Origin of the sequence: Rhizobium vallis (genome assembly GCF_003985155.1) — a bacterium.
GTDB lineage: Bacteria > Pseudomonadota > Alphaproteobacteria > Rhizobiales > Rhizobiaceae > Rhizobium > Rhizobium vallis.
In genome coordinates this window covers 844,812-899,700 of the sequence record NZ_ML133686.1, presented here as the reverse complement: position 1 = coordinate 899,700, position 54,889 = coordinate 844,812, and the positions used below count along the sequence as shown (strand labels likewise).

Annotated in this window: 58 protein-coding genes (1 of these 58 running past the window's edge); 30 read left to right on the top strand and 28 right to left on the bottom strand. The window is 62.2% G+C overall.

The features are described 5' to 3' along the window. Positions 1-327: the 3' portion of a tRNA (guanine(46)-N(7))-methyltransferase TrmB gene (trmB, locus tag EFQ99_RS04480; RefSeq protein ID WP_126919427.1), read on the top strand. The gene continues 375 nt to the left of window position 1, outside the view; only the last 327 of its 702 coding nucleotides appear in the window; the start codon falls outside the window, past its left edge; its stop codon occupies positions 325-327. 167 nt (positions 328-494) lie between these two features. On the opposite strand, the gene EFQ99_RS04475 is transcribed toward trmB, so the two are convergent. Together EFQ99_RS04475 and EFQ99_RS04470 are read right to left on the bottom strand one after the other, a co-directional pair. Continuing rightward, a complete protein-coding gene (locus EFQ99_RS04475) occupies positions 495-752 on the bottom strand; it encodes a BQ00720 family protein (RefSeq protein WP_008524631.1) in 258 nt (85 codons plus the stop codon). 47 nt (positions 753-799) lie between these two features. Further along, entirely contained in the window at positions 800-1,225 is a 426-nt protein-coding gene (locus tag EFQ99_RS04470) for an Hsp20 family protein (RefSeq protein WP_008524633.1), read from the bottom strand. A gap of 301 nt (positions 1,226-1,526) precedes the next feature. Between EFQ99_RS04470 and EFQ99_RS04465 the strand changes: the two genes are divergently transcribed. Beyond that, a complete protein-coding gene (locus EFQ99_RS04465; protein WP_126919426.1) occupies positions 1,527-2,471 on the top strand; it encodes a nucleoside hydrolase in 945 nt (314 codons plus the stop codon). 38 nt (positions 2,472-2,509) lie between these two features. On the opposite strand, the gene grpE is transcribed toward EFQ99_RS04465, so the two are convergent. Both grpE and hrcA read right to left on the bottom strand, forming a co-directional pair. Beyond that, on the bottom strand, positions 2,510-3,145 hold the full coding sequence (gene grpE, locus EFQ99_RS04460) for a nucleotide exchange factor GrpE (protein ID WP_126919425.1): 636 nt from the start codon (positions 3,143-3,145) through the stop codon (positions 2,510-2,512). 111 nt (positions 3,146-3,256) lie between these two features. Further along, positions 3,257-4,345, bottom strand: a complete 1,089-nt coding sequence (hrcA, locus tag EFQ99_RS04455) for a heat-inducible transcriptional repressor HrcA (RefSeq protein ID WP_126919424.1) — start codon at positions 4,343-4,345, stop codon at positions 3,257-3,259. Positions 4,346-4,471: 126 nt separating this feature from the next. Here hrcA and rph point away from each other — a divergent pair, with 126 nt between their 5' ends. The 4 genes from rph to hemW are packed head-to-tail and all read left to right on the top strand — an operon-like array spanning position 4,472 to position 7,470. Then, positions 4,472-5,191 (top strand): ribonuclease PH, encoded by a 720-nt coding sequence (rph, locus tag EFQ99_RS04450; protein WP_126919423.1) that lies wholly within the window; start codon positions 4,472-4,474, stop codon positions 5,189-5,191. Beyond that, complete coding sequence (locus tag EFQ99_RS04445; protein WP_126919422.1) at positions 5,188-5,613, top strand: VOC family protein; 426 nt, start codon at positions 5,188-5,190, stop codon at positions 5,611-5,613. The genes rph and EFQ99_RS04445 overlap by 4 nt, the downstream gene beginning before the upstream one ends. Beyond that, complete coding sequence (gene rdgB, locus EFQ99_RS04440; protein ID WP_126919421.1) at positions 5,614-6,258, top strand: RdgB/HAM1 family non-canonical purine NTP pyrophosphatase; 645 nt, start codon at positions 5,614-5,616, stop codon at positions 6,256-6,258. It begins immediately after the preceding gene. Between the two features lie 9 nt (positions 6,259-6,267). After that, a complete protein-coding gene (gene hemW, locus EFQ99_RS04435) occupies positions 6,268-7,470 on the top strand; it encodes a radical SAM family heme chaperone HemW (protein WP_126919420.1) in 1,203 nt (400 codons plus the stop codon). Between the two features lie 62 nt (positions 7,471-7,532). Here the strand turns inward: hemW and EFQ99_RS04430 are convergent, their stop codons facing one another. From EFQ99_RS04430 to mutM, 5 genes are all read right to left on the bottom strand, one after another. Next, a complete protein-coding gene (locus EFQ99_RS04430; RefSeq protein WP_126919419.1) occupies positions 7,533-8,615 on the bottom strand; it encodes a saccharopine dehydrogenase family protein in 1,083 nt (360 codons plus the stop codon). Between the two features lie 179 nt (positions 8,616-8,794). Next, positions 8,795-10,345 carry a chromosomal replication initiator protein DnaA gene (gene dnaA / locus EFQ99_RS04425; protein ID WP_126919418.1) on the bottom strand — a complete coding sequence of 517 codons (1,551 nt, stop codon included), beginning with the start codon at positions 10,343-10,345 and terminating at the stop codon, positions 8,795-8,797. An 853-nt stretch (positions 10,346-11,198) separates the two neighbouring features. Beyond that, complete coding sequence (gene rpsT / locus EFQ99_RS04420; RefSeq protein WP_126919417.1) at positions 11,199-11,477, bottom strand: 30S ribosomal protein S20; 279 nt, start codon at positions 11,475-11,477, stop codon at positions 11,199-11,201. 191 nt (positions 11,478-11,668) lie between these two features. Continuing rightward, positions 11,669-12,442: an enoyl-CoA hydratase gene (locus tag EFQ99_RS04415; RefSeq protein WP_126919416.1), complete on the bottom strand. Its 774-nt coding sequence runs from the start codon at positions 12,440-12,442 to the stop codon at positions 11,669-11,671. A 22-nt stretch (positions 12,443-12,464) separates the two neighbouring features. After that, a complete protein-coding gene (gene mutM, locus EFQ99_RS04410) occupies positions 12,465-13,370 on the bottom strand; it encodes a bifunctional DNA-formamidopyrimidine glycosylase/DNA-(apurinic or apyrimidinic site) lyase (RefSeq protein WP_126919415.1) in 906 nt (301 codons plus the stop codon). A gap of 149 nt (positions 13,371-13,519) precedes the next feature. Between mutM and ubiE the strand changes: the two genes are divergently transcribed. The 8 genes from ubiE (at position 13,520) to EFQ99_RS04370 (ending at position 23,629) form a co-directional block, all read left to right on the top strand. Continuing rightward, positions 13,520-14,296 carry a bifunctional demethylmenaquinone methyltransferase/2-methoxy-6-polyprenyl-1,4-benzoquinol methylase UbiE gene (gene ubiE / locus EFQ99_RS04405; RefSeq protein WP_126919414.1) on the top strand — a complete coding sequence of 259 codons (777 nt, stop codon included), beginning with the start codon at positions 13,520-13,522 and terminating at the stop codon, positions 14,294-14,296. A 62-nt stretch (positions 14,297-14,358) separates the two neighbouring features. Beyond that, a complete protein-coding gene (ubiB, locus tag EFQ99_RS04400; RefSeq protein WP_126919413.1) occupies positions 14,359-15,933 on the top strand; it encodes a 2-polyprenylphenol 6-hydroxylase in 1,575 nt (524 codons plus the stop codon). A 150-nt stretch (positions 15,934-16,083) separates the two neighbouring features. Beyond that, positions 16,084-17,670, top strand: coding sequence for an aromatic amino acid lyase (locus EFQ99_RS04395; protein WP_126919412.1), 1,587 nt, complete (start codon positions 16,084-16,086; stop codon positions 17,668-17,670). Positions 17,671-17,691: 21 nt separating this feature from the next. Further along, entirely contained in the window at positions 17,692-19,071 is a 1,380-nt protein-coding gene (locus EFQ99_RS04390) for a dihydroorotase (RefSeq protein ID WP_126919411.1), read from the top strand. Further along, entirely contained in the window at positions 19,068-20,318 is a 1,251-nt protein-coding gene (locus EFQ99_RS04385; protein ID WP_126919410.1) for a Zn-dependent hydrolase, read from the top strand. Before EFQ99_RS04390 ends, EFQ99_RS04385 begins: the two co-directional genes overlap by 4 nt. Before the next feature lie 10 nt (positions 20,319-20,328). Further along, positions 20,329-21,426 carry a thiohydantoin desulfurase gene (locus tag EFQ99_RS04380; protein WP_126919409.1) on the top strand — a complete coding sequence of 366 codons (1,098 nt, stop codon included), beginning with the start codon at positions 20,329-20,331 and terminating at the stop codon, positions 21,424-21,426. A 3-nt stretch (positions 21,427-21,429) separates the two neighbouring features. Further along, positions 21,430-21,759, top strand: coding sequence for a TfoX/Sxy family protein (locus tag EFQ99_RS04375; RefSeq protein WP_126919408.1), 330 nt, complete (start codon positions 21,430-21,432; stop codon positions 21,757-21,759). 208 nt (positions 21,760-21,967) lie between these two features. Further along, the gene (locus EFQ99_RS04370; RefSeq protein WP_126919407.1) at positions 21,968-23,629 is read left to right on the top strand and encodes a thiourocanate hydratase; all 1,662 of its coding nucleotides are present in this window, start codon (positions 21,968-21,970) and stop codon (positions 23,627-23,629) included. Positions 23,630-23,653: 24 nt separating this feature from the next. Here EFQ99_RS04370 and EFQ99_RS04365 read toward each other — a convergent pair whose 3' ends face one another. The 5 genes from EFQ99_RS04365 to EFQ99_RS04345 all read right to left on the bottom strand — a co-directional run bounded on the left by EFQ99_RS04365 (position 23,654) and on the right by EFQ99_RS04345 (position 26,472). Beyond that, on the bottom strand, positions 23,654-24,055 hold the full coding sequence (locus EFQ99_RS04365) for a GFA family protein (RefSeq protein ID WP_125841936.1): 402 nt from the start codon (positions 24,053-24,055) through the stop codon (positions 23,654-23,656). After that, positions 24,055-24,540, bottom strand: a complete 486-nt coding sequence (locus EFQ99_RS04360) for an SRPBCC family protein (protein WP_126919406.1) — start codon at positions 24,538-24,540, stop codon at positions 24,055-24,057. The genes EFQ99_RS04365 and EFQ99_RS04360 overlap by 1 nt, the downstream gene beginning before the upstream one ends. Beyond that, positions 24,524-24,874 (bottom strand): ArsR/SmtB family transcription factor, encoded by a 351-nt coding sequence (locus tag EFQ99_RS04355; RefSeq protein ID WP_126919405.1) that lies wholly within the window; start codon positions 24,872-24,874, stop codon positions 24,524-24,526. Before EFQ99_RS04355 ends, EFQ99_RS04360 begins: the two co-directional genes overlap by 17 nt. 91 nt (positions 24,875-24,965) lie before the next feature. Continuing rightward, entirely contained in the window at positions 24,966-25,352 is a 387-nt protein-coding gene (locus EFQ99_RS04350; RefSeq protein ID WP_126919404.1) for a VOC family protein, read from the bottom strand. A 214-nt stretch (positions 25,353-25,566) separates the two neighbouring features. Beyond that, a complete protein-coding gene (locus tag EFQ99_RS04345; protein WP_126919403.1) occupies positions 25,567-26,472 on the bottom strand; it encodes a LysR family transcriptional regulator in 906 nt (301 codons plus the stop codon). Positions 26,473-26,598: 126 nt separating this feature from the next. Between EFQ99_RS04345 and EFQ99_RS04340 the strand changes: the two genes are divergently transcribed. The 3 genes from EFQ99_RS04340 (at position 26,599) to coaBC (ending at position 29,592) form a co-directional block, all read left to right on the top strand. Then, positions 26,599-27,363 (top strand): SDR family oxidoreductase, encoded by a 765-nt coding sequence (locus EFQ99_RS04340; RefSeq protein ID WP_126919402.1) that lies wholly within the window; start codon positions 26,599-26,601, stop codon positions 27,361-27,363. A 133-nt stretch (positions 27,364-27,496) separates the two neighbouring features. After that, positions 27,497-28,246 (top strand): SDR family oxidoreductase, encoded by a 750-nt coding sequence (locus tag EFQ99_RS04335; protein WP_126919401.1) that lies wholly within the window; start codon positions 27,497-27,499, stop codon positions 28,244-28,246. A 140-nt stretch (positions 28,247-28,386) separates the two neighbouring features. After that, positions 28,387-29,592: a bifunctional phosphopantothenoylcysteine decarboxylase/phosphopantothenate--cysteine ligase CoaBC gene (coaBC, locus tag EFQ99_RS04330; RefSeq protein WP_126919400.1), complete on the top strand. Its 1,206-nt coding sequence runs from the start codon at positions 28,387-28,389 to the stop codon at positions 29,590-29,592. A gap of 12 nt (positions 29,593-29,604) precedes the next feature. Here the strand turns inward: coaBC and EFQ99_RS04325 are convergent, their stop codons facing one another. Further along, positions 29,605-30,417 (bottom strand): class II glutamine amidotransferase, encoded by an 813-nt coding sequence (locus EFQ99_RS04325; RefSeq protein ID WP_126919399.1) that lies wholly within the window; start codon positions 30,415-30,417, stop codon positions 29,605-29,607. Between the two features lie 251 nt (positions 30,418-30,668). Between EFQ99_RS04325 and EFQ99_RS04320 the strand changes: the two genes are divergently transcribed. The 6 genes from EFQ99_RS04320 to EFQ99_RS04295 all read left to right on the top strand — a co-directional run bounded on the left by EFQ99_RS04320 (position 30,669) and on the right by EFQ99_RS04295 (position 36,168). Continuing rightward, positions 30,669-31,580, top strand: a complete 912-nt coding sequence (locus tag EFQ99_RS04320) for a pirin family protein (RefSeq protein ID WP_126919398.1) — start codon at positions 30,669-30,671, stop codon at positions 31,578-31,580. A gap of 326 nt (positions 31,581-31,906) precedes the next feature. Then, positions 31,907-32,584: a FadR/GntR family transcriptional regulator gene (locus EFQ99_RS04315; protein WP_126919397.1), complete on the top strand. Its 678-nt coding sequence runs from the start codon at positions 31,907-31,909 to the stop codon at positions 32,582-32,584. Next, entirely contained in the window at positions 32,581-33,873 is a 1,293-nt protein-coding gene (locus EFQ99_RS04310) for a CynX/NimT family MFS transporter (RefSeq protein WP_126919396.1), read from the top strand. Before EFQ99_RS04315 ends, EFQ99_RS04310 begins: the two co-directional genes overlap by 4 nt. Positions 33,874-33,986: 113 nt before the next feature. Further along, the gene (locus EFQ99_RS04305; protein WP_126919395.1) at positions 33,987-35,519 is read left to right on the top strand and encodes a S10 family peptidase; all 1,533 of its coding nucleotides are present in this window, start codon (positions 33,987-33,989) and stop codon (positions 35,517-35,519) included. 10 nt (positions 35,520-35,529) lie between these two features. After that, positions 35,530-35,931 carry a GFA family protein gene (locus tag EFQ99_RS04300; RefSeq protein ID WP_126919394.1) on the top strand — a complete coding sequence of 134 codons (402 nt, stop codon included), beginning with the start codon at positions 35,530-35,532 and terminating at the stop codon, positions 35,929-35,931. A 27-nt stretch (positions 35,932-35,958) separates the two neighbouring features. Then, complete coding sequence (locus EFQ99_RS04295; RefSeq protein ID WP_126919393.1) at positions 35,959-36,168, top strand: TOBE domain-containing protein; 210 nt, start codon at positions 35,959-35,961, stop codon at positions 36,166-36,168. Positions 36,169-36,185: 17 nt separating this feature from the next. Here EFQ99_RS04295 and tsaA read toward each other — a convergent pair whose 3' ends face one another. Continuing rightward, complete coding sequence (gene tsaA, locus EFQ99_RS04290) at positions 36,186-36,677, bottom strand: tRNA (N6-threonylcarbamoyladenosine(37)-N6)-methyltransferase TrmO (RefSeq protein WP_126919392.1); 492 nt, start codon at positions 36,675-36,677, stop codon at positions 36,186-36,188. A gap of 90 nt (positions 36,678-36,767) precedes the next feature. Beyond that, positions 36,768-37,349, bottom strand: a complete 582-nt coding sequence (locus EFQ99_RS04285; RefSeq protein WP_126919391.1) for an Lrp/AsnC family transcriptional regulator — start codon at positions 37,347-37,349, stop codon at positions 36,768-36,770. A gap of 28 nt (positions 37,350-37,377) precedes the next feature. On the opposite strand from EFQ99_RS04285, the gene EFQ99_RS04280 reads away from it, so the two are divergent. Next, on the top strand, positions 37,378-37,764 hold the full coding sequence (locus tag EFQ99_RS04280; protein ID WP_126919390.1) for a RidA family protein: 387 nt from the start codon (positions 37,378-37,380) through the stop codon (positions 37,762-37,764). Between the two features lie 16 nt (positions 37,765-37,780). Here EFQ99_RS04280 and EFQ99_RS04275 read toward each other — a convergent pair whose 3' ends face one another. Next, positions 37,781-39,364 carry a peptide chain release factor 3 gene (locus EFQ99_RS04275; protein WP_126919389.1) on the bottom strand — a complete coding sequence of 528 codons (1,584 nt, stop codon included), beginning with the start codon at positions 39,362-39,364 and terminating at the stop codon, positions 37,781-37,783. 90 nt (positions 39,365-39,454) lie between these two features. Between EFQ99_RS04275 and dut the strand changes: the two genes are divergently transcribed. Together dut and EFQ99_RS04265 are read left to right on the top strand one after the other, a co-directional pair. Beyond that, positions 39,455-39,925 (top strand): dUTP diphosphatase, encoded by a 471-nt coding sequence (dut, locus tag EFQ99_RS04270; protein ID WP_126919388.1) that lies wholly within the window; start codon positions 39,455-39,457, stop codon positions 39,923-39,925. After that, entirely contained in the window at positions 39,925-40,824 is a 900-nt protein-coding gene (locus EFQ99_RS04265; RefSeq protein WP_126919387.1) for a GNAT family N-acetyltransferase, read from the top strand. The genes dut and EFQ99_RS04265 overlap by 1 nt, the downstream gene beginning before the upstream one ends. Before the next feature lie 16 nt (positions 40,825-40,840). Here the strand turns inward: EFQ99_RS04265 and EFQ99_RS04260 are convergent, their stop codons facing one another. Further along, positions 40,841-41,305, bottom strand: a complete 465-nt coding sequence (locus EFQ99_RS04260; RefSeq protein ID WP_126919600.1) for an Lrp/AsnC family transcriptional regulator — start codon at positions 41,303-41,305, stop codon at positions 40,841-40,843. A 112-nt stretch (positions 41,306-41,417) separates the two neighbouring features. Here EFQ99_RS04260 and EFQ99_RS04255 point away from each other — a divergent pair, with 112 nt between their 5' ends. Next, positions 41,418-42,320, top strand: a complete 903-nt coding sequence (locus EFQ99_RS04255) for a DMT family transporter (protein WP_126919386.1) — start codon at positions 41,418-41,420, stop codon at positions 42,318-42,320. A gap of 45 nt (positions 42,321-42,365) precedes the next feature. Here the strand turns inward: EFQ99_RS04255 and EFQ99_RS04250 are convergent, their stop codons facing one another. Next, on the bottom strand, positions 42,366-42,884 hold the full coding sequence (locus tag EFQ99_RS04250; RefSeq protein ID WP_126919385.1) for a Dps family protein: 519 nt from the start codon (positions 42,882-42,884) through the stop codon (positions 42,366-42,368). A 234-nt stretch (positions 42,885-43,118) separates the two neighbouring features. On the opposite strand from EFQ99_RS04250, the gene EFQ99_RS04245 reads away from it, so the two are divergent. After that, entirely contained in the window at positions 43,119-43,736 is a 618-nt protein-coding gene (locus tag EFQ99_RS04245; protein WP_126919384.1) for a LysE family translocator, read from the top strand. A gap of 143 nt (positions 43,737-43,879) precedes the next feature. Continuing rightward, positions 43,880-44,842 (top strand): cysteine synthase A, encoded by a 963-nt coding sequence (gene cysK, locus EFQ99_RS04240; RefSeq protein WP_126919383.1) that lies wholly within the window; start codon positions 43,880-43,882, stop codon positions 44,840-44,842. Positions 44,843-44,930: 88 nt separating this feature from the next. Here the strand turns inward: cysK and EFQ99_RS04235 are convergent, their stop codons facing one another. From EFQ99_RS04235 to EFQ99_RS04215, 5 genes are all read right to left on the bottom strand, one after another. Further along, positions 44,931-46,463: a YifB family Mg chelatase-like AAA ATPase gene (locus EFQ99_RS04235; RefSeq protein WP_126919382.1), complete on the bottom strand. Its 1,533-nt coding sequence runs from the start codon at positions 46,461-46,463 to the stop codon at positions 44,931-44,933. A gap of 170 nt (positions 46,464-46,633) precedes the next feature. Next, positions 46,634-47,581 (bottom strand): glutathione synthase, encoded by a 948-nt coding sequence (gshB, locus tag EFQ99_RS04230; RefSeq protein ID WP_126919381.1) that lies wholly within the window; start codon positions 47,579-47,581, stop codon positions 46,634-46,636. A gap of 148 nt (positions 47,582-47,729) precedes the next feature. Further along, the gene (locus EFQ99_RS04225) at positions 47,730-48,752 is read right to left on the bottom strand and encodes an ABC transporter permease (RefSeq protein ID WP_126919380.1); all 1,023 of its coding nucleotides are present in this window, start codon (positions 48,750-48,752) and stop codon (positions 47,730-47,732) included. Further along, positions 48,736-50,271 (bottom strand): sugar ABC transporter ATP-binding protein, encoded by a 1,536-nt coding sequence (locus EFQ99_RS04220; RefSeq protein WP_126919379.1) that lies wholly within the window; start codon positions 50,269-50,271, stop codon positions 48,736-48,738. Before EFQ99_RS04220 ends, EFQ99_RS04225 begins: the two co-directional genes overlap by 17 nt. Positions 50,272-50,445: 174 nt before the next feature. Further along, complete coding sequence (locus EFQ99_RS04215; protein WP_126919378.1) at positions 50,446-51,432, bottom strand: sugar ABC transporter substrate-binding protein; 987 nt, start codon at positions 51,430-51,432, stop codon at positions 50,446-50,448. Between the two features lie 323 nt (positions 51,433-51,755). Here EFQ99_RS04215 and EFQ99_RS04210 point away from each other — a divergent pair, with 323 nt between their 5' ends. Next, positions 51,756-52,766, top strand: coding sequence for a LacI family DNA-binding transcriptional regulator (locus EFQ99_RS04210; protein ID WP_126919377.1), 1,011 nt, complete (start codon positions 51,756-51,758; stop codon positions 52,764-52,766). 29 nt (positions 52,767-52,795) lie between these two features. On the opposite strand, the gene EFQ99_RS04205 is transcribed toward EFQ99_RS04210, so the two are convergent. From EFQ99_RS04205 to rsmI, 3 genes are all read right to left on the bottom strand, one after another. Continuing rightward, a complete protein-coding gene (locus EFQ99_RS04205; protein ID WP_126919376.1) occupies positions 52,796-53,299 on the bottom strand; it encodes a cupin domain-containing protein in 504 nt (167 codons plus the stop codon). A 113-nt stretch (positions 53,300-53,412) separates the two neighbouring features. Further along, positions 53,413-53,781, bottom strand: a complete 369-nt coding sequence (locus EFQ99_RS04200) for a YraN family protein (RefSeq protein ID WP_126919375.1) — start codon at positions 53,779-53,781, stop codon at positions 53,413-53,415. Continuing rightward, positions 53,771-54,688 (bottom strand): 16S rRNA (cytidine(1402)-2'-O)-methyltransferase, encoded by a 918-nt coding sequence (gene rsmI, locus EFQ99_RS04195; RefSeq protein ID WP_126919374.1) that lies wholly within the window; start codon positions 54,686-54,688, stop codon positions 53,771-53,773. The genes EFQ99_RS04200 and rsmI overlap by 11 nt, the downstream gene beginning before the upstream one ends. Positions 54,689-54,889: the final 201 nt, after the last annotated feature.

Here is a 54,889-nt window from a genome sequence, read left to right as displayed (position 1 = left end):
GATGGCTCGCTCGATCAGATCGACCTGCTCTATCCCGATCCCTGGCCGAAGCGGAAGCACTGGAAGCGGCGCTTCGTCTCGAAGACCAATCTCGACCGATTTCACCGCGTGCTGAAGCCCGGCGGCCTGTTCTGCTTTGCCTCCGATATCGACACCTATGTGAACTGGACGCTGCTCAAATGCCGCGACCATGGCGGCTTCGACTGGATCGCCGAAAATGCGGCGGACTGGCTGACGCCCTACGAGGGCTGGCCGAGCACGCGCTATGAGGCGAAGGCGCGGCGTGAGGGCCGGTCTTCGGCCTATCTGACATTCAGGAAGATATAAGCCCCTGAGGCAAGCCGGCGGGCGCGATATCCCCGGCCGGCTAAAAGACGCGCTTCACTGTAAAGAGAGGCAGCGCGCAAAGTCGCGACATTAGCCCCGACCGCAGCAAAATCGAATAGAGCGACGGCGCACCGCAAGCAGCGAAATGCGACGGATGCTATTGACGGTCAGTGCAGGCTGACCGTCTTCAGTTCGTCCTCGGCAGCCTTGAAGAAGGTGCTGGATCGGTTGTCCGTCAAGAGGATCGGCGTACCGTCGGCGCCGAAGAGTGCCCAGAGATCGACATTCGGATCGATATCCGGCGCCTCCGGGAAGCACTTGGCGACTTCCTCGGTCCGCATTTTTCTGATGTAGGCGACCTCGCCGTTGCCGATGTGGGCAAGCTCGGATTTGGTCAAGTGAGATGTGGCTTCTTTCATCAACATTCCTGTTCCTCCGGGAGAAGGGACCAACGGTTCAACAAACCGTTGTGCTACTGTGAGACCGAAATGTTAATTTTCTTGACCATGCGGGCGGGTTCCGGACGAATTAGATCGACGGAGAGCAGGCCGTTCTTCAGGCCGGCGCCGAGCACCTGCATGCCGTCGGCAAGAACGAAGGTCCGCTGAAACTGCCGGGAGGCGATGCCGCGATAGAGGTAATCCCGCTCACCCTGCTCGGCCTGACGACCGCGGATCAAAAGCTGGTTTTCCTCGGTGGAAACATCGAGTTCTTCCTCGCTGAAACCGGCGACGGCAAGGGTAATGCGCAGGCGCTCAGGCGCGCCGCTATCGGCAGCGATGCGTTCGATATTGTAGGGCGGATATCCGTCGCTTGCCTTGGAAATCCGCTCCAGCGTCTTTTCCATGGCGTCGAAGCCCAGAAGCAGCGGGCTGGCGAAAGGGGTAATGCGGCTCATCTTTTTTCAAGTCCTTGATGCAAGCGACCATCCCGGACCTTAGATGCAGCATCCGGATAGCGCTAATATGGGGAGAGGACCCCGCCCCTGCAAGGCGCAGGCGAGCCGCCGGCGTCGCCTCCTCGATTTTCGGCTAAGCCGGCGCCCTCCTCCCTGCTTGACAAAGCGCCTGCTGCCTCGCATCAAAACGTGCCGACGCGAAATGTGCTGATTTGCGACGGGAAATGAAGAAATTGGTGCATGCCGAGCTCATGCATGTCGCCCGGATGTGTAAGGCACCACGAGGATGGGAACGATCGGAATGGCAAGCGCAAGAAAGATCATCATCGACACGGATCCCGGTCAGGACGACGCGGCCGCCATCATGCTTGCCTTCGGCAGCCCCGACGAACTGGAAGTGCTGGGGATTACGACGGTTGCCGGCAATGTGCCGCTTTCGCTCACGAGCCGCAATGCGCGCATTGTCTGCGAACTCTGCGGCCGAACAGACATCAAGGTTTTCGCCGGCGCAGACAAGCCGATTGCCCGCAAGCTGGTGACGGCCGAACACGTGCATGGCAAGACCGGCCTCGACGGCCCGGAACTCAACGAGCCGACGATGGCGCTGCAGCCCAGTCATTCGGTCGATTTCATCATCGAAACGCTGCGGGGCGAACCGCAAGGCGCGGTGACGCTCTGCACGCTCGGGCCGCTTACCAATATCGGTATGGCGTTCCAGAAGGCGCCCGACATCATCCCCCGCATCCGCGAGCTGGTGATGATGGGCGGTGGCTTCTTCGAGGGCGGCAACATCACGCCGGCAGCCGAATTCAACATCTATGTCGATCCTGAGGCAGCCGACATCGTCTTCCGCTCGGGCGTTCCGATCGTGATGATGCCGCTTGACGTGACGCATCAGTTGCTGACCCGCAAGGACCGGGTGAAGCGCATGGCCGAGATCGGCACGGCGCCTGTTAAGGCGATGGTCGAGATGCTGGAATTCTTCGAGCGCTTCGATATCGAGAAATACGGTTCCGACGGCGGACCGCTGCATGACCCCACCGTCGTTGCCTACCTGCTGAAGCCGGAGCTTTTCAAGGGTCGGGACTGCAACGTCGAGATCGAAATCCGGTCCGAGCTTACCGTTGGGATGACCGTCGTCGACTGGTGGCATGTGACCGAGCGCAAGCGCAATGCGAAGGTCATGCGCTTCGTCGATGCGGACGGCTTCTTCGATCTGCTGATCGAACGCTTCGCCCGCATCTGACCTTCCGGCTTCGTCCTCGTTAAGGGAGGAAAGCGGTCTCAGGCGTCCTTTTCGTCGAAGACGGAATTGGCTTCGGCTTCGACCGGCTTCGGGCCACCCTTGGCGACACCGACCATGGCAGGACGCAGCACGCGTTCGCCGATGGTGAAGCCTGCCTGCACGACCTGGACGACCGTATTGTTCGGCACCTCAGGGTTCGGCACTTCGAACATCGCCTGATGGAAATTCGGATCGAACTTCTGGCCGACCGGCTCCAGCTTGCGGACGCCATGACGCTCAAGGGCCGAGAGCATGGCTCGCTCGGTCATCTCGACGCCTTCGATCAGCGTGGTGAGGCCGGCATCGGCCGCGGCCTTGGTCTCCGGAGAGATGGCATCCAGCGCCCGGCGCAGATTGTCCGAGACGGCAAGCATGTCGCGCGCAAAACCGGCGACGGAATAGGATTTGGCATCCTTCACCTCGCGTTCGGTCCGGCGGCGCAGATTGTCCATCTCGGCGGCAAGGCGAAGATAGCGGTCGCGCAGTTCGCCGTTTTCGGCCTTCAGAAGCTCAAGCGGATCCGGCTGGCTCGCCTCCCCACGCTCGGCAGTATCGGTCTCGACGTAGGCGGCGGCGTCGGCTGCGGCATCGGCCGCAGTTGCGTCAGGTCCGTTTTTCGTCGTTTCATCGGTCATGACGGTCTCCGGTTGGTATCTTCAGATGCGCCCGATATCGAGGTTTGACCGAAAAAAATCAAGTCTGCGTGACAAAGAAGCGAAAATTCCGCGTCGTCAACAAGGGCGGGGTCAGAGCGGATTGCGCGAAAGGCGGGAGATAAGTTGGGCGGTGTAATCCACCATCGGCACGATGCGGGAATAATTGAGCCGAGTCGGGCCTATGACGCCGACGGCGCCGACGATCCGATCGTCTTCGTCACGATAGGGTGCGACGATCAGCGACGAACCGGACAGTGAGAAGAGCTTGTTTTCCGAGCCGATGAAGATGCGCACGCCCGAACCGGTTTCGGCCAGATTAAGGATCTCGATCAGGCTGTCCTTCTTCTCGAGATCGTCGAACAGCAGGCGCAGCCGGTCGAGATCCTCGGCGCCGGCGAGGCCTTCGAGCAGGTTGGCGCGGCCGCGGATGATCAGCTGGGCAGGCTTTCCCTCGTCCGGGCTACCGGCCCAGACGGCGATGCCGCGCTCGACGAGATCACGCGACAGGGCGTCGAGCTCGTGGCGGACGTCATCCTTCAGCTGGCTGAGCTGTTTGCGCAACTCCGGCAGTGTCTGGCCGGACATGTGGGCATTGAGGAAATTTGCCGCCTCGGTCAGCTGCGAAGAGGTGACACCCGCCGGCAGCTCGATGATGCGGTTTTCCACCTGATCGTGATCGCCGACGAGTACGGCGAGCGCCTTCGTCGGTTCAAGGCGGATGAATTCGACATGTTTCAGCACCGGATCGCTTTTCGAGGTGATGACGAGGCCGGCGCCGCGCGAAATACCCGACAGCATACGGCTTGCCTCGTTCATCATCGATTCCACCGGATTGCCGCCGCTTTCGGCCCGCACCTGGCGATCGATATTGGCACGGTCCTCGGCCGAGAGATCACCGACCTGCATGAAGGCGTCGACGAAGAAGCGCAGGCCGATCTGGGTCGGCAGCCGGCCGGCGCTGACATGCGGGGAATAGATCAGGCCGAGATCTTCGAGATCGCTCATCACGTTGCGCACGGAGGCCGGCGAGAGCGACATCGGTAGGAGGCGCGACAGGTTGCGCGAGCCAAGCGGCTCGCCGCTTTCCAGATAACCTTCGACGATGCGTCGAAAAATCTCCCTGGATCGCTCGTCCAGCGCAGCAACGGCATCCGAAACCGACGTCGACCTGATGCCCATGAACTTCCCGAACCCACGCTGATGATGCTTTCCAAAAATATAGTCAAACTCGCACCCGTGGCAAAAGGGAATTTGCAAATAGGCGCGGCCAATCGTAGAAGCGGTCAGCAACTCCAGGAGATAAGAATGCGGCCTTCAGGCAGAAAAACCGACCAGATGCGCAAGGTCTCGTTCGAGCGCAACTTCTCCAAGCATGCGGAAGGCTCCTGCCTGGTGAAGTTCGGCGATACGCATGTTCTCTGCACGGCAAGCCTCGAGGACAAGACGCCGCCGTGGCTGCGCAATACCGGCAAGGGCTGGGTCACGGCCGAATACGGCATGCTGCCACGGGCGACCGGCGAGCGGATGAAGCGCGAAGCCGCAGCCGGCAAGCAGGGCGGCCGCACGCAGGAAATCCAGCGGCTGATCGGCCGGTCGCTGCGCGCCGTCGTCGACCTGCAGGCCCTCGGCGAACGGCAGATCACGCTCGATTGCGATGTCATCCAGGCCGATGGCGGTACGCGGACGGCCTCGATCACCGGCGGCTGGATCGCGCTTTACGACTGCCTGAAATGGATGGAAAGCCGCAACATGATCAAGATCGACCGGGTCCTGAAGGATCATGTCGCCGCCATCTCCTGCGGTATTTTCGCCAGCCAGCCGGTCATCGATCTCGACTATCTCGAGGATTCCTCGGCCGAGACCGATGCGAACTTCGTCATGACCGGCGCCGGCGGGATCGTCGAAATCCAGGGCACGGCCGAAGGCACGCCGTTCAGCGAAGAAGAATTCAGCTCGCTGATGGGTCTTGCCAAGAACGGCATCGGCGAACTCGTCGCCCTGCAGAAAGAGGCCATCGCGGGATGAACTCCATGCTGGAAGGCATGTTGGAAACGGCGCTCTATGCGCGGGATCTCGATGAGGCCGAGGCGTTCTATGAAGACGTTCTCGGGCTGGAAAAGATCACGCGTGCCGGCAACCGGCATGTCTTCTTCCGCTGCGGGCCTGGCGTTCTCCTGATCTTCAATCCGGAGGAGACGGTAAAGCCGCCCGCGCCGGACGCGCTGCAAGTGCCGCCGCACGGCACGAGCGGCCAGGGCCATGCCTGCTTTCGGGTGTCCGGCCGCAATGTCGATGCCATGGCCGAACGGCTGACAGCTGCCGGCGTGACAATTGAATCTACGGTGCGCTGGCCGAATGGCGGCCGCTCCATCTATTTCCGCGATCCGGCCGGCAACAGCCTGGAATGCGCGGAGCCTAAAATCTGGGGCATCGAACAGGATATCTGAATGCGCAAGCTCGAAACGAAGACCATCGTCGTCGCCAGCCATAATGCCGGCAAGATCCGCGAGATCCAGGAATTGATCGGGCCGCTCGGCTTTACCGCCAGATCGGCGGCGGAGCTGAATTTCGTAGAACCTGACGAGACCGGCACGACCTTCGAGGAAAACGCGACGATCAAGGCAGTCGCCTCGGCCAATGCCGCCGGCATGCCGGCGCTGTCGGACGATTCCGGACTGGTGGTCGATGCGCTCGGCGGCGATCCCGGCGTCTACACGGCCAATTGGGCGGAGACATCAGACGGCACGCGCGATTTCGACATGGCGATGGCGAAGGTGGAAAAGGCGCTGCAGGATGCGGGCGCGACGACGCCGGAGCAGCGCACCGCGCGCTTCGTCAGCGTGCTCTGCCTTGCCTGGCCGGACGGCCACACGGAGCTGTTCCGCGGCGAGGTGGAAGGCAGCGTCGCATGGCCGCCGCGCGGCGGCCAAGGCTTCGGCTACGATCCGGTCTTCCAGCCCGAGGGTTATGATATCACCTTCGGGGAAATGAGCAGCGAGGAAAAACACGGCTGGAACGTCGGCAAGCCGCAAGCGCTGTCGCACCGGGCCCGCGCCTTCAAGCTCTTCGTCGAAACCTGCCTGGAGGCATAGGGTCGGTTCGTGGGCAATTTCGAGACGCCAAACCTGCTGCGCGATGCAGCACTTTTGCCCGATACCGGCGAGCCGGGTTTCGGCGTCTATGTGCATTGGCCCTTCTGCGCGGCCAAGTGTCCCTACTGCGACTTCAATAGCCATGTGCGCCACCAGCCGGTGGATCAAGAGCGCTTTACATCAGCCTTCCTCAAAGAGATGGCGACTGTGAGGGCGATGAGTGGGCCAAAGACCGTGACGAGCATCTTCCTCGGCGGCGGGACACCTTCGCTGATGAAGCCGGAAACGGTCGATGCCATTCTCGGCGGCATTGCGCGGCACTGGCACGTGCCTGATGGCATCGAAATCAGCATGGAAGCCAACCCTTCCAGCGTCGAGGCCGAACGGTTCCGCGGCTACCGGGCGGCCGGCGTCAACCGCGTATCGCTCGGCGTGCAGGCGCTGAACGATCGGGACCTGAAATTCCTCGGCCGGCTGCACGACGTCGCCGATGCGCTGAAGGCGATCCGGCTGGCTCGCGACATCTTCCCGCGCATGTCCTTCGACTTGATCTATGCCCGGCCGGACCAGACGGTCGAGGAATGGGAGAGAGAGCTGAAGGAGGCGATTTCCTATGCGGTCGACCATCTCTCCCTCTACCAGCTGACCATCGAGGAAGGCACGCCCTTCTACGGCCTGCACAAGGCCGGAAAGCTGATCGTGCCGGATGGTGAGCAATCGGCGCTGCTCTACGAGGCGACGCAGGAGATCACGGCGCTTCAGGGCATGCCGGCCTACGAGGTCTCCAACCATGCCCGGCCGGGCGCTGAAAGCCGGCACAATCTGACCTATTGGCGGTACGGCGATTATGCCGGTATCGGCCCAGGCGCGCACGGCCGGCTGACGCGCGGTCCTGAGAAGATCGCGACCGCCACCGAGCGCAAGCCGGAAGCCTGGCTCGACATGGTCGAGCGCGACGGCCATGGCATTCTCGACCAGGAGCGGCTGGGCTTTGAGGAGCAGGCCGACGAGCTGCTGTTGATGGGGCTGCGATTGAGGGAAGGCGTCGACCTCGCCCGCTGGCAGCAGCTTTCGGGCCGCGACCTCGACCCGAAACGCGAAGAATTCCTGCTCGAACACAAATTCATCGAGCGGATCGGCAATTCACGCCTGCGCTGCACGCCATCCGGCATGCTGATCCTCGATTCCGTCGTCGCTGATCTCGCCTGCTGACATCCACATCATGGACTCCAACGCGGCGGCATCGACATCGCCGCCGCGTCGGAAAGCAATTCTCAGCCGTGGTTGGTGGCGCCCGCCTTGAAGAGGCTGCCGGTGGGCGTCTTCAGGAACATATCGAGCGGAATATGCTCCTGATGCAGGAAGCCGGTCGCCGGCAGCAGGCCGTCGCGGACCATCTCGATGACGGCGACGACGGAGGCCGACGTCGTCCAGGCGATCGCCGTGCGGCGCGCGCCGGCAATCTCGATCGGATAATAGGCGCGCACGAACTCCTTGCGGCGCAGGTTGCCATGCTCGGTCCCTTCGGCTGCGACATGGACGTAGACGACATCGTCTTCCACTGGCGGCTTGGCGTTGGTCAGGATCTCGCCGGCGAGCTTACGCTTGTCGCGCATCAGCAGCTCATGGAAGAAGAAATTCATCAGTTCCATGTGGCCGGGATAGCGCATGGTCTTGTAATCGAGATTATCGATCTTGCCGAGCATCGTGTCGCACATGGTGCCAAGGCCGCCCGAGGTCGTGAAAGCTTCCAGCTTGACGCCACCGACATAGACGGTCTCGTGCCATTCCATCGGCGAGACGAGCTTGCGCACGCCGCCTTCGATGACCTCGCAATCATTGAGGTATTCGTTGACGACACCTTCCGGCGACCAGTTGAAGGCGTAGCCGAGAAGTCCGGTCGGATGCTGCGGCAGGGCGCCAACGCGCATGCGGATCGAACGGCAGCGCTCGAAGCCATCGGCAAGGCTTGCCCCGACGATGCCGACGAAACCGGGCGCCAGGCCGCATTGCGGCGCCATCAGGCCGCGGGCCGTCTTCGACAGCTCAATGATGAAATTGGTTGTGGGGACGTCCTCCGTCAGGTCAAAATAATGAATGCCGGCAAGATGGGCGGCGCGCGCCAACTCGATGTTCAGGTGATAGGGCAGGCAGGACAGCACCGCCTCGACATTCGAGAGCAGTTCGCCGATCACCTGAGGATCGGAGATATCGCCCGTGCGGCACTTGAAAGGAAGCTCGCCCAAAGGCAGCTGGGCATCGACGCCGATGACCTCGAAGCCACCTTCATGCAAAAGCGTTGCCGCCAGCCGTCCGACCTTGCCCAGGCCGAGAACGGCGATCTTTTCGAAACTCATTCATTACCTCCCACGCGCCCTCTTTGGCGCTTTCGTCCTTGTCCGCTGCATCGAGCCCAAATCGCTAAGCGCGTTCGGGCGGCATGCTTTGGATGTGCCGGAGGTATAGAATAAAAAGCTTATAAAGGAAAACGGCCGGAATCGCTTCCGGCCATCAAATTTCCTGACAGGTCCACCGATTATTCGTTGATCAGTCGCTTCAGAAGCTCGACTTCGTGGGAAAGCTTGGTGTCTCCCGCAATCAGCTCTTCGATCTTGCGCACGGCATGCAGCACTGTGGTGTGGTCGCGCCCGCCGAAACGGCGGCCGATCTCGGGGAAGGAGCGCGGCGTCAGCGTCTTCGACAGATACATGGCGATCTGGCGCGGCTTGACGATGACGCGGGTACGGCGGTTCGAGACCAGTTCCTGGCGCGAGACATTGTAGTGCCTTGCGACGATGCGCTGGATATCCTCGATGCGCACCCGGCGCGGCTCGCCGGAGCCGACGAGATGGGCAAGCAGTTCGTCGACGCGCTCGATCGACAGGTTCGGCTCGAAGGAGCGACGGAAAACCAGCTGATTGAAGGCGCCTTCGAGTTCGCGACCGCTGGCCGTGACGTTGCGGGCGACGTGCTGGAGCAGTTCGGCGGGAATTTCCAGCGACGGATCCTCGAGCCGGGCCGCGGCAAGGCGACGCTTGAGGATTTCGAGACGCATCTCGTAATCAGGCGCGTCGAATTCGATCGCCACACCACCCTGCAGGCGCGAGCGGACGCGGGGGTCGAGCGATTCCAGTTCCCAGGGCGCGCGGTCGGCGGCGACGACGACCTGCTTGGCGCTGTCGAGCAGCATGTTCAGGAGGTGGCAGAATTCATGCTGGATCATCTTGCCCTGCAGGAACTGCATGTCGTCGATGATCAGAAGGTCGATGTTGCGCAGGGAATCCTTCAGCGTCAGCGCATCATTGTCGCGGATCGCGGTGGCGAAGCGCCACATGAAATATTCCGCCGTCAGATAGACGACGCGCAGGGCCCGCGGGTTCTGCACCGCGGCATTGGCGATCGCCTGCAACAGGTGGGTCTTACCAAGACCGACCGTCGAATGGATGAAGAGCGGATTGAAGCGCACAGCGCCGGAACCGGCTTCCGCGATCGTCTTTGCGGCGGCAAGGGCGACGCGGTTCGAGCTGCCTTCGACGAAAGTGTCGAATGTGAAGCGGCTGTCGAGCGGCGAACCGAAGAGCGGCGAACCAAGGCTTGCGGGCCTTGCCGCGGCGACGACCGAAACTGCCTGCTGGACGGCCTGACCGGCCGGCTGGGCGCTTGCGGGGCGGCGCATCTGCGCGGGAGCGGCGGGCTCGGGCGTTGCCACCTCGTCGAGTGCCTTCACGCCGCTGCGCGTTGCCGTGCGCACCAGGATTTCGATTTTGAGAATTTCCGGGTCTTCGGCCTGGAACAGGCCGGTGATGAGATCGAGATAACGATTGTTGATCCACGACTTCAGGAAGGTCGTCGGAACCGAAAGGCGAACGACGCTCTTCGATACCGAATGCAGCTTCAGCCTTGCAAACCAGCTGGCATAGACATCGGGACCGACTTGAGCCTTCAAGCGCGCGCTGACGCGCTCAAACAATATGCCTTGCTTCATTTCCGCCTTTACTTCTCCTCCTTCGAGGCGAATGGAGCCAAACGCCTGCGGTGCCACATCCCCATTGTCCAGCCCGCCCGTCGTCATCGTGTTCATTTGCATAGTGCCGCCTTTCAATTCCACCGGGCGGCCTCCGCTAAAATAGCCGCCCGATTATTCCCCGCTTTGGCGGGCTGGCGGATCCTCATGAGCCGCTCACCTGCCGGTTCACTCAAACACTGCCCCCGAAGGGACCGGTACAGAATTCCGTTGCAGGAACCGCATTCATGCGGCAACCTTCATCGGATTTCCGTACCAGGCCGGCGGTCGATCCTCGTTTTCGACGACCAGCCCGAACGCAATATCACTTTAACCTTCTCCGGCGGCCTCGCCTTAAACGTGTGGCCACTGAAGGCACAAAACATCCCTGCCCGTAACAGCCACGTTACGGCCCAAATCCGTCGAGTGCTTGAAAAAACGGAAGCGCAAGCTCCGTAACAAATGGCACAAACTGATCGCCCTGCCGACGTGGCAGTTTAAAACCGAGCCTCTGCAGGTGATGTCCGCGCCCTCTGTTGAAGGCATTTAGGCAGGATCAAAAGGCAATATCAACGATGAATTTTACGCAAAATTAAGAAGCGGGCATTGACTCCGCCCGCCCTTTTCGGGCGTCACACCAGCGTCAAAAAAGAATCGCTTTTGAATCAAGGAGATTCCCCGTTCGGGCTATTTTGACACGCATGGAAAGAAAAAAAATAAAAATCTTCTTGACTCCCCCCTGGTCCCGGAAGCGCGGGGCAGAGTCGCGCGGCATCAAAGCATCCTAGCGCAAGCCATTGTTTTTAAACAATTTTTCCTGTCATGGCGCTGACACGAAACAGTCGTGAGATTAACCATACGGGAGCCGATCGTCGGAATCGAAAAAGCCCGGTAAAATTACCGGGCTAATCATAACGAGGAAGTCGTTAATGGAAGATTATGCGGTCGCGGTGACCGAAAGCGCCTTCACACGAGCAGCCAGACGCGAAACCTTGCGCGATGCCGTGTTGGAGTGAAGCACGCCCTTGCTGGCAGCACGGGCAAGTTCCGGCTGGGCTGCCAGGAAAGCTGCCTTTGCCTTCGCGGCGTCACCGGATGCGATAGCCTCTTCGACCTGGCGAACGAAAGTACGAACGCGCGAGCGACGAGCCTTATTGACGTCGGTACGGCGGGCGATCTTGCGGGTCGCTTTTTTCGCCGAAGTTGTATTGGCCATGGATGCCTCTCTCAAGAATTCGAATAAACTCCGCCATCACCGCGGGGCCTGCGGCCACCAAATCCAGCAATGCGGGAGCAATCGCGGAAAACCAGACCGGCTTTCCGAACCGTGGGCGGGCATATAACTCTAAAGCCGGCCCACGTCAACGCGGATTTTCAAGCTTTCCCACTGGCAGCGCCTAAAAGCTTTCAACGGTGCGTAAAAGCAGGTTTGCGCTTCTCGACGAAGGCAGCCATGCCCTCTTTCTGATCGTCCGTGGCAAAGAGACTGTGAAACAGCCGGCGCTCGAACCGCAGTCCCTCCTCCAGCGTCGTCTCGAATGCGCGATTGACCGCCTCCTTGGCCATCAGGACCGAGGGACGCGAAAGCGAAGCGATCTTTTCGGCCGCGGCCAAAGCCTCGTCGATCAGGCGCTCGGGCGCCACCACACGCGAAACGAGTCCCGATCGTTCGGCCTCGGCCGCGTCCATCATCCGGCCGGTCAGGATAAGATCCATCGCCTTCGCCTTGCCGACGGCCCGCGTCAAGCGCTGCGAGCCGCCCATGCCGGGAATGACGCCAAGGGTGATTTCCGGCTGGCCGAACTTCGCCGTCTCCGAGGCGATGATGAAATCGCACATCATGGCGAGCTCGCAGCCGCCGCCGAGCGCAAAACCGCTGACGGCGGCGATGACAGGCTTGCGCGCCTTGGCGACATCATCCCAACCACTGATGAAATCGCTCTTATAGATATCGGCGAACTGGAGCGACTGCATCTCCTTGATATCGGCGCCGGCGGCAAAGGCGCGCTCGGAGCCGGTGAGCACGATGGCGCCGACCGCCTCGTCGGCGTGGAAGGCGGCATAGGCCTCCTTCAATTCCCTAAGCACGGTGGAATTCAGCGCGTTCAGCGCCTGCGGACGGTTCAGCGTGACGAGGCCGACATTGCCTCGGGTTTCGACGATCAAGGTCTCGTAGGCCATGCTGTTCTCCCTATTCTCACTGTTACTTCTGGCAGGTGGCGCAATAGAAAGTGGAGCGACCCGCCTGGACGATACGGGCGACCGTACCGCCGCAGGCGGGCGTGCGGCAAGCCTGACCTTCGCGATCATAGACGGAGAAGGAATGCTGGAAATAGCCGAGCGATCCGTCCGTCTGGATATGGTCGCGCAGCGACGATCCGCCGGCGGCGATGGCATCGGCGATGACATCGCGGATCGAGGCGACGAGCAGGTTCAGCTGTTCCTTTGGCCGGCCGCCTGCGGTCACCAGCGTGCCGGCGGCGCGGATCGGCGACAGATGCGAACGCCACAGCGCCTCGCACACATATATATTGCCGAGACCGGCAATATTCTTCTGGTCGAGAAGCGCGCTCTTCAGCGGCTGCGCCTTGTCGCGGAAACGTTCGGCCAGATAGGCGGCGCCGAGTTCGTTTCCCGTCGGCTCGGGGCCGAGATCGCGGAAGAAGGGATGGGCGGCGAGTTCGGCGCGGCTCACCATATCCATGAAGCCGAAACGGCGCGGATCGTTATAGACGACGCGGCACGGGCCGCCCGCACCTTCGAGATGAAAGATGACGTGATCGTGCTTCTCATCCTTCGAACGGGGATGGTGGAATTCGCCCGGCGCGGCAGAGGCCGCCCCCTCCTCGATGCGGCCCTCCTCAATGCGGAAAGAACCGGACATGCCGAGATGCGAAATCAGCGTGTTGCCGTCATCTAGGTCGACGAGCAGATATTTGGCGCGCCGGCCGAGGCCGAGAATGGTGCGGCCGGAAACCCTATCGGCGAAAGCATCGGGAAAGGGGAAGCGCAGATCACCGCGGCGCAGCTCCAGCCGCGCGACGCGAGCACCCTCCATTGCCGGCGTCAGGCCGCGTTTGACCGTTTCGACTTCTGGCAATTCCGGCATCTTAACCCATCTATATCTAACGTGTTTCAACCGACGACGATGTGCGCTATAGCGCCAGTGTGCCGTGGAGAACGCGGCCCATAGATAACGTCGTGCGCGGTCTTTCGCTATGGCCGCCGCGCCCGAATCTTCAAGAACGGAGCAGCCTGATGTCAGAAAGCCGCACTTCCGCCGATGGCGGCATGGAGACCTCCTACGGCTTCCGCGAGGTGCCTGACGGCGAAAAGCAGGGCCTCGTCAACGAGGTGTTCCATAAGGTCGCCAAGCGCTACGACATCATGAACGACGTCATGTCCATGGGCATGCATCGCGCCTGGAAGGATGCGATGATCTCGGCCCTGAACCCGCGCAAGGAGCCGAGTTACAAGGTGCTCGACGTTGCCGGCGGCACGGGTGATATCGCCTTCCGCATCGTCGAAGCCTCGGGCCGGCAAGCGCATGCGACCGTCCTCGACATCAACGGTTCGATGCTTGGCGTTGGCGCCGAGCGGGCGGAAAAGAAGAAGCTTTCCAGCAATCTTACTTTCGTCGAGGCGAATGCCGAGGAACTGCCTTTCGAGGCGGGCAGCTTTGACGCCTATACGATCGCCTTCGGCATCCGCAACGTGCCGAGGATCGACGTGGCGCTGTCGGAAGCCTATCGCGTACTGAAGCGCGGCGGACGGCTGCTGGTGCTGGAATTTTCCGAAGTCGATATGCCGCTTCTCGACAAGATCTACGATGCCTGGTCGTTCAATGCCATTCCGCAATTCGGCAAAGCGATCACCGGCGATGCCGAGCCTTACCAATATCTGGTGGAATCGATCCGCAAGTTCCCGAACCAGGAGAATTTCGCGGCAATGATCCGCCAGGCTGGCTTTTCGCGCGTCACCTACACCAATTATACCGGCGGCATCGCCGCCCTCCATTCCGGCTGGAAGCTCTGACGCATGGCGCCGAAAAATGTAGAGCGGTTTTCGGATAGCGTCGCGCGAGAATCAAACAGGACATGAGCACTTTCGGGGCATATTTCAGGCTCGTTCGGGTCGGCTGGATTCTGGTGCGCGAAGGCGTGATATCGGCATTGCCCTCGGAAGGCCTGCCGCCCCCGATCAGCCTCGCCAAATCCTTCGTCGGCCTGTTTGCGCGCAACCGCGCCAAGGCAATTGCTCGCAGCGACCGATTGGCGCAGGCCGTCGAGCGGCTCGGCCCCTCCTATGTGAAGATCGGGCAATTCTTGGCGACGCGGCCGGATGTCGTCGGCGTCGAATTCGCCAACGACCTGTCGCAGCTCCAGGACCGGATGGCCTTCTTTCCCGTGGCTGCCGCCAAGGCCAATATCGAAGGCTCGCTTGGGCGGCCAATCGGCGAGCTTTATGCGAGCTTCGGCGATCCGATCGCCGCCGCCTCGATCGCCCAGGTGCATGCGGCCGAGGTCGAGACATCGGAGGGCCGCAAGAAGGTCGCCGTCAAGATCGTTCGGCCCGGCGTGCGACAGCGTTTTGCCCATGACATCGAGGCAATGTATCTCGTTGCCCATATGCAGGAGCGTTTCCTGCCGTTCAGCCGGCGGCTGCGTCCCGTCGAGGTGACGAAGACGCTGGAGCAGACGACGAAGGTCGAGATGGATCTTCGCCTCGAGGCCGCAGCCCTTTCCGAGATCGCCGAGAATACCGAAAGGGACCCCGGGTTCCGCGTGCCGAAGGTCGATTGGGAGCGCACCGGGCGCGACGTCATCACCATGGAATGGATCGACGGCACCAGGATGTCCGACGTCGAAGGCCTGCGCGCGGCCGGCCACGACCTCAACCTGCTTGCCGATACGCTGATCCAGTCGTTCCTGCGCCACACCCTGCGCGACGGCTTCTTCCATGCCGACATGCATCCGGGCAATCTCTTCGTCGATGACAGCGGCATGATCGTCGCTGTCGACATGGGCATCGTCGGGCGGCTGGGCAAGAAGGAGCGGCGGTTCCTCGCCGAAATCCTCTATGGCTTCATCACTCGCGACTATATCCGCGTCGCCGAGGTGCATTTCGAGGCGGGTTATGTGCCCGGCCACCATAATGTCGAGAGCTTCGCCCAGGCGATCCGGGCAATCGGTGAGCCGATCCATGGACAGCCGGCCGAGACGATCTCGATGGGCAAGCTGTTGACGCTGCTTTTCGAAGTGACAGAACTGTTCGACATGGCGACGCGGCCGGAGCTGGTGATGCTGCAGAAGACCATGGTCGTCGTCGAAGGCGTGTCGCGCATGCTCAATCCGCGCTTCAATATGTGGAAAGCTTCCGAGCCCGTCGTCGGCGACTGGATCCGTAACAATCTCGGGCCGAAGCGGATCGTTACCGATATTCAGGACGGGTTGAAGGCGGCAGTCAAGCTTGCCGAAGCCGTGCCAGAAATTGCCGCCAAGACCGAAAAGTTCCACCACCAGCTTCTACATATGAGCGAACACGGGCTGCGCTTCGATGCGCAGACGGCAGATGCGATCGGCAAGGCCGAGGCGCGCCACAACCGCTCGGCCAGGATTGCGCTATGGCTTATTGCATTGACGCTTCTCTATATTGCCTGGATGGTGAGCTGACCGCCTGCCAAAAACATGCGGTGTTCGGCATTTGGGATATCCCATGTGACGGAGGCCTCGCTTAGTCTCGCGTCCGGAGCATGGTGCCGAAAGTGTGCGCGGTTTTCGGGCGACATCATGCTCGGAATCCGGTTCTGGGAGACATAGCACATGAAGCACGAACGCCCTGGCATCGAACTTTCCGGACGACCGCTCGGCTTTGCCGAGATGGTGACGATCGGTGCGGGCAAGGCTGTGATTTCGGCTTCGCCAACGGGCATGGCCCGCATCGCGATTGCCCGCGAGGTCGTCGAGGATGCGATTGCCTCCGGCATGCCAGTCTACGGCTCGACGACGGGCGTCGGCGCGATGAAAGACGTGGAGTGGTCGGCCGACGAACTCGACACCTTCAATCTCGGCCTGGTGCGCGCCCATCATTTCGGCACCGGCACACCCTTTTCCTGCAATGTCGTGCGCAACGCCATGGCGATCCGCGTCAACACGGCGCTGACCGGCCAGGTTGGCTGCACGCCGGAACTGATCCAGGCCTATATCACCATGCTCGAGGCCGACCTCATCCCGGTCGTGCGCCGCACCGGCTCGATCGGCTGTGCGGATATCGGGCTGATGGGGCAGATCGGCGCGGTGCTGACGGGTGTTGGCGAAGCGGTCTATCGCGGCAACCGGATGCAGGCGGCAGAGGCGTTCCGGGCGGCAGGGCTTGAACCCGTGCGAATGGCGCCGCGCGACAGCCTTGCTTCGCTCAGCATCAATGCGGTGAGTTTTGCGGCGGCGGCGGAAACGACGCGCAATGCAGCGGCTTCGATCCGAATCCTGCTCGCCACCGCCATGATGGCATCAGGCGCGCTCGGCGCTTCCCGCGATCCCTGGAAGGCCGTCCGGCATGTCGGCACGGCGCGCGAAGCGCTGATCGGCGCCTGGCTCTGCAATGCGTCTGACGATTGGAACTGGCCGGTCGCCACCCATGTACAGGACCCGCTCAGCCTGCGCATGATCGCCCAGGTGTTCGGCGCTGTCATCGAGAACCTGCTTTCGACAGGCCACAAGATCCTTGCCGCCACCGGGCGCTCGGACGACAATCCGGTCGTGGTCGAAGGACGGGTGATGACGTCGGGCGGTTCTCTGCCGCTCGACGTGACGATCCTGCTCGAATCGGCAGCGCTCTGCATGGCGCACGCGGCGCGCAACGCCTTCAACCGCTGCGTCATTCTCGGCAACGGCCAGCGGCGCGACCTGCCGGTCAATCTGGTGCCGCCGGGGCGGATCGCCACCGGTTTCGGGCCGATCATCAAACTTGCCGGCGAGATCTTCTCGCGCGTGCTGTCGATGTCCAATCCCGTCTCGGCCCAGTCGCTGGTCGTCGCGGCCGGACTGGAGGACGAGGCTGCCTTCCTGCCGCTCGTCATCGAGCGCTTCGACCGGCAGATGAAAGCGCTGAAGCGCCTCGCGGCATTGGAGGCGCTGCTTTCGGCCCAGGCGATCGACATTCTCGGCGACGAGCCGAAGGGCGTTGCCGCCATGCTCTACGAGGTCGTGCGCAAACACGCGGATTTCTATACCGTCGACCGGCCGCTCTCGGCGGAGGTGGAGGCGATCGAGGAGGAACTCGGCTCGGACGATTTCCTCTCGAAGCTGACCGAGCAGGTTCCGATCGCGTCTTTCGACGACTTCTTCGCGCTCGGCTCGCTGCAGCGTATCGAGGAGCGGCTGTCCAGCCAGGAGCCGGCGACAGTCTGATCAAACTTGGGGAGAAGCGGCATGGATTTCGATCTCGTTCTGCAGGGCACGGTGGTGCTGCCGGACCGCATTCTCGAACAGGGTTATGTCGCCGTGCGCGACCGTGAGATCGCCGAGGTCGGCCTCGGCGTGCCGCCTGCGGCCCGCGAACGGCATCTGCTCGGCAAAGCGCTGATCCTGCCCGGCGCAATCGACGCGCAGGTGCATTCGCTCTCCCAGAAGGATCAGGAGGATTTCATCTGGTCGACGCGCTCGGCGGCCGCCGGCGGCGTCACAACAATCGTCGACATGCCCTATGACGAGGGCAACCTCGTCTGCTCGGCAGCGGCGGTGCAGCGGAAGGTCGATCATGCCGGTCCACAGGCGCGCGTCGATTTCGCGCTTTATGGCACGATTGATCCAGAAGAAGGCCCGGCGCGGATTGCCGAAATGGTCGAGGCCGGTGTGGCTGCCTTCAAATTCTCGACCTTCGGCACCGACCCCAAGCGCTTTCCACGTATTCCCCCAGCCCTGCTCGACGCGTGCTTTGCCGCGATCGCTCCAACGGGGCTGACGGCCGGTGTCCACAACGAGGACGACGAGGCGGTGCGCACCTATATGGAGCAGGTGAAGGCGAGCGGCATCACCGACTGGCGGGCGCATGGCCTGTCGCGGCCTGCGATTACCGAACTCTTGGCGATGCATACGATCTTCGAGACGGGCGCCAACACAGGCTGCCCCTCGCATGTGGTGCACTGCTCGCTCGGGCGCGGCTACGATATCGCCCGCGCCTATCGCCGCGACGGCTTTGCGGCAACGGTCGAATGCTGCATCCATTATCTGACGCTCGACGAGGAAAACGACGTGAAGCGCTTGGGCGGCAAGGCGAAGATCAATCCACCCATACGGCCGCGCGCCGAGGTGGAGAGGCTCTGGCGGAAGGTGGCGGAGGGCGATGTCTGGCTGGTCTCGACCGATCATGTCAGCTGGTCGGAAAACCGCAAGACTAATCCCGATATGCTCGCCAACGCTTCCGGTGTTCCCGGCCTCGAGGTGATGATGCCGCTTTTCGTGAAGGGAGCCATCGAACGCGGCATACCGCTGACTTGGGCAGCGAAGCTCATGGCGGAGAACCCGGCGAAGCATTTCCGGCTCGACCATATCAAGGGCGCGCTGACACCGGGCAAAGACGCCGATATCACCGTGCTGGAGCCGCGTGAAAGGGTCTATGATGCCGCGGCGAGCGGCAACAACGTCGTCGGCTGGAGCCCCTATAACGGTATCCGCCTGCCCTGGACCGTTTCCGCCACGTATCTGCGCGGCGAAAAGATCGCGGAGGGCGGAAAGGTGCTGGCCGAACCCGGCACCGGTCGCTTCGTGCGGCCACTGCCGCGCCAGGTGATTGCAGGAGCTGCTGCATGAGCCGCAATCTTCCCGTCAATGCCGGCCGGATCGCCGGGGATATCGAGGCGCTGGCCGCAATTACCGAGCCGGGGCATCCCTGGACACGGCGCGCCTTCTCGCCGCTTTTCATGAAAGGGCGGGCCTATATCGAAGCGCGGATGAAGGCGGCGGGACTGGAAACGCGGATCGATGCCGCCGGCAATCTGATCGGCCGGCGCACGGGCCGGAAACCGTGGCTCGGCACGATCATGGTCGGCTCGCATTCCGACACCGTGCCTGACGGCGGCCGCTTTGACGGCATTGCCGGAGTGATATCGGCGCTGGAGGTGGCGCGAGCGCTTACGGACCAGGGCCTGGAGCTCGACCACGATCTCGAAATCGTCGATTTTCTTGCCGAGGAGGTCAGCATTTTCGGCGTGTCCTGCATCGGCAGCCGCGGCATGACCGGCCAATTGCCGGAGGCCTGGCTTTCGCGCGTCAGCGACGGGCGCGACCTAGCCGAGGGCATCGCTGAGATCGGTGGCAGACCTGATGTGCTGATGCAGCAGAACAGGCCCGATATAGCAGGCTTTCTCGAGCTCCACATCGAACAAGGCCCAGTGCTTGAAGTCGAGAAGGACGATATCGGCATCGTCACCGCGATCTCAGGCATCACTCGTATTGAAATCACCGTCGAGGGTCGGGCCGACCATGCCGGCACGACGCCGATGGACCGGCGGGCGGATGCGCTGGTGACAGCATCGCAGCTGGTGCTCGATATCCGCAACGCCGCTGCCGAGCTTGCCAAAACGCCGGGGCATTTTGCAGCGACGGTCGGCGAATTCCGCATCGAGCCAAATGCCGCCAATGTCGTGCCGTCGAAGGTGGTGCTGCTGATCGATGGGCGCGCCGAAATCCGCGCCGACATGGAGGCTTTCTGCCGCTGGCTCGACGGCCATGTCGAAAAGCTGGCTGGAGCCTACGGCGTGACGATCAGGACGCCGAACCGGGTTTCCGACAATCTGCCGACACCTGCTGATGCCGGGCTGTTGTCGACCCTGGAGGCGGCCTGTGATCGTGTCGGCGCAAGACATCGGCGTATGGCCTCCGGCGCGGGACACGATACCGCCTGGATCGCCAAAGTGGCGCCGGCAGCGATGATTTTCGTGCCCTGCCGGGAAGGCCGCAGCCATTCGGCCGACGAATGGGCTGAAAATGACGACATCGCGCTCGGAGCCGCCGTACTTTTCGAAGCGGTGCGCGAGATGGACGAAAGCTTGAAATAGGAGAGGGCCGATGGGACGCATACTCGTTGAGAAAGACGTCGAAGCTGCGGTCAAGGGCGGCTCCGTCTATGCTGCAGGCGGCGGCGGTTGGGCCGATCACGGACGGATGCTTGGGCTTGCCGCGGTCAATGTCGGCAAGCCGGAACTGGTCTCGATCGACGAGCTGAAGGACGAGGACTGGATCGCGACCGCAGCCGCTATCGGCGCGCCGGCCTCCACCACGCCCTGGGAAATGCAGGGCATCGACTACGTGAAGGCGGTACAATTGCTGCAGGAGGCGCTGGGCGAGAAACTTTCCGGGCTGATCATCGGCCAGAACGGCAAATCCTCGACGCTGAACGGCTGGCTGCCGTCGGCGATCCTCGGCACCAAGGTGGTCGACGCCGTCGGCGATATCCGTGCGCATCCGACGGGCGACATGGGCTCGATCGGCATGGCTGGCTCGCCCGAACAGATGATCCAGACGGCTGTCGGCGGCAATCGGGCGGAGAACCGCTATATCGAGCTTGTCGTAAAGGGAGCGACCGCGAAGATCTCGCCAGTGCTGCGCGCCGCCGCCGATCAATCCGGCGGCTTCATCGCCAGCTGCCGCAATCCGCTCCGGGCCTCCTATGTCCGCACCCATGCGGCACTCGGCGGCATCTCGATGGCCCTTGCGCTCGGCGAGGCGATCATTGCGGCAGAGAAACGCGGCGGATCTGCCGTCATCGACGCGATCTGCAAGACGACGGGCGGACATATCCTCGCCGAAGGCATCATCACCCGCAAGGACGTCGTCTACACCAAGGAAGCCTTCGACATCGGCACGATCAGCGTCGGCTCGGGCGAGAAATCGGTGACGCTGCATGTAATGAACGAATATATGGCGGTGGACGATGCGGATGGCAGGCGGCTTGCGACCTTCCCTGCCGTCATCACCACGCTTTCACCGGAGGGCGAGCCGCTCAGCGTCGGTCAGTTGCAAGAAGGCATGCCTGTCTTCATCCTGCATGTGCCGATGGATATCATTCCGCTCTCGGCAAGCGTGCTCGATCCGACCGTCTATCCCGTCGTCGAAAAGGCGATGGGGATCGAGATCGCGCGCTACGCACTGGCTGCGAGGGCTTGAGCCATGGCGCGCGATCCAGGTCTTGAAGAACTGCTGCGCGAGGAACTCGGCGACCGGCCGGGCCTTGCCGAAAAATCCATGTTCGGCGGCCGGGCCTTCATGCTCAACGGCAACCTTCTCTGCGGCGCGCGCCAAGATGGCATGCTGATCCGCCTCGGCAACGGTAATGACGGCTGGGCGCTGGCGCTGCCCGGTGTCATCCAGATGCTGATGGGCGAGCGGGTGATGCATGGCTGGGTGCGGGCCAATGCCGAGGTTTACGGCGACGATGCGCTGAGACGGCGTTTGCTCGATGCTGCTCTCGCGTATGTGGAATCGCTGCCGGGCAAATAGCGAACGACGCTCCTCCCTCTTCTCCCCGGCGGGGAGAAGATGTCCGAAGGACAGATGAGGGGGTGGGCGGCAACGCCGCGAGTGCACGAAGCGTAAGCGAAGGGCAACAATGATGTTTGTGCCGTGCGGCCCCCTCATCCGACCCTTCGGGCCACCTTCTCCCCGGCGGGGAGAAGGTGAGAAGAGAGAACCGAACGAGGAACCCACGATGCCCAAGGCCAATCCACGCCATCCGAAATTTCCCATTCCCGGCGGGCCGGAGCTGCGTGCCAAGGGTTGGCGGCAGGAGGCACTGCTGCGGCTGCTCGAAAACGTGCTCTCCGTTGGCGAGGATCCTGAAAACCTGATCGTTTATGCCGCGCTCGGCAAGGCGGCCCGCAACTGGTCAGCGCATAAAGGCATCGTCAAGGCGCTGACCGAGATGGAAGAGGACCAGACGCTGCTCATCCAGTCGGGCAAGCCAATCGGGCTCGTTCGAACGCATGCAAAGGCGCCGCTCGTCATCATGGCGAACTGCAACATTGTCGGGCAATGGGCAAAGGCCGAGGTGTTCTACGAGTTGCAGCGCAAAGGGCTGATCTGCTGGGGCGGGCTGACGGCCGGCGCCTGGCAATATATCGGCAGCCAGGGCGTCATCCAGGGCACTTACGAGATCTTCATGCGCATCGCCGAGCGGCGCTTCGGCGGTGATCTCGCCGGCCGGTTCGTGCTGACGGCCGGCCTCGGCGGCATGGGCGGGGCGCAGCCGCTCGCCGGCCGCATGGCGGGGGCGGCGATCCTGTGTGTCGACATCGATCCGGAGCGCGCCCGCAAACGCCAGCAGATCGGTTATCTCCAGGAAATCGCCCCCGATCTCGACACCGCGCTTCAGATGATCGATACGGCGGTGAAGGAGGAGCGGGCGCTGTCCGTCGGGCTCGTGGGCAATGCGGCTGAGGTGTATCCTGAGATCGCAAGGCGCGGCATCGTGCCCGACATCGTCACCGATCAGACATCGGCGCATGACCTCGTCTACGGCTACGTGCCGAAGGGCATGAATCTCGACCAGGTGCGGGGCTTGCGCGACGACGGCCAGGGCCAGTTGATGGCGGCCAGCCGCGCCTCGATCGTCGAGCACGTCACGGCGATGCTGGAGTTTCAGAAGAAGGGCTCCGAAGTCTTCGACAACGGCAACCTCATCCGCACGCAAGCCAAGGAAGGCGGCGTCGCCAATGCCTTCGACATTCCGATCTTCACCGAAGCCTATCTGAGGCCGTTGTTTGCCCGGGCGATCGGCCCGTTCCGCTGGATGGCCCTGTCGGGCGAGGAGAGCGACATCGCTCGCATCGACGACCTGCTGCTCGACATGTTTCCCGACAACAAGATCATCACCAACTGGATTCGGCTGGCGCGCGAGCACGTACCCTTCGAGGGGCTGCCGGCGCGTATCGCCTGGCTCGGCCATGGCGAACGCACGGCACTCGCCCGGCGGGTCAATGCGCTGGTGGCGAGCGGTGAACTCAAAGGCCCCGTCGCGTTCTCCCGCGACCATCTCGATGCCGGCGCCATGGCGCATCCCAATATCATGACCGAGCGGATGAAGGACGGCTCCGACGCGATCGCCGACTGGCCGCTGATCGATGCGATGATGCTCTGCTCGTCGATGGCCGATCTCGTCGTCGTCCATTCCGGCGGCGGCGGATATGCCGGCTACATGACAAGCTGCGGCGTCACCGTCATCGCCGACGGCACCGATGCCGCCGACGAACGGCTCGACCATGCGCTGACCAACGATACGGCACTCGGCGTCATGCGGTATGCCGATGCGGGTTACGAGGAAGCGGTTGACGAGGTGGCGAAGAAGGACGTGCCGTATATCCGGCTTGGTTGACGCGGGGAAGAATAGCTCCCCGCACTAAAGATGCCGCGTTTCCTCTGGTGAGGCGTCGTAGCAATCGTGGAGACCATCGACGAAGGCGATCGGAGCTTCGATCAATTCGTCGGGGCTCGCATCATCCAGGCAATTGACCGAAACAGCGTAGAAGGTGCCGATCTTCTCGTTTTCGCCCCAGGCATAGGAACTGATGCCGCAGGTCTTGCAGAAGAGATGATGCAGTTTGCGGGAGGCGAACTGGTATTCGCCGATATTGTCGGCGCCGCCGGTGAGATGGAAGTCCTCAGGTGCTGCGACGGCGAGCCAGTTCCGCTTCTTTCTGCAGATCGAACAGTTGCAGCGAAAGGTACCTGCCGAGAGATCGAGGCTCGCCTCGTAGGTGACGGCGCCGCAGTGGCAGCTTCCGTGATAGATCTTCTTCATTACATGCTCCCTTTGGCTTGCGCCTCGGCATAGGCGGCAACTTTCTCCAGCGCCTCGACCCAGCCCTCCGATTGCAGCTTGAATTCAGTATCACTCGGCAGTTCGAGCTTGCGGAAGACGAGGCGCGTGCCTTCGCCCCTTTCCTCCAATTCGATGGTCACGTGCATCTCGTGCCCGGGCTTTCCATCTTCATTTTCCCAGGCGAAGGTGAAGACCAGCCGTTCGGGCGGACTGATCTCGAGATAGGTGCCCCGGCTCCAATATTCCTTGCCGTCGCGACCGAGAATACAGTGCCGCCAGGCGCCGCCTTCACGCAGATCGACGGAGACGGAGGGGGCCGAACAATTATGCGGCCCCCACCAGTGGAGCAGGTGCTTCGGCTCCGTCCAGAGGCTGAAGACGAGATCGCGCGGGGCGTCGATATCCCGGACGAGCAGGATCTCGCGGCTCAGGCCGGCAGCTTTTGCTTCACTCGTCACGTTCATTGACATTCCTCCTTTGTTTCAGGCTTGCTGCGTAGGATTCCAGCTTGTCGAGGCTTTCGCTCCAGAAGCGCCGATAGGTCTCCAGCCAGTCGTCGAGCTCCTTCAGAGGCATCGCCTCCAATCGGCAGCGGCGCCATTGCGCTTCCCTGCCCTTCGAGATCAGGCCGGCGCTTTCAAGCACCTTCAGATGTTTCGACACGGCGACCAGCGACATATCGAAGGGTTCAGCGAGTTCCGAGACCGAGGCTTCGCCCAAAACCAAACGCGCCATGATCGCCCGGCGGGTCGGGTCGGCAAGCGCTGAAAAGGTCCGGCCGAGTACATCAGCTTGCATTTTATTAACCTACAAGTTAATTAACTTATAGGTTAATTAATGGACACGTAATCGTCCGTCAAGCGGCTATGTTGAAAATTCTCGAACGCGGTCAGACGATAGGATTGGAGATTTCGACGAGATTGCCGTCGGGGTCCCTGATGTAGACGGAGCGCAAGCGCCCGGTCGCACCGGTGCGCTCGGCCGGTCCGGCTTCTATCGGGACGCCGGAGGCCCTGAGATGAGCGATGATTTCGTTTAGAGGCGTCACTGCAATGAAGCAGAGATCGCCGGAACCCGGTATCGGATGTTTCGCCTTGGGATCGAACTCGTGGCCAGCCTGGTGCAGGTTGATCTTCTGCCTGCCGAATTTCAGCGCTTTGCGGCCTTCTGCAAAAGTTTCGACCGACATGCCGAGGATGCCGGAATAGAAATCGCAGGTGATCGCGATATCGGCGACGGTCAGTACGAGATGGTCGAGGCGGTCTATGCGGATCATGTTTTTCTCCTCGCGAGGTGCTGGGCAGTCAGGCGGAAGCGAAGGGCAGCGCCAGCATGGCAAGGGTAAAGATAACGACGGCGGCCCAGCCTTCAACCGCGAAGAACCAGCCGCCAGCGAACCCACGAGGTTGGAGCCGCCCCGCCATTTGTCGAGGAGCGGGCGACCGTGGCATCTCGCCAGCCGGTCACCGAGAACCTGATGAGCCTGCTGGTTAACCCGCCGGATCCCAATAGGGCGGATCGCCGAAGCTCTTCCTAAGATGATCGGCGATGGCGCGGAGCTTGGCGGAGGGATTTCGGCCCTCGGGATGGGCCATATAGATGAATTCGGCCTCCGGCTTGTGTCCGACATCGATTTCGGCAAGCCGTCCCTCGCGGATGGCCGGGCCGGCGATGAAGGCGGGCAGCAACGCGATGCCGAGGCCGGCAATGGCGGCGTCGCGGAGCATGTCGCCATTGTTGATGCCGAGCGCCAGTTTCGCGCGGACGACGATTGCGCCCTCCGGCGTCTGGAAACGCCAGTCGGCAACGCCGCGATTGGTGTAGAAGATGCCACGGTGGTTGTTGAGATCAGCAAGCGATGAAGGCACTCTCTCGCGCGCCAGATAATCCGGCGAGGCGCAGAGAAGACGGCGGCTGCGCGTGAGTTTCCAGGCAACCAGTCTGCTGTCGGCGATCGGACCGTTGCGGATGATGGCGTCGTAGCCATCCGAAGCCGCATCGACCCGCCGGTCGTCGATATCGAGGGTCAGTTCGATCTCGGGATGTTCGGCAAGGAAGGGATAAAGCGCCGGACCGAGATGCATCCGGCCGAAGGTGACGGGAGCAGCAATGCGGATCGGCCCGGACAGCGTTCCGCGCCGCTCGGCCATATCGGCTGCGGCCTCGCCGATCTCGCGCACGATGCGCGTGGCGCGCTCCAGGAAGACCGCGCCATCCTCGGTCAAAGTGAGCTTGCGGGTCGTTCGGTGCAACAGGAGGCCACCGAGCGACTTCTCCAGCTCCGCCAGCCTTTCGCTGACGACGGATTTGGACAGCCGCAGCCGCCGGGCCGCCTCGCTGACCGAGCCTGCCTCGACCACAGCGACGAAAGCCGCAATACCCTCGATCCTGATCATCGTTCGGTTTTTCCGAATTCGAGTTCTCCAATTTGGAGACTAATCCGAACGAAAGGAAAATGCCATCTTCCCTTCATCGAAAGGGACGGCAAGGGCCGCCTCACCTCAAACGCAGGAGATGGAACCATGAACCGCTTGAACAATAAGGTCGCGATCGTTACCGGCGCAAGCTCCGGCATCGGCCGCGCTACGGCAAAGCTCTTCGCCGCCGAAGGCGCGAAGGTCGTCGTCGGCGCCCGCCGCCAGGCCGAACTCGACAGCCTCGTCGCGGAGATCAAGGCAGAGGGCGGAGATGCGGTTGCCGTTGCCGGCGACGTTCGCTCGGAAAATTATCATAAGGCGCTGGTCGCCGCTGCCGTAACGAATTACGGCAAACTCGACATCGCCTTCAACAATGCCGGCACGCTCGGCGAAGCCGGCCCGAGCACCGCCGTTTCGGAAGCAGGCTTCAGCGATGCGCTGGCGATCAATCTCACCGCCTCCTTCCTCGCCGCCAAGCACCAGATTGCTGCCATGGTCGAAAATGGCGGCGGCTCGGTGATCTTCACCTCGACCTTCGTCGGCTACAGCTTCGCCTTCCCGGGCGTTGCCGCCTATGCCGCCAGCAAAGCCGGCCTGATCGGCCTGACGCAGGCGCTTGCCGCCGAATTCGGCCAACAGGGCGTGCGCGTCAATGCCATCCTTCCGGGGGCCGTCGATACCGATATGTATCGGGACATGAACGATACGGCTGAAAAGCAGTCCTTCGTCACCAACCTGCATGCGCTGAAACGTGTCGCAGCCCCCGAGGAGCTTGCCCGCTCGGTCCTCTATCTCGCCTCCGACGATGCGAGCTTCGTCACCGGCACCGCTTCGCTGGTTGATGGCGGCGCCTCGATCACCCGCACCTGACGAAAGCCAGGCGCGATGACCCGCTCGGATTGATTGCCATTCCTCGATTCGCCGGATTGTCGCGCCGCTTTTTCTGCAACATTCTCCAATTGAGCCACCACGGGCCGCGGCCCATCCCATTGAAGGAACTCACATGTCACGTCTTCAGTACAAGACAGCCCTCATCACCGGCGGCACCAGCGGCATCGGCATCGAAACTGCCCGCCAGTTCATCGCCGAAGGCGCACGTGTCGTCGTTACCGGCAGCAGCGCCGCAAGCGTCGAAGCCGCCCGTAGCGAACTTGGCGATAAAGCGATCGTCATCCAGGCCGATGCCGGCAATGCGGCCGGCCAGAAGGCCGTTGCCGATACAGTGAAGGAAGCTTTCGGTTCGCTCGACATCCTTTTCGTCAATGCCGGTGTCGCCGAATTCGGGCCGCTGGAACAGTGGAGCGAAACCGCCTTCGACAGGTCGGTTGATATCAACGTCAAGGGGCCATTTTTCCTGATCCAGTCGCTGCTGCCGATCTTTTCGAAACAGGCCGCGATCGTGCTCAACACGTCAATCAACGCCCATATCGGCATGCCGAACTCCAGCGTCTATTCACTGACGAAGGGTGCGTTGCTGACGCTTGCCAAGACGCTGTCGGGCGAACTCATCGGCCGCGGCATCCGCGTCAACGCCGTCAGCCCAGGTCCGATCGCCACGCCGCTCTACAGCAAGCTCGGAGCGTCGGAAGCAGATTCCAAGGCGATGACCGCGCAGATCCAGTCCCAGATTCCCGTCGGCCGCTTCGGGAGCCCCAGCGAAGTCGCAAAGACGATCGTCTTCCTCGCCTCCGATGAGGCGGCTTATATCGTCGGCAGCGAACTCATCATCGACGGTGGGATGAGCAACCTCTGAGCCCAGGAAAATGACGGTTGATGACATGAACGGGGCGGCACCCGCCGGCTACGGCCGATGGGTGTCGTTCCCGCGATTGCATGTTCTCCGCCAAAGGCTTAGGGTCAGGGCCGGTCAATAAGGCGACGGGTAGAAAAGCCATGGCTCTCAGCGGCAAACGCATCCTCCTCATCATCTCCGGCGGCATCGCCGCCTATAAGAGCCTGGATCTGATCCGCCGGCTGCGCGAGCGCGGCGCGAGCGTCCGCCCTGTGATGACCAAGGGCGCGCAGGAATTCGTCACGCCGCTTGCCGTCGGTGCGCTGGCGGCGGACCATGTCTTTCTCGATCTGTTTTCCCGCCAAGACGAACAGGATGTCGGCCATATCAGGCTGGCGCGCGATTGCGACCTCGTGCTGATTGCCCCTGCCACCGCCGACCTGATGGCGAAGATGGCGAACGGGATCGCCGACGATCTCGCCTCGACCGTGCTTTTGGCGACGGAGAGGCCGGTGCTTGCGGCGCCGGCGATGAACCCGGCCATGTGGGCGCATCCGGCGACCCGGCGCAACGCGGCAACGCTCAAGCTTGACGGCGTGCGCTTCATCGGGCCGATGGCCGGCGAAATGGCGGAAAGCCGGGAGGCTGGGCTCGGCCGGATGGCGGAGCCGCTCGAAATCGTCGCGGCCGCCGAAGCACTGCTCGACGATGGAGAAAAACCGCTGAAGGGGCGAAAGGCGATCGTCACCTCAGGACCGACACATGAGCCGATCGATCCGGTGCGCTATATCGCCAACCGCTCTTCCGGCCGGCAGGGGCATGCAATCGCCGCGGCGCTTGCAAAGCTCGGGGCAGAGGTGACGCTGGTATCGGGACCGGTGACAATCGCCGATCCGATTGGGGTCACCGTCATCCACGTTGAACGGGCCGAGGAAATGCGGGATGCCGTGCTCGCGGCGCTGCCGGCCGACATCGCGGTGATGGTCGCGGCGGTAGCGGACTGGCGCGTCGCCTCGGCCGCCGACCAGAAGCTGAAGAAACATCCGGGCGAATCCATTCCGACGCTGGCGCTGACCGAAAATCCGGACATCCTGAAAACCGTCGGCCATCACACGATGCGGCCCAAACTGGTGATCGGCTTTGCCGCCGAGACGCAGGACGTGGAAAGCAATGCGAGGGCAAAACTCGAGCGGAAGGGCGCCGACATGATCGTCGCCAACGACGTCTCTCCGGCGACCGGCATCATGGGCGGCAGCCGCAACAGCGTCAAACTCGTCCGCCACGACGGCGTCGAGCAATGGCCTGACCTGGCGAAGGAAGAGGTTGCCGAAAGGCTCGCGGCGCTGATCGCCAGGCGGCTCCGCTAATCGCGAGCGGGCTCAGGCCAGAATAGCTACGCGTTGCGGTTTGGCGGCAGTCCGCTTCTCCGGCCGGAAGTCCGCGACGTCAATGCCATCTTTGCCGATGGTGACGGCACTGCCGTCCGGAATTTCAGCCCAGGCATCACCATCGTCATTCAAAGGCTCGGACACGAGGCAATAGCCGGCGCCGACAGGCGAGGCATAGAGCGTCGGTGCTTTGCGGTCGGTGGCATAGCGGATCGCATAAAGCGTGTTGCCGTCGGAGAAGGCGGCAGTAAAACGCAGCAGGATCGAGCCGATGACGCTTTCCGCCAGATCCTCGACAACACCGACCATGTCAGCCATCGCTGCTACCGGCGCCTCGCGCAGGCCAAATTGCAGCGCCAGCAGGAACATCAGCTCGGAATCGGTCGTGCCGCCGCGGGCATTGAACAGTTCGTCGTCGAGCATCGCCTCCATCGGCCGGCGCAAGCGCTCGAAACCGGAGATCTGGCCGTTGTGCATGAAGGACCAGATGCCGTGGGTGAAGGGATGGCAGTTGTCGCGCCGGGTGCCGCCGCCTGTGGCAGCGCGGACATGGGCGAGGAAGAGCGGCGAACGGATCTGGCGCGCCAGGCTCTTCAGATTGCAATCCGACCAGGCCGGCAGGATATCGCGGTAGCGGCCGGGCTCGGGCCTGTCGCCATACCAGGCGATGCCGAAGCCATCGCCATTCGTCGCCGTCTTGGCGCGGGTGGCGCAATGGGACTGCTCGATCAGGGAATGGGCGGGCGAAGACACCAACTCCTCGAGATAGAGAGGATCTCCGCGATAGGCTGCCCAGCGACACATGGCTTTCTTGCTCCGGAACCCGCCGCCGCATCGGCGGGCATGCTGTAAATTGTCGAACAACGCGGCTAATAACAGCTTAACGTTCGGACGGTTTGCAAGCGCAATATGACGATTTCTTAACGACCGGCCTCTTCAAATTCGGCGAAACGCTGTGTTCTTTTGTGAACACTGCGTTGCCCGCGCCACGGACTTCGCGCCCGGCGACCCGACGGCTATAGTCGAGCTCAAGTTGAACCCTTTGAGAGGACGCCATGTCGATCCGCCCCGTCAAGCATGAGAGTATCGCCACACCGACCATGGAAGGCGCCGGCGTCAAGCTGCACCGCGTCTTCGGCTTCGGCGATCCTGCGATGACCGATCCCTTCCTAATGATGGACGATTTCCGCAACGACAATCCGGCGGAATATATCCGCGGCTTTCCCTGGCATCCGCATCGCGGCATCGAGACGATCACCTATGTGCTCGCCGGCACCGTCGAGCACGGCGACAGCCTCGGCAATCAGGGCCTGCTCGGCGCCGGCGACATCCAGTGGATGACGGCCGGCAGCGGCATCATGCATCAGGAAATGCCGAAGGGCGATTTCGCCGGCCGCATGCACGGCTTCCAGCTCTGGGCAAACCTGCCCTCCTCGCTGAAAATGACGGCGCCGCGCTATCAGGACGTTAAATCCTCCGACATTCCTGTCGTCGTCGATGATGACGGCACGGCTGTGCGCGTCATCTGCGGCGATTTCTGGGGCAAGGCCGGTCCCGTGGACGGCGTCGCCGCCGAGCCGATCTATCTCGACGTTTCGGTGCCGCCCGGCAGAAAGAAGCGCCTGCCGGTCGATACCTATCGCAACGCCTTCGCCTATATCTTCGCCGGCTCCGGCACCTTCCGCGATGCATCGAAACCTTTCGGCGTGCGCGTCGAGAAGGAAGTCGACGGTGAAGAGCTGAACATCCGCGACATGTCCGGCAACCGCACGCTCGTGGTCTTCGACAGCGGCGATGAAGTGACGGTGCAGGCCGGCGATCAGGGCATTCGTTTCCTGCTTGTTTCGGGCAAGCCGATCGAGGAGCCGGTCGCCTGGCACGGCCCGATCGTGATGAACTCCCGTGAGGAAATCATGCAGGCGATGCGCGAGTTGCAGAACGGCACATTTATCAAGGCGGCGCATTGAGCGCATTTCTTCTTGCATCTCAGAAGAATCAGCCTACCTTCGGGCTATCAGCAACAGAACGAAAGGAAGGTGATCCAATGTCTAATGAGATTTCGGACCTCGTAACGGGCATGGGAGAGGTGATGAAAGCGAGGCAGCCCTCGCACTAATCCCCGCCTTCCTGGGGCTGCATAGACAGTCCAGGCCAGTTTGAGGCCAAACTCATGGAAAGGGTCGCTGAGGCGGCCCTTTTTTATTGGCCGGAATTCTCTTGTCCGAATTTAGCTTGACGGAATTTCGAAATCTCAATACTCATAAAGTCATCAGATGACTTTATGAGTATTGAGATGCGAGCGCTCAGCAAGACCAATCTCGCGGATGAGGCGATCGTGGCAATCCGCAGCGACATTCTCGGCAAACGCTGGGCGGTCGGCGAGAAATTGCCGAATGAAGCCTCGCTATCGGCCATGCTCTCCGTCAGCCGCGGCACGGTGCGCGAGGCGGTGCGGGTTCTGGTTTCCCAGGGTTATCTCGAGACGCGACAGGGTTCGGGAACCTATGTCCGCTCCACCAGCGATGCCGGCCGGCCGCTGACGATGGCGCGGCGCGCCAGTCTGCGCGACCAGTTCGAGGCTCGCCTGGCGCTCGACGTCGAGGCAGCCCGGCTGACGGCGATCCGCAAGACGCCGGAAACGGTTGCCGGGCTTCGCAGGCTGCTTGCCGAACGCGGCAATTACGATGGCGGCAACCAGGCCGCCTTCATCGAGCGCGACCTTGCCTTCCACAAGGCTGTTATCGCCGCTTCGGGCAACCAGGCGATGATCGAGATCTATGATTTCTTCTCGGCCTCGATTGCCGACACCATTGCCGCGACGCTCGGCAAGGATATTCCGGAACCCGATATGCAGGCGCATGCCGATATCGTCGACGCCATCGAAACCGGCGATCCCGACAAGGCGGATGCTGCGGTGCGCCGCTTCATGGCGCCGGTTCTTGCCGCGCTCGACCGGATGATCCTGTCATGAACACGCCCTCGAACAATGCCGCCAGCATGCTCGAGGCGGCCGATGAATTGCTTGTCGACGCCGAGGCCGGCAGCCTTCCGCCGCCGCAGGCAACGCCGGTCAGGGGAACTGCGGATCGTTTCCTGCTCGGCGCGAGCCTGGTGCTGATCGCCTTCAACCTGCGCCCTGTCTTCTCAAGCGCCTCGGCGCTCCTGCCGGAAATCCGCGCCGAACTCGGCCTGAGTGCTCTTGGCGCCAGCCTGCTGACGACGCTTCCGGTCGTCTGCCTCGGCGCCTTCTCGCCGCTTGCGCCTCGTCTTGCCCAGCGCCTCGGCACTGAGCGCACGTTGCTTTGCGTTCTCCTGCTTCTCTCACTCGGCACTGCGTTGCGCGGACTGTCCTCCGTGCCGCTGCTCTTCATCGGCACGGCGCTTGCCGGCGCCTGCATCGCCATCGCCAACGTGCTACTCCCGGGGCTGGTGAAACGGGACTTTCCCACGCGTGCCGCGCTGATGACCGGCTTCTACACGATGGCGCTCTGCGCGGGTGCGGCAAGTGCGGCCGGGCTGACGCTACCGATCGAACATGCGCTCGGCGGTTCTCTGGCGGGCGCGCTTGCCATCTGGGCGCTTCCCGCGCTGATCGTCAGCCTGCTCTGGCTGCCGCAGGTTCTTCGCAGCCGTAGCCAGGCAAGACGAAACGGTTTCCACGTCAAAGGCCTCTGGCGGGATCGGCTTGCCTGGCAGGTCACGCTGTTCATGGGACTGCAATCCGCCCTTGCCTATTGCGTCTTCGGCTGGCTTGTTCCGATCCTGCGCGAACGCGGGCTCGACGGCGTCACCGCCGGGGCGATCGTTTCGCTCTCGGTGATGGTGCAGGCCGCATCCTGTCTCATCGTGCCGCATATCGCCGTGCGCGGCCGCGACCAGCGGCTGATCAATGCCAGCCTCTGCGGCATCGCCGTCATCGCCCTGCTCGGCCTGCTCTTCGCGCCGCTTTCGACGGTCTGGCTGTGGGCGGTGCTGCAGGGCATCGGCCAGGGCGGGCTGATCGCCGCGGCCATGACGACGATCGTGCTGCGCTCGCGCGATCCCGATGTCGCCGCCCACCTTTCCGGCATGGCGCAATGCGTCGGCTACCTCCTTGCCGCCATCGGCCCGCTCGTCGTCGGCCTCATCAGGGGCTGGACCGGAAGTTTTTCCTGGTGCGCCGTCCTCTTCGTGGCACTCGGGCTCGGAGCGGCGATCAATGGCTGGAGGGCCGGCCGGGCGGTCGAGATCAATGTCCACGCCATTGAGAAGGCCGGCTGAGCCGTCTCGCTTGTTCGCCCGTTCACCGCCCATCACCTTCTCTTGATGCCTGTCGCCAGCCGCGGATGCTACGCTATCTCAGCCTCTCATTCCCGACCGCCGGAGGAGACATCTTGCGCATAAGAACCCTGTTTCTGCTTACCGTACTTGCAGTAATGTTCGCCCCTGCCCTTTCCATGGCACAGGAAAGCAGCGCACCCGGGGTGACTGTTGGGAGCAGCACGCGCGACGGCGTGCTGAAGCTGCTGCCGGCCGATTCCGTCACCGAGCATGAGCTGATGATCGGCGACCGGAAGATCGCCTATACAGCAACTGCCGGCACGCTTGACCTTTTCGGCCAGGACGGCGCGCAGTCCGGAGCGATCTTCTACACCGCCTATGTCGCCCGGAATGGCGGGGCGAACCGACCTCTGACCTTCGCCTTCAACGGTGGGCCAGGTGCGGCGTCCGCCTTCCTCCATCTCGGGCTAGTAGGACCGAAGGTGCTCGATTTCGGGCCGGAGGGGCGCGACGGAGCCAATGCGAAGCTCGTCGATAACACGCAAAGCTGGCTCGATTTCACCGATCTCGTGCTGATCGATCCGATCGGCACCGGCTGGAGCCGGACGGTGAAGGCCGACGACGCCTCCAACTATTACAACGTCAATGCCGACGCTCAGAGCATTGCCAAGGCGATTGCACTCTATGTCGCTCATAACAACCGCTCCAACTCGCCGAAATATCTTCTCGGTGAAAGTTATGGTGGCTTCCGCGCGGCCAAGGTCGCCTCGGTGCTGCAGGAAAGCCAGGGAATCATCATCGCCGGCGCGGTGATGCTTTCCCCGTTGCTTGAAGGCCAATTGATGTTCGATGCCGACCAGTTCGCTCTCGGCGCGGCACTGGAATTGCCGTCGCTGGCCGCGGCCGAGCTCGACCGGGAGAACGCATTTGACGAACAGAAGCAGAAGCAGGCCGAGGCCTTCGCGCTCGGCGACTATCTCACAACGCTTGCCGGGGCACCGCCGACCGGCGCCGATGCCGACGCCTTCTACAGCAGGATTTCCAGACTGACCGGCATTCCCCAGGATATCATCACCCGCAATCGCGGCTTCCCAGGCAATTCCTTCGTCAAACATGCGGACGCCGGCAAGGGTGAGGTGAGGAGCCCCTACGACGCCTCTTTTGCCTCACCCGATCCCTATCCGGAATCCGATTACGATCGCGGCGACGACGCCATCCTCGACGGCTTCACCCGTGCCTATGGCGGCGCCTTTGCCGACTATGCCCGCAACCAGCTCGGCTTCAAGACGGAGATGACCTATACGCTGCTCGAAGGCGATATCAGCCGGCGCTGGGAATGGGGCGGCGGACGCGGCGGCGGATCGCGTTTCCAGGCAAGCGCCACCGACGATATCAGGCAGCTGCTCGCCTCAAACTCTGCTTTCCATCTCTTGATCGCGCATGGCTACAGCGACCTGGTGACGCCCTACAGCGTTAGCCGCTATGTGGTCGACCATCTGCCGCCCTCGCTCGCCGGCGGCCGCGTCAGGCTGGAACTCTATCGCGGCGGGCACATGTTCTATACGAAAGCCGATCAGCGGGCCGCCTTCACGGCGGATGCGAAGGCCTTCTACGCAGCACACCCGGCCGCGCAGCCGGCGGAGTGAGGAAATGCCGATGCATATCACGGGAGGATGCCATTGCGGGGCGATCCGCTATCAGGCGGAAATCGATCCGGAGCGCGTCTCGATCTGCCACTGCACCGATTGCCAGCGATTGACGGGCTCCGCCTATCGCGTCACCGCGCCAGCGCGGCCGGCAAGTTTCAACCTCATTGCCGGCGAGCCGAGAGCCTACACGAAATATGGCGACAGCGGCGGTCTCAGCCGGCAGTTCTTTTGCCCGAATTGCGGATCGCCGCTTTACCGCACGAACGACAGTGGCGGCGCAATCGGCATCCGCCTCGGCGGCATCGACCAGCGGCAGGACCTGACCCCGAAGAAACAGATATGGTGCCGATCGGCCTTGCCTTGGGTAAAGAGTATCGAGTCACTGCCGCGATTCGACGGCGAGGACTAGCGGCACAACGGAGATCAGGAGAGGTTCATGAGAATTAGCGCGCGCAACCGCATCAAGGGCAAAGTCGTCGACGTCGTGAAGGGAGCCACGACGGCTCATATCCGCATCGAAATCGGCAACGGCGCGATCGTCACGGCCTCGATCACCAACGAGGCGGTGGACGAACTCGGCCTTGCGGTGGGTTCGGATGCCTATGCCGTCATCAAGGCTTCCGATGTTATGGTCGCGGTCGATTGAGTATTGCCGTTGCCGCCTCAGCCGGTCTGGAAATCGCCCGGCTGCGGGGGCGCGATCGGCGTAAAGAGCGTGCGATCCGGCTTCAGGTCGAGAAGCGGTGTGCCGTCGAGGCAATCGAGGCCGCGCACAAGGAGGACGGCGTCTTCGACCGCTTCGAGCCGGACGATCGAGGTACCGATCGGATTGGGCCGGACAGGCGAACGTAAAGAAAATGTGCCGTGCGTCCTGCCGTTTCGCGCCGGGCTCTGCAGAAGCAGGTCGCGCCGCGAACGGTCGAGCCAGTAAAGGACCTCCAGCCGTTCAAAGGCCTCGACACCTTGCAGCGCCGGGATCCAGGGCGCGAATATCTCGATCCGGCAGACCGGACCGTCATGGCGGCCCTGACGCGGGGTCTCCAACCGGGATGTCCAGGGCGTGGCGATACGGCCGATAAAGACGAGACCGGCATCCCTCGGTTCCGGCAATTCCATCGCCACTTCGTTTTCGCGAATCTCGTTCTCGCGGACCATTGCTTTTCCTCGTTCAAACCGGGAATCGGCTGGACTATGCCATAGCGATATATTTTATGAAATATCCCGCTCGTGACCTCTCTATCGAGCCTATTCCGGCAAAGGCATGTCAGGCCAGCTCTCGGTGACGCCTGCTTGCACCGGACGCTCCAGATAGGTGGAAAGGGCGATGTAGCTGCGGGTGCCGGTGACGCCGGGAACGGCGTGGATCTGCGAGAGCAAAGCCTCCAGTGCCTGGGGGCTGGCCATGCGGACCTTGAAGAGCACGCTGGCGTCGCCCGCAACCGAATGCATCTCCTCGACCTCGGGAAAACGCAGCACTTGCATCAGTCGTTCGCTCTTGCCCCAGCCGGCCGCCTCCACATGCACGAAGGCAAGCAGCGGTTTGCCAAGCGCCGCGCCATCGAGTGCGGCATGCACGCCCTTGATCGTACCGGATTGTCTGAGGCGGCGCACGCGCTCATGCACGGCCGGCGCAGACAGGCCGACCACCTCACCGAGCCTGGCATAACTCTGGCTGCTGTCGGCGGCGAGTGCGGCTAATATTTTTCGGTCGAATGCATCAATGGCCGGCTGTGGCGGGCGCCTTTGCCGAACATCCTCTGTATTTTTCGCCATTCGGTAAACTCCTCTTCCTGCCGAAAAATAATCGCCGATACTGGCCTTCTTCAACAGAATATTCGGAGAAAGGGGAAATCTTATGGAGATGATCGAGCGCAATCCGGCAAACGGGATCTATCCGGCGAGCCCAGATTACGTCCATGCGCTGGAGGTCAGACATCCCTCGAGGCTGCTCTTCGTCAGCGGCACGATGGGTCTCGATCAACAGAGAATGGCGGCACCCGATCTGGAAGGACAACTGGAGCTAATCTGGTCCAATCTGCCCACCATCCTCGCCTCGGCTGATATGACGGTGGACAATATCGTCCGGCTGACGAGTTATCTCCGCGACGGCGCCTTTGTGGAGGTCAACCAGAATGCCCGTCTTCGGGCGCTGAACGGCCGCCCCGTGCCGACCACGGCCATCATCGTCGAAACGCTGCGCGACGACTGGCTCGTGGAGATCGAGATCATCGCCGCCGGATGATCGGAAAAATCGGCCGTCACGCCGCCTTGGCGGCGTGATATTCTTTGATGGCGACCATCTTGATAGCCGGATAACGTTCGGCCTCGTAGCGCAGCGAGAAGCCGTCCTGGGCGAGGAAGACCGGATCGCCGTCGAGATCGCGGGCGATATCGCCGCGCTTGACGGTGAGGAACTTGTCGAGATCCGCTGCCTGATCGGCCGAGATCCAGCGGCAGACGGAGAAACGCGACATTTCGAAGGAGACCGGCAGGCCGTATTCGGCCATCAGCCGCTCCTTCAGCACGTCGAGCTGCAGGGCGCCGACGACGCCGACGATCGCCGGTGAGCCGTCTTCCGGCGAAAAGAGCTGGACGACGCCTTCCTCGGCCATCTGCTGCAGGGCTTCCTTGAGTTTCTTCGCCTTCATCGCGTCTTCGAGACGCACGCGGCGCAGAATTTCCGGCGAGAAGTTCGGCACGCCCTGGAAAACCAGCGATTCCCCTTCGGTCAGCGTATCGCCGATCCTCAGCGTCCCGTGGTTGGGAATGCCGACGACATCGCCGGCATAGGCGGTGTCGGCGAGCTGGCGCTGCGAGGCGAAGAAGAACTGCGGCGCCGTCAGGCCGAGCTGCTTGCCGGTGCGGGCAAGCCTTGCCTTCATGCCGCGCTCCAGCTTGCCGGAGCAGATGCGGGCAAAGGCGATGCGGTCGCGGTGGTTGGGGTCCATATTGGCCTGGATCTTGAAGACGAAGGCCGTCATCTTGTCGTCGGTCGCATGCACGGTCCTGGTATCCGCGACCTGATCACGCGGCGGCGGCGCAAAATCGCCGAGCGCATTGATGAGATCGCGAACGCCGTAATTGCGCAGGGCCGAGCCGAAAAAGACAGGCGTCATATGGCCTTCCAGGAAGGCCTGGCGGTCGAAGGGTCGGCAGGCCTCGATCGCCAACTCGGTCTCCTCGACGAAGACCTGGCGCTCGTTTTCCGGCAGCCTGCCGGCAACGCTCTGGGGGCCGTTGACCGGCGTTCCCTCGACTTCGGTATCCGACCCGCGCACGGTGTTGGCGGCAATATTGTAGGAACCACAGAAAGTCTTCGAGCGGCCGATCGGCCAGGTGATCGGCGCGGTATCGAGCGCCAGCTTCTCTTCCACCTCATCGAGGATCTCGAAGGGATCGCGGCTCTCGCGGTCCATCTTGTTGATGAAGGTGATGATCGGGATATCGCGCATGCGGCAGACTTCGAAAAGCTTCAGCGTGCGCGGCTCGATGCCCTTGGCGGCGTCGATGACCATGACGGCGGCGTCGACGGCGGTCAGCGTGCGATAGGTGTCGTCGGCAAAATCCTCGTGACCCGGCGTGTCGAGAATGTTGAAGACATTGTCGTTATATTCAAAGGTCATCACCGAGGTGACGACGGAGATGCCGCGTTCGCGCTCGATCTTCATCCAGTCGGAACGCGTCTGCATACGATCCTTCTTCGCCTTGACTTCGCCGGCAAGCTGAATGGCGCCGCCGAACAGCAGCAGCTTTTCGGTGAGCGTCGTCTTCCCGGCGTCCGGGTGGGCGATAATAGCGAATGTGCGGCGGCGGGAGACCGCCTCGGCGAGACTTTCGGCCATAATGTGAATCCTGTGGAATTGCCGCTTAACTAGCGACTAAAGCCCCGCTTTGCAATTGACCTTGCCCTTTCACGTGCAAAGTAATGGGTCATGACCATTCATCACGATACGCGCCCGACGCTGAACCTCATCCGCTTAGCCAATGGCGAAGGCCTCGACCTGCCAGCCTATGAAAGCAAGGGAGCGGCCGGCATGGACCTGCGCGCCGCCGTCGACGAGGCGGCCCCGCTGACGCTTCTGCCCGGCAAGCGGGCGCTGGTGCCGACCGGTTTCATCTTCGAGATCCCCGAGCATTTCGAGGGACAGATACGGCCGCGCTCCGGTCTAGCCTTCAAGAACGGCATCACCTGCCTGAATTCGCCGGGCACCGTCGACAGCGACTATCGCGGCGAAGTGAAGGTGTTGCTCGCCAATCTCGGCGAGGAACCTTTCGTCATTTCGCGCGGCATGCGCATCGCCCAGATGGTGATTGCGCCGGTGACCCAGGCACGGATCGCCGAAATCACCGAGGCAAGCGAGACCACACGCGGCGCAGGCGGCTTCGGCTCCACCGGCGTCTGATGACGCGGCACCTCGACAGTGCTGGGCTGACCTTCCGGCAGGATTACTTCGGCGATCCCGCCGGCTGGGCAGCACTGGTCTGCCTGCTCCAAGATATTTTCGGCATTGATATCGGTCCGCTGCAGCAGCTTGGCGGCCCTGATCCCACCAGCATGCCCTTCGGCTGGTTCGATGCCGAGGGCGAGCTTGCGGCCAATATCTCGGCCTTTGCGCTGCCCTTCGTCATCAACGGCCGGCGCGTCCATGCCGCCGGGCTGCAATCCGGCGCGGTGCGGCCGCCATGGCGCGGCCGTGGCCTCTATCGCGATTTGACGGTGAAGGCGCTCGACTGGTGCGATCGGCAAGGCTTTGAAGCCGTCATCCTCTATACCGACAAGCCGTCGCTCTACGAACCCTATGGTTTTCGCGCACTACCGCTGTACCGATACGAGGGAGCGGCACCCGCCCCTTCGACTTCGACCTCACGCGCCCGGTCGCTTACGCCTGCAAAGGCGGATGATCTTGCGCTGCTGCAATCGCTGCTGAAAGCGCGAAGCCCGGTGTCGACGGCGCTAGCTGTGATTGCCAATGCGGCGATGTTTCTGATCAACACGCAGCTCGATCCCGATGTCCGCATCAGCTTCCTGGAGGACCGGCAGGCAGTGATCGCCTGGAAGATCGACGAGGCGGGCCGCTTCAGCCTTCTCGACGTGGTGGCGGCGGAGATACCGCCGCTTGCAGCAATCCTCGGCGGGTTGGAAATCACGTCCGCTTCCGTCGAGGTGCTTTTCCGTCCTGACAAGCTCGGCTGGGTGGGTGTCCCGCAGCCGTTCGAAAGCGGCACCAGATTGATGCTGCGCGGGCTCGGCAATACCACCCCGAATTTTTCGGCGATGCTCTCACCGATGGCAGATTTTTAGCCCCGTTTCGTCGACTTCACCTTTTCCGTGAAAGCGGCGGCAGGCGGCGCTTGACGGGCGAGGCTTTGATCATCGAGGTGTTGGTCTCCGCCCTTTCGGCAACCCGGTCGAGGAGACCGTCAAGTTCGGCCATCGAACGGATGACCAGGCGGGCAATGAAGCAATCCTCGCCCGTCACCTTGTCGCACTCGACGATTTCAGGAATGTCCTGGATGATGCGCTCGACGATGTGCAGCTGTCCCGGCAGCGGGCGCACGCGCACGATCGCCTGCAGGGGGTAACCGACGGCGGCCGGATCGAGATCGATGGTGAAGGCCTTGATGACGCCACGCTCCTCCAACCGGCGCAGACGCTCGGCCGCACTCGGTGAAGACAGACCGACCTGCTGTGCCAGCTCCTTCAGCGAGATCCGCGCATTGCCGGCCAGCGCCTCCAAAATGGCTTGGTCGATTTCATCGAGCAATTGCACATCATTAGACACCGACATCCATTTACCTCATATAATTAGGAACTTTCGACCTCTTTCCTTTTTATCCTTATATAAAGTCGTTTCCTGTCGCAATATTCTCTTATCATCGAAAGCGGAGGCTATCATGAGCAGCGACATCAGACGGGGCACGGCGGAAATGACGGCAGCAATGCTGATCTCGGGGACAATCGGCTGGTTCGTCGTCATGTCGGGCCAGCCTGTCAGCGGCGTGGTCTTCTGGCGCTGCCTGTTCGGCGCGCTCACCTTGCTTGTCATCTGCGGCGCTCTCGGGCTGCTGCGGCCCGGCATCATCACGCTGCGCGCCTTCGGCATCGCCGTTTTCGGCGGCGTCGCCATCGTCTTGAACTGGCTGTTGCTGTTTGCCTCCTATTCGCATGCGACGATCTCGATCGCGACGACTGTTTATAACACCCAGCCTTTCATGCTGCTCGTGCTCGGCGCGCTCGTGCTCGGCGAGAAGATCACCGCCACCAAGCTGTTCTGGCTGACACTCTCCTTCGCCGGCATGATTGCCATCGTCGAGGCAAAACCGGAGGCAGGCGGTGCGGCATCGGATGGTTACGGCCTCGGCATCCTGATGGCGCTCGGTGCCGCCTTCTTCTACGCGCTCGCCGCCCTTGCCGCGAAATGGCTGAAAGGCACGCCGCCACATCTGATCGCGCTCATCCAGGTCGCAACCGGCATGCTGATGCTGGCGCCGATGACCGACTTTTCAAATCCGCCGCAAGATGCAGGACGCTGGGCGATCCTGGTGACCGTTGGCGTCGTCCATACCGGGTTGATGTATGTGCTGCTCTACGGCGCGATCCAGAGGCTACCGACGCATCTCACCGGCGCCCTCTCCTTCATCTATCCGATCGCTGCGATCGTCGTCGACCGGCTGGCCTTCGGCCATGCGCTGCAGCCGATGCAGATCGCAGGTGCGGCGATCATCCTGCTTGCCGCCGCCGGCATGAATCTCGGCTGGACGCCGCGCTGGCTGCGTCCGCGGGCGTTGGAGAGCTGAGCCGGGCATCCCAGTACGGATGGCTGAGACGCCCGGTTGCTGACATTACCTCTGCGGGCGTGTCGTCTCGAACAGGAACCAGGTACGGCGCTCCGCCTCGTCGATCCAGTTCTCGATCAGGCTGGCGGTCGCGACGTCATTATGCTCGTCGCAGAGATCATGCACCTCCCGCAGCAGCGAGACGAGCTGGGCATTGTCGCCGCCCAGTTCCGACAGCATATCCTCTGATGTGACGAAATCCGCGTCATTGTCCAAAAGGCGCTGCTGGCGAGCGATCTGGCCGATGGAGCGCAGCGTCGTACCGCCGATCTTGCGGGCACGCTCTGCAATGTCGTCGGTCATGGCGAAAATCTGCTCCGCCTGTTCGTCGAGCAGCAGGTGATAGTCGCGAAAATGCGGACCGGACATGTGCCAATGGAAATTCTTGGTCTTCAGATACAGCGTGAAGACATCGGCGAGCAGCGCGGTCAGCGCCGCCGAAATATCGGTAATGGCGTTGGTCGACAGGCTGGAAGGCGTCTTGAGTGGCGAAAGCCTGCGGGTTTCAGCTGAGCTAGGGGACATTCAATCTCTCCTTGGTGATGAAATCTCTGCGGCGCTGCGCCCCTTTGCAGGAAGCGCTGAGGACGCTGATCGCGCATTTGCTCAGAGAGAAATAGCAAGGCCGGGTCGCTTTCCAAGTAGATCATGGTCTAGCAGACCTATTCCTTATGGTTATGGACCGATCAGCACCAAAGCATTGATGAGGAAGCGGCGCCCGCCTATAGATGGGCGGTGGAATCCCTGTGGGTTAAGAAGATGAGCCTCACCGCCCTGATCACCTATGCCGGAGCGCTGTTCATCGCCGCGGCCATTCCCGGACCCGGGATCACCGCGATCGTCGCGCGTGCGCTCGGCTCGAATTTCCGCGAGACCTTCTTCATGGGCCTCGGTCTGGTGCTCGGGGACATGACTTATCTCACCGCGGTCATTCTCGGCCTTGCCTTCGTGGCGCAGACCTTCACCGAAGTGTTCATCGTCATCAAGATCGCCGGCGCCCTCTATCTCGGCTACATCGCCTGGAAACTCTGGACGGCAGGGCTGCTGCCGCAGGATATCGCGGCGCGGAAATCCACCAATATCGGCCTATCCTTCCTCTCCGGCCTGCTGGTGACGCTCGGCAATCCGAAGACGATGCTCTTCTATGTCGCGCTTGCGCCGACGCTGATCGATATCGGCAATATCGGTTTGCGCGACTATGCGCTCCTGCTTGCCGTGACCTTCGTGGTGCTGATCGTCGTGCTGGTGCCCTATATGCTGCTTGCCTCGCGAGCCCGCACGATGCTGAAGCAGCCGCGCGCCCTACAAGCGCTGAACCGGGTCGCAGCCGGCATCCTGGCCGGCACTGCAGCCTTCATTGCCACGCGTGCGGCCTGAAATAAACATTCGGCAAGAAACGGTTTTCAAAGGTTTTTTTCTCCGCGGACCGCTTCCCCGGGATCAACGTGGACTGGCATCGCCGGGTCTTTGATCCTATTCTCCCCTCGATTTCAGAAGCAGAATTCAAAGGGAGAGCACCCATGTCGCACAAGCCCGGCCGCGGCCGCATCTATTCCTCGATCACCGAGACCATCGGCGACACGCCGCTCGTGCGCTTCGACAAGCTGGCGCGAGAAAAGGGCGTCGTGGCGAACCTGATCGGCAAGCTCGAATTCTTCAACCCGATCGCCTCCGTGAAAGACCGCATCGGCGTCGCGATGATCGAAAGCCTCGAAGCCCAGGGCAAGATCACCCCCGGCAAGACGGTGCTGATCGAACCGACCTCCGGCAACACCGGCATCGCGCTCGCCTTTGCCGCCGCCGCCAAGGGTTATCGGCTGATCCTCACCATGCCGGAAACGATGTCGGTCGAGCGCCGCAAGATGCTGGCGCTGCTCGGCGCCGAACTGGTGCTGACCGAGGGACCAAAGGGCATGAAGGGCGCCATCGCCAAGGCCGAGGAACTGGCGTCCTCCCTTCCCGACGCCGTCATTCCGCAGCAGTTCGAAAACCCGGCCAATCCAGAGATTCACCGCAAGACGACGGCCGAGGAAATCTGGAACGACACCGATGGCACGGTCGATATCGTCGTCTCCGGCATCGGCACCGGCGGCACGATCACCGGCGTCGGCCAGGTGCTGAAAAGCCGCAAGCCCGAGATCAAGATCATCGCAGTCGAACCGGCCGACTCGCCGATCCTCTCCGGCGGCAATCCCGGCCCGCACAAGATCCAGGGCATCGGCGCCGGCTTCGCACCGAAGATCCTCGATACCGGCATCTATGACGAGGTCGTCACCGTGACCAACGACGAGGCCTTCGAACAGGCGCGCCTCGTCGCCCGTCTCGAAGGCGTGCCGGTCGGCATCTCCTCGGGTGCGGCACTGACGGCGGCCATCAAGGTCGGCAGCCGACCTGAGAACGCGGGGAAGAATATCGTCATCATCATTCCGTCTTTCGCGGAACGTTATCTCTCGACGGTGCTGTTTGAGGGGCTGGGGAGCTGATAGCGAATAGCGAATAGGATGTAGCCTGATTGTCGCCGGGCAGCCAGTTAACTATTCGCTATTCGCCACTCCCCATTCGCTTCTATCTTCACGCCGCCGCCGTCAACCTCTCCCCAGCGATCCTGTAGGAGATCGCTTCGGCGAGATGGATGCGGCCGACGGTCGGTTTGCCGTCGAGATCGGCCAGCGTGCGGGCGACCTTCAGGACGCGGTGGTAGCCGCGGGCGGAGAATTTCATTTTCTCGGCGGCGTCGCGCAACAGCTGGAGACCACTGGCGTCGGGTTCGGCGAGTTTCTCGATCATCGCGGTGGAGCAGCGGGCATTGGTGCCGATGCCTTTCGCGCCGGCGCTTTCGAAGCGTTCCTGCTGGATCTCGCGGGCACGGGCGACGCGGCGGGCGACGTCGGCGCTGGTTTCCGCCGCCATCGGCCGGATGAGATCGGCGGCGGAGACGGCCGGTACGTCGATGCGGATATCGATGCGGTCCATCAGCGGGCCGGAGATGCGGGCCTGGTAATCGCTCATGCAGCGCGGGCCGCGGGCGCAGGTATGACCGGGCTCGCCGGCCATGCCGCAGCGGCAGGGATTCATCGCCGCGATCAGCTGGAATTTCGCCGGATAGGAGACGCGGTGATTGGCACGCGCGATGACGCATTCGCCGCCTTCGAGCGGCTGGCGCAGTGCATCGAGCGCCTGCGGCGTGAATTCGGGAAATTCGTCGAGAAAAAGCACGCCGTGATGGGCAAGCGAGGCTTCGCCGGGACGGGCGCGTAACCCGCCGCCGACGAGGGCGGCCATGGTGGCGGAATGATGCGGGGTGCGGAAAGGCCGGCGGTCGGAAAGCTTGCCGCCAGAGAGCTGGCCGGCAATGGAATGAACCATCGAAACCTCCAGCAGTTCGGCGGCCGAAAGCGGCGGCAGGATCGACGGCAGCCTGGCCGCCAGCATCGACTTGCCGGAACCGGGAGGACCGACCATCAGGAGATTATGGCCGCCGGCGGCGGCTACTTCGAGGGCGCGCTTGGCGCTTTCCTGGCCCTTGATTTCGGCAAGGTCAGGCAGGTTTGCGGCATTGGCGCGGATCGATGGCTCCGGCCTGGATAGGACCTGCGTGCCGCGGAAATGATTGGCAAGGGCGATCAGGCTGCGGGGTGCGAGGATATCGACGTCCGACCCCGCCCAGGCGGCTTCGGCGCCGCTTTCGGCCGGGCAGATCAGCCCCTTGCCGAGCGCATTGGCGCCGATGGCGGCCGGCAGAGCGCCCGCGATGGCGGCGATCGTTCCATCGAGGTTGAGCTCGCCGACGACGACAAAATCCGACAGGGCATCGGCGGGAATGGCACCGAGGGCGGCCATCAACGCGAGCGCGATCGGGAGATCGAAGTGCGAGCCCTCTTTCGGGAGGTCAGCGGGCGCCAGGTTGACGGTCACGCGCTTGGCCGGCAGTGCCAGACCGGAGGCGTGAAGAGCGGCCTGCACGCGCTCGCGGCTTTCGGCCACCGCCTTATCAGGCAGGCCGACGATCTGCATGCCTACTTTGCCAGGCGCAACCATGACCTGGACCTCGACCGGCACACCCTCAATACCCTGAAATGCCACCGTACTGACACGCGCGACCATATGCCCACCCCTTGCCGCAAACTTTTATATACCGCCCTGCGGCCCTCAGGGCCAGCGGTTGCAATCTGGCATGGAAGCCAGAATAAAACAAGAACAATCAAAGAACGTAGTCGGACATCCGCGGTGACCGTGGTTGTACCCGGTCGCAGGGACCACGGTCACGGGCTAAATTAGCCGCGCTTGCGCTCGATCGCATCCCAGAGCAGGCTCGCAATATCGGCGCCGCCGAACTTCTTGACCTCACGGATACCCGTCGGTGACGTGACGTTGATCTCGGTCATGTAGTCGCCGATCACGTCGATGCCGACGAGCAGGAAGCCGCGCTCCCGCAGCGCCGGGCCGATGCGGGTGCAGATTTCCTGTTCGCGCGGGGTCAGCTCGGTCGCCTCGGCACGACCGCCGACATGCATGTTGGAGCGGCTGTCGTGTTCGGCCGGAACGCGGTTGATGGCGCCGGCGAATTCGCCGTCGACCAGGATGATGCGCTTGTCGCCCTTGCGCACATCAGGCAGATATTGCTGGGCGATGAACGGCTCGCGGAAAAGCTGGCCGAACATCTCTAGCAGCGAGGAAAGATTGCGGTCGTCACGGGTCGAATGGAAGACGCCCGCGCCACCATTGCCGTAGAGCGGCTTCAGGATGATGTCGCCCATCTCGTCGCGGAAACGGCGGATCTCGGCGGCATCCTTGGTGATCAGCGTCTTCGGCATCAGGTCGGCGAATTCGGTGACGAAGATCTTCTCCGGCGAATTGCGCACCCAGGCCGGATCGTTGACGACGAGTGTCTTCGGGTGGATGCGCTCGAGCAGATGCGTCGAGGTGATATAGGCCATGTCGAAGGGCGGGTCCTGGCGCAGCAACACGACATCCATGGTCGAGAGATCGACGCGCTCGGGCGCGCCAAGCTCGTAATGATCGCCCTTGACGTCGCGCAGCACCATCGGCTCGACGCTCGCAAAGAGCTTGCCATCACGGAAGCTCAGGCGGTCTGGCGTGTAATGGAACAGCCTGTAGCCGCGCGCCTGGGCTTCCAGGCTCATGGCGAAGGTGGAATCACCTGCGATATTGATGCCTTCGACATGGTCCATCTGGACCGCTACATTGGTGATCTTGGCCATTTCCGTCCCTCGCTGAATGCCGGACAGATGTAGGTCGGACCGGCATCAAACGCAATGCCAATCAAGGGCTTCCGGTCGCCAGAGCGCCGTGCCTCCTCGTGGAGGCACGGGGACGCTCCAAGCTTTGAAGGCACGATGCTTTAGCCGACTAGCGCGTTTCGAGGATCCGCATCAAGCGGCCGCGATAGCTGTCGAGAATGACGGCGAGCACGATGACGGCGCCGATGACGATCGGCTTGATGTTGTCGTCGGCGCCCAAGAGCTGCAATCCGGTCGACAGCACCTGCAGAATGCAGGCGCCGACCAGCGTGCCGACGATCGAGCCCTTGCCGCCGGACAGGCTGGTGCCGCCGATAATGACGGCGGCGATGGCATTCAGCTCGTAGCCGATGCCGGCAACCGGGCTGCCGACATTGAGACGGAGCAGATAGACCATGGCGGCAATGCCGGCCGTCAGCCCGGAGATCGTGAAGACCGCGATCTTGTATCGCTTCGGCTGATGTCCCGACAGGCGCACAGCCTCTTCATTGGTGCCGATCGCAAAGACGAAGCGGCCAAAGACGGTATAGCGGAGCACGAACCAGCCGATGAGGACGACGACGATCGCAATCAGGAAGATCGAGGGAAATATGCCCCAGAAGATCAGGTTGCCGAAATCGACGAAAGGCTGAGGCAGGCCAGTAATCGTGGAATTGTCGCTGACCACGCGCGCCAGGCCGCTTGCGACGTTCAGCATGCCAAGGGTGACGATGAAGGAAGGAAGCTTCCACTTCTCGCAGATCCAACCATTGACCGCGCCGAGCGCAGCACCGGTGCCCATCGACGCCAGACACGCCAGAACAATCGCCTGCCAAGGCGAAAACGCCGGATTGATCATGATCGTCGCACCGATGACCGTGCAAAGGGCAAGCAGCGAGCCGACGGAAAGATCAATGCCGCCGATGAGGATGACGAAGGTCATGCCCGCAGCCAGCACGGTGTTGATGGCAATCTGCACGAAGATCTTCAGGAAGTTCTCCGGCGTCGCGAAATAGGGCGCCGTCGCCGAGAAAAACGCCAGGATCAGGACGAGGGCGATGGCAACGCCCGCTTCCTTCATCGAGATCCGGATCAGCTTGTCCCAGAAGCTCACCTCTTTCGCCTCGGTCTGTTTTTCAATGTTGGCGGACACGGCTGTACTCCTTGTAGGCGAGCGAAAGGATCCTGCTTTCGTCAAATTGGTCCCGAGTTATTTCACCAGCTATCTTGCCATCGGAAAAGACAACGATGCGATGGCAGATGCCCATCAGCTCCGGCAGATCCGAAGAGACGACCAGAACACCTTTTCCTTCGGCCGCGAACTTCCACAGAAGCTCATAGATTTCGGCCTTCGCACCCACGTCGATCCCACGGGTGGGCTCGTCGAAAATCAGGACCGTTGGACCGCGGAACAGCCATTTTGCAATGACAACCTTCTGCTGGTTGCCGCCGGAAAAGGTCCTGACGGCCTGACGGATGGAGGGCGTCTTGATCCGCAGCTCGCGCACGAGGCGCTGCGCGTGATCATCCTCGGACTTGCCCATGATCAGGCCGTTGCGGGAAATCTTGGCGAGATCGGTTATGGTGGTGTTTTCCGCGCAGCTCATGTCGAGCATCAAGCCCTGCATCTTGCGGTCTTCGGTCGCCAGGCACAGGCCGGCCGCAACGGCATCGCTGGGTGAACTGATCTCGACCGGCGCGCCATTCACGCGGATTTCGCCGGCAGCCTTGGCGTCGGCGCCGAATATCGCACGGACCGCCTCCGTCCGACCGCTGCCCACAAGGCCCGCAATGCCGACGATTTCGCCCTTTGCAACGGAAAATGACAGTTCCGGACTATTGCGCGTCACCTTCAGGCCGGAAACACCAAGCGCCTCTCCAGACACCGCGCTGTCGCCGCGGAAGTGGCCGTGATCCGAGAGTTTGCGCCCGACCATGAGTTCGACGATATCAGGAATACCAAGTCCGGACAGCGGCCGGGTGATCACATGCTGGCCGTCGCGCAGCACCGTCACGTCGTCACCGACTTCGAAGATCTCCTCCAGCCTGTGAGAGATATAGAGCGTGGTGACGCCACGCTGCTTCAGGCGCTTCAGAATTTCGAAGAGGCGATCGACTTCCTTGGAAGTCAGGGTGGCTGTCGGCTCGTCGAGAACGAGAAGTTTGCTTTCGTAGCAGAGCGCCTTGGCGATTTCGACCAACTGAAGCTGCGCGACGCTGAGGCGGCTTGCCAATGTCGTCGGGGCCACGTCGAGGCCGACCTCTTCGAGGAGTTCGGCGGCTCTGCTGTTCATTTCCTTGTAATTCACCAGGCCGTATCGGCGCGGCAGATGTTCGAAGAGCAGGTTTTCGGCAACCGTCAGATTGGAAAGCGGGTGCAGTTCCTGGTGAATGACGCGGATGCCGGCCTTGAAGGCCTCCAACGGCGAGCCCGGATGGTAAGGCTGGCCATCAAACAGGATGTGACCGTCATCCGGCCTGAAGACGCCGCCGAGCAGATTGATTAGGGTCGACTTTCCAGCGCCGTTCTCGCCGAGAAGCACGTGCCCCTTGCCGCGGCCGATCCGTATGGAAACATCCTTGAGCGCGACGACGCCGGGGAAGCGTTTGCCGATCCCTTCCAGCCTCAGGATATCGTCATCTGGTGCGTCTGACACGGCGGCCTCATGCATGGTCTGTTAATTCGAAGTATTACAGCGTCCTTTGCACGCCTGAAAAGGCGCGCAGTGTGCATACCGGAGCCTCGAAAGCGGGCTTCATCGGGAGCGATCAACGCTGAAATCGGTTGCGGCGACTGGCGCCGGCCCGTGGCCGGCGCCTTCTTGCCTTGCAGGCGGCAATCTCGATTACTTGAGATCGGCTGCCGTTACGAGCTTGACGTCGGTCTTGACCCAGCCGGTGAATTTTTCGCCGGCGAGTTCACGCATACCATAGTCGATGCCCATCACGGCCATCTGCGCGCCATATTGCTCGACTGTCGCAAGCATCTTGCCGTCCTTGATCAGCGGCTGCACCGGCGGGATGTTGTCGAAGCCGACAACCTTGATCTTGCCGGCCTGGCCGGCCGCATCGAGAGCCTTGACGACGCCGAGGGCCATAGAGTCGTTGGCGGCCATAACGCCCTGAATGTCCTTATACTTCGTCAGGAAATTCGTCATGACGGTATTGGCTTCTTCTGTTTCCCAATGGGCGGTCTTGCTGTCGAGAAGCTCAAGCTTGCCTGCCTTGACGGAATCCGCGAAGCCTTCCTTGCGCTCCTTGGCGTTGTCAGCTTCGGGGTTGCCCTCGAGGATGACAACCTTGGCGCCAGGCCCCAGGTCCTTGGCCAGCGCATCGCCGGCAAGCTTCGCCCCTTCCTTATTGTCAGGACCGAAGAAAGCGAGATCGATACCGGCCTTCTTCTTGGCATCGGCATCGAGCGGCACGTCGATGTTGATGACCTTGACACCGGCCTTCACAGCCTTTGCCAGAGGGGTTGCCATCGCCTTTGAATCAGCAGGTGCTACGACGATGATATCGTATTTCTGCGTGACGAAGTTTTCGACGGCATCGACCTGCGAGGCGAAGTCGCGTTCATCCTTCATGCCGACGGCCTTGAAGTCGAACTTGTCCTTGTTTTCGGCCGCATATTTGTCGGCGCCTGCCTTCATCTGCTTGAAGAACTCATTGGACAGAGACTTCATGATCAGGCCGACCTTCGGCTTGCTGGCCGCAAAGGCGGGCGACACGCCGCAGGACAGCGCAAGCACCAACGTGCCGGCAAGCCCGAGCTTCAACGCTGCGCGACGCGGCGCATTCAACAAGACGGATTCATGCTTCACAGAATTGGACATTTTTTCCTCCCGAACGGCTCTGGGCTCAGTTGCATCTGAGTTGCCCTCGGCAATGAACCGTTTCCAACGTCATCTGGGTAGCACGCCTTGAGAAATTGTCAAGCGGCCGAAAACCTGCCAGACTGCTTCCAGATTGATACTGCTCGACGCATTGGGGATGAATTATGATGAACCGTTTCCATCGCCTATTTGCCGTGCCATCTTGTGGAGGATGACCGTCTCCCCTGAGATGCGGCCCTTTGACTAGGGCGGCAAAGACCATTAGCTGGACGCCTCGATCGGACCTCGTCCGAAGGCGAAGATGAAGGGCCACTGTTTCTGTTATGTCAAAGGTCGGGATTAGAGACGTCGCCAAGCTTGCGGGGGTTTCCACAGGGACCGTTTCGAGGGTCCTGAACGATCATCCCTCCGTGACGAAGGAACTAAGGGCACGCGTCGGCGGGATCATAAACGACCTCGGGTATCTGCCCGATCCGTCCGCGAGAAGCATGCGCAGCAAAGTCAGCCGCCTCATCGGCATCGTCATTCCCGATCTGACCAATCCGTTCTTTGCGGAACTGGTCCAATCGGCGGAGCAGGCTGCGGCCAATCACGGATACAATATCATCGTCATGACCTCCTTCGATCATGCCGCCAAGGAGGCTGACCGCATCAGACAGCTGACGAGTAGAAAGGTCGACGGCATCATTCTCGTTCCCAGCAATGATTTCCATACCATCAAGCTGCCGAAGGGATTGCCGATCGTCGTCGTCGACCGCCTCATGCCAGGATATTCCGGCATTGCCGCCGATCACCGCAATGGCGTCCGTCTTGGCGTCGAGCATCTGCTGAAGCTCGGCCATCGCCGCATCGGCTTCATCTCGGGGCCCGGACACTCCGTCCCCGCCAATGATCGCCTCAGAGGTTACCTCGACGCAATCGAAGAGGCGGACGGCAGCGCGGCAATGGCAGGACCGCCGCTGATCGCCGAGGCGGCGTTCGACTATGAAAGCGGCCGTTCGGCGGGAAATTATCTTCTGGCCCGTGCCCGCAATGAGCGGCCGACGGCGATTTTTGCCAGTTCGGACCAGCAGGCCATCGGCTGCATGAGAGCAGCACATGATTTGGGAATTCCGATACCGGCAGCCCTTTCGATCGTCGGCTTCGACGGTATTCCGCTCGCCAGCATGACAACGCCGCGGCTGACGACCGTGAAACAGCCGATCCAGGAGGTGGCCGCAGCGGCGGTGGCGGTTCTGTTGAACAAACAGACTGCGCCTGAGCTCGACAATCCAATCCTGTTTGCTTGCGAGCTCCTAAAGGGGGAGACAACCTCCCCGCCTCAGCCCGACTAGCGCATGACCCTGAAAATCGAAATCGATCTTCAGGCGGCGATGCCCTGGTTGCCGCCATTGCGCAGCATGTTGCGCAGGCGATAGGCGATCGCCAGGGGTTTCGGGAAAGGTTTGCGCAGGAAGGCGACCTTGCGGACGTAATTGTCGACCCGCCAGCTCGCCCAGGTTCCGCCCGCGAAAAAGGCGACGTCACCCACTCTAAGGGTTCGCTGCGTACCGTCCTCGGCGATGATATGCACCTCGCCTTCAAGGATCATCACGGTCTCGTCCCAGCCGAAATACCAGCGGAATTCACCCGCCGTGCAATCCCAGATCGCCGTCAGAGAAGCTTCGTCATGGCCGCGGGAATGTTCGGCAGTGCGCGCCTGCGGATTGCCGCTGACGATCCAATCTGGGTTGATCGGCGTGGACTTCAGGGGCAAGCGGTCGCTTGCGTGCGCGATGAAGGATTTCCCGGCCGGCTTCGCCACGGCATAAGGCACCGAGCGCGCGGCCATGGCGACCGCACTTGCAAGCATCAGCTTCCAGGCCATGAAACAATCCCCAATTGTTATCCCTACCGAGGGGGTAGCAGAGAGTCGTAAGGAGCTGGTTCACGCGGGGATTAAAAGTTTAACGATCCGGAAAGGCGCTGGGTCGAAAGAGGTCAGAAGGCGTTAATAAAATGCCGCGGCAGGCGGCCGGGCGTGATCGCCACGATATCATAGCGTTGGGAAAGACGGGCCTGATCCGACTGGCGGGCGAGCCAGAGATCGCTTGCCGCCCGTATCCGCTTCTGTGCGGCGAGCGAGACGGCATCGACCGCCGCGGCCTCGCCTCGGCGAGCCTTGACCTCGACGAAGACGGCGAGATCGCCTTTGCGAGCAACGATATCGATCTCACCGAGCCGGGTGCGGTGCCGAAGCGCCAGGATGCGATAGCCCTTCAGCATCAGGAAGACGGCCGCGACATATTCCGACATGCGGCCCCGGCGCAGCGCCTTCCTCCTGATGGCTGTGAGATCGCTATCGGCCATCAGCGCCCTTCATCTCCAGCAGGCGCTGGTAGAGCACCTTGCGTGGCAGGCCGGTGAGGCGGGCAGCCTCCGTCGCGGCCTTGGCCGTCGGCATTGATTTCGACAGGTCGGCAAGCACAGCCTCGAGATTGGCCTCATCAGTCTCGGCCGGCTCCGGCGGACCGACGACAAGGACGATCTCGCCCTTGACGTTTTCCACCTGCTGATAATGGGCGGCAAGCTCTTCAAGCGTGCCGCGGCGAAACTCCTCATAGGTCTTGGTCAGTTCGCGACAGACCGAGGCGGGCCGCGTCGCCCCGAGCACATCGGCTGCGGCAAGAAGCGTTGCGCCGATGCGATGCGGCGATTCAAAGAAGATCAGCGTCGCGGGTGCCGCGGCAAATTCACCGAGCCGGTCGCGGCGGGCCTTGTCCTTGACCGGCAGGAAGCCGGCGAAAAGGAAGGCATCGTTCGGCAAGCCGGAGCCGACGAGGGCCGCGAGCGGCGCCGAGGCGCCGGGAATGGGAACGACGCGGTAACCCGCCGAGATCGCCTGCTGCGCCAGCCGGTAGCCAGGATCGGAAACGAGCGGCGTGCCGGCATCGGAGACGAGCGCCACTGAGCGGCCGGCCTCCAGCGCCTGCAAGAGCCGCGGGCCGGCCTCGTCGGCATTGTGCTCATGATAGGAAAAGGGGCGGTTCTGGATGCCGTAGCGGTCGAGCAGGACGCGGGTGACGCGCGTATCTTCGCAGGCGAGCACATCGGCGCCGGCCAGCGTTTCCAACGCCCGCAGCGTGATATCGCCGAGATTGCCGATGGGGGTGGCGACAAGATAGAGCGCCGGCTCCAGCGGCCGCGCCGGTATCGTTGCATTGTGCAGCCGGAAGCTTCGCCGGCCGGCGGTTTCCGCTGTCGTTTCCTCATTCATGCCATTTGCTCTCGTCCCGCCGGCGCCTCGCCGGTTCATCGGCCTTTATGGGCGAGCCGCACTGCTTCGGCAAGGGTGGGGATTTCTGTGAGGATTGCTCCGGAAAACCGCAAATGCGGACACTCGGCCATCCATGCCTCTTGCAATCCAATGCTGAAGTCTGCCATTTTGCCGGTCCACTCCTCCGATCTCAGGGTCGGG

Excerpts from the sequence above, each read along its gene's own strand:
- EFQ99_RS04475 (WP_008524631.1), bottom strand. The coding sequence starts at position 752 with ATGTTGATGAAAGAAGCCACATCTCACTTGACCAAATCCGAGCTTGCC.
- EFQ99_RS04470 (WP_008524633.1), bottom strand. The coding sequence starts at position 1,225 with ATGAGCCGCATTACCCCTTTCGCCAGCCCGCTGCTTCTGGGCTTCGAC.
- EFQ99_RS04465 (WP_126919426.1), top strand. The coding sequence starts at position 1,527 with ATGGCAAGCGCAAGAAAGATCATCATCGACACGGATCCCGGTCAGGAC.
- grpE (WP_126919425.1), bottom strand. The coding sequence starts at position 3,145 with ATGACCGATGAAACGACGAAAAACGGACCTGACGCAACTGCGGCCGAT.
- hrcA (WP_126919424.1), bottom strand. The coding sequence starts at position 4,345 with ATGGGCATCAGGTCGACGTCGGTTTCGGATGCCGTTGCTGCGCTGGAC.
- rph (WP_126919423.1), top strand. The coding sequence starts at position 4,472 with ATGCGGCCTTCAGGCAGAAAAACCGACCAGATGCGCAAGGTCTCGTTC.
- EFQ99_RS04445 (WP_126919422.1), top strand. The coding sequence starts at position 5,188 with ATGAACTCCATGCTGGAAGGCATGTTGGAAACGGCGCTCTATGCGCGG.
- rdgB (WP_126919421.1), top strand. The coding sequence starts at position 5,614 with ATGCGCAAGCTCGAAACGAAGACCATCGTCGTCGCCAGCCATAATGCC.
- EFQ99_RS04430 (WP_126919419.1), bottom strand. The coding sequence starts at position 8,615 with ATGAGTTTCGAAAAGATCGCCGTTCTCGGCCTGGGCAAGGTCGGACGG.
- dnaA (WP_126919418.1), bottom strand. The coding sequence starts at position 10,345 with ATGCAAATGAACACGATGACGACGGGCGGGCTGGACAATGGGGATGTG.
- rpsT (WP_126919417.1), bottom strand. The coding sequence starts at position 11,477 with ATGGCCAATACAACTTCGGCGAAAAAAGCGACCCGCAAGATCGCCCGC.
- EFQ99_RS04415 (WP_126919416.1), bottom strand. The coding sequence starts at position 12,442 with ATGGCCTACGAGACCTTGATCGTCGAAACCCGAGGCAATGTCGGCCTC.
- mutM (WP_126919415.1), bottom strand. The coding sequence starts at position 13,370 with ATGCCGGAATTGCCAGAAGTCGAAACGGTCAAACGCGGCCTGACGCCG.
- ubiE (WP_126919414.1), top strand. The coding sequence starts at position 13,520 with ATGTCAGAAAGCCGCACTTCCGCCGATGGCGGCATGGAGACCTCCTAC.
- ubiB (WP_126919413.1), top strand. The coding sequence starts at position 14,359 with ATGAGCACTTTCGGGGCATATTTCAGGCTCGTTCGGGTCGGCTGGATT.
- EFQ99_RS04395 (WP_126919412.1), top strand. The coding sequence starts at position 16,084 with ATGAAGCACGAACGCCCTGGCATCGAACTTTCCGGACGACCGCTCGGC.
- EFQ99_RS04390 (WP_126919411.1), top strand. The coding sequence starts at position 17,692 with ATGGATTTCGATCTCGTTCTGCAGGGCACGGTGGTGCTGCCGGACCGC.
- EFQ99_RS04385 (WP_126919410.1), top strand. The coding sequence starts at position 19,068 with ATGAGCCGCAATCTTCCCGTCAATGCCGGCCGGATCGCCGGGGATATC.
- EFQ99_RS04380 (WP_126919409.1), top strand. The coding sequence starts at position 20,329 with ATGGGACGCATACTCGTTGAGAAAGACGTCGAAGCTGCGGTCAAGGGC.
- EFQ99_RS04375 (WP_126919408.1), top strand. The coding sequence starts at position 21,430 with ATGGCGCGCGATCCAGGTCTTGAAGAACTGCTGCGCGAGGAACTCGGC.
- EFQ99_RS04370 (WP_126919407.1), top strand. The coding sequence starts at position 21,968 with ATGCCCAAGGCCAATCCACGCCATCCGAAATTTCCCATTCCCGGCGGG.
- EFQ99_RS04365 (WP_125841936.1), bottom strand. The coding sequence starts at position 24,055 with ATGAAGAAGATCTATCACGGAAGCTGCCACTGCGGCGCCGTCACCTAC.
- EFQ99_RS04360 (WP_126919406.1), bottom strand. The coding sequence starts at position 24,540 with ATGAACGTGACGAGTGAAGCAAAAGCTGCCGGCCTGAGCCGCGAGATC.
- EFQ99_RS04355 (WP_126919405.1), bottom strand. The coding sequence starts at position 24,874 with ATGCAAGCTGATGTACTCGGCCGGACCTTTTCAGCGCTTGCCGACCCG.
- EFQ99_RS04350 (WP_126919404.1), bottom strand. The coding sequence starts at position 25,352 with ATGATCCGCATAGACCGCCTCGACCATCTCGTACTGACCGTCGCCGAT.
- EFQ99_RS04345 (WP_126919403.1), bottom strand. The coding sequence starts at position 26,472 with ATGATCAGGATCGAGGGTATTGCGGCTTTCGTCGCTGTGGTCGAGGCA.
- EFQ99_RS04340 (WP_126919402.1), top strand. The coding sequence starts at position 26,599 with ATGAACCGCTTGAACAATAAGGTCGCGATCGTTACCGGCGCAAGCTCC.
- EFQ99_RS04335 (WP_126919401.1), top strand. The coding sequence starts at position 27,497 with ATGTCACGTCTTCAGTACAAGACAGCCCTCATCACCGGCGGCACCAGC.
- coaBC (WP_126919400.1), top strand. The coding sequence starts at position 28,387 with ATGGCTCTCAGCGGCAAACGCATCCTCCTCATCATCTCCGGCGGCATC.
- EFQ99_RS04325 (WP_126919399.1), bottom strand. The coding sequence starts at position 30,417 with ATGTGTCGCTGGGCAGCCTATCGCGGAGATCCTCTCTATCTCGAGGAG.
- EFQ99_RS04320 (WP_126919398.1), top strand. The coding sequence starts at position 30,669 with ATGTCGATCCGCCCCGTCAAGCATGAGAGTATCGCCACACCGACCATG.
- EFQ99_RS04315 (WP_126919397.1), top strand. The coding sequence starts at position 31,907 with ATGCGAGCGCTCAGCAAGACCAATCTCGCGGATGAGGCGATCGTGGCA.
- EFQ99_RS04310 (WP_126919396.1), top strand. The coding sequence starts at position 32,581 with ATGAACACGCCCTCGAACAATGCCGCCAGCATGCTCGAGGCGGCCGAT.
- EFQ99_RS04300 (WP_126919394.1), top strand. The coding sequence starts at position 35,530 with ATGCATATCACGGGAGGATGCCATTGCGGGGCGATCCGCTATCAGGCG.
- EFQ99_RS04295 (WP_126919393.1), top strand. The coding sequence starts at position 35,959 with ATGAGAATTAGCGCGCGCAACCGCATCAAGGGCAAAGTCGTCGACGTC.
- tsaA (WP_126919392.1), bottom strand. The coding sequence starts at position 36,677 with ATGGTCCGCGAGAACGAGATTCGCGAAAACGAAGTGGCGATGGAATTG.
- EFQ99_RS04280 (WP_126919390.1), top strand. The coding sequence starts at position 37,378 with ATGGAGATGATCGAGCGCAATCCGGCAAACGGGATCTATCCGGCGAGC.
- EFQ99_RS04275 (WP_126919389.1), bottom strand. The coding sequence starts at position 39,364 with ATGGCCGAAAGTCTCGCCGAGGCGGTCTCCCGCCGCCGCACATTCGCT.
- dut (WP_126919388.1), top strand. The coding sequence starts at position 39,455 with ATGACCATTCATCACGATACGCGCCCGACGCTGAACCTCATCCGCTTA.
- EFQ99_RS04265 (WP_126919387.1), top strand. The coding sequence starts at position 39,925 with ATGACGCGGCACCTCGACAGTGCTGGGCTGACCTTCCGGCAGGATTAC.
- EFQ99_RS04255 (WP_126919386.1), top strand. The coding sequence starts at position 41,418 with ATGAGCAGCGACATCAGACGGGGCACGGCGGAAATGACGGCAGCAATG.
- EFQ99_RS04250 (WP_126919385.1), bottom strand. The coding sequence starts at position 42,884 with ATGTCCCCTAGCTCAGCTGAAACCCGCAGGCTTTCGCCACTCAAGACG.
- EFQ99_RS04245 (WP_126919384.1), top strand. The coding sequence starts at position 43,119 with ATGAGCCTCACCGCCCTGATCACCTATGCCGGAGCGCTGTTCATCGCC.
- cysK (WP_126919383.1), top strand. The coding sequence starts at position 43,880 with ATGTCGCACAAGCCCGGCCGCGGCCGCATCTATTCCTCGATCACCGAG.
- EFQ99_RS04235 (WP_126919382.1), bottom strand. The coding sequence starts at position 46,463 with ATGGTCGCGCGTGTCAGTACGGTGGCATTTCAGGGTATTGAGGGTGTG.
- gshB (WP_126919381.1), bottom strand. The coding sequence starts at position 47,581 with ATGGCCAAGATCACCAATGTAGCGGTCCAGATGGACCATGTCGAAGGC.
- EFQ99_RS04220 (WP_126919379.1), bottom strand. The coding sequence starts at position 50,271 with ATGCATGAGGCCGCCGTGTCAGACGCACCAGATGACGATATCCTGAGG.
- EFQ99_RS04215 (WP_126919378.1), bottom strand. The coding sequence starts at position 51,432 with ATGTCCAATTCTGTGAAGCATGAATCCGTCTTGTTGAATGCGCCGCGT.
- EFQ99_RS04210 (WP_126919377.1), top strand. The coding sequence starts at position 51,756 with ATGTCAAAGGTCGGGATTAGAGACGTCGCCAAGCTTGCGGGGGTTTCC.
- EFQ99_RS04205 (WP_126919376.1), bottom strand. The coding sequence starts at position 53,299 with ATGGCCTGGAAGCTGATGCTTGCAAGTGCGGTCGCCATGGCCGCGCGC.
- EFQ99_RS04200 (WP_126919375.1), bottom strand. The coding sequence starts at position 53,781 with ATGGCCGATAGCGATCTCACAGCCATCAGGAGGAAGGCGCTGCGCCGG.
- rsmI (WP_126919374.1), bottom strand. The coding sequence starts at position 54,688 with ATGAATGAGGAAACGACAGCGGAAACCGCCGGCCGGCGAAGCTTCCGG.